This window comes from Streptomyces melanogenes, from assembly GCF_014649795.1.
GTDB classification, from domain to species: Bacteria; Actinomycetota; Actinomycetes; order Streptomycetales; family Streptomycetaceae; genus Streptomyces; species Streptomyces noboritoensis.
Genome location: NZ_BMTS01000031.1, coordinates 1 through 54953, shown reverse-complemented (window position 1 = coordinate 54953; position 54953 = coordinate 1). Strand labels below are relative to the sequence as shown.

At 70.5% G+C, this 54953-nt stretch carries 56 protein-coding genes and 1 pseudogene (1 of these 57 running past the window's edge); 19 read left to right on the top strand and 38 right to left on the bottom strand.

The window, feature by feature from the left end:
* On the top strand, positions 1 to 618 hold the 3' portion of the coding sequence (locus tag IE252_RS37815) for a quinone oxidoreductase family protein (protein WP_190094023.1). It extends 354 nt beyond the left edge of the window; the window shows 618 of its 972 coding nt (coding positions 355-972); its start codon lies beyond the left edge, outside the window; its stop codon occupies positions 616 to 618.
* 177 nt (positions 619 to 795) lie between these two features.
* Here the strand turns inward: IE252_RS37815 and IE252_RS37810 are convergent, their stop codons facing one another.
* Both IE252_RS37810 and IE252_RS37805 read right to left on the bottom strand, forming a co-directional pair.
* On the bottom strand, positions 796 to 1266 hold the full coding sequence (locus IE252_RS37810) for a hypothetical protein (RefSeq protein WP_190094022.1): 471 nt from the start codon (positions 1264 to 1266) through the stop codon (positions 796 to 798).
* Complete coding sequence (locus IE252_RS37805; RefSeq protein ID WP_190094021.1) at positions 1263 to 2297, bottom strand: RDD family protein; 1035 nt, start codon at positions 2295 to 2297, stop codon at positions 1263 to 1265. Before IE252_RS37805 ends, IE252_RS37810 begins: the two co-directional genes overlap by 4 nt.
* Before the next feature lie 256 nt (positions 2298 to 2553).
* On the opposite strand from IE252_RS37805, the gene IE252_RS37800 reads away from it, so the two are divergent.
* On the top strand, positions 2554 to 3012 hold the full coding sequence (locus IE252_RS37800) for a hypothetical protein (protein WP_229849057.1): 459 nt from the start codon (positions 2554 to 2556) through the stop codon (positions 3010 to 3012).
* A gap of 136 nt (positions 3013 to 3148) precedes the next feature.
* Here IE252_RS37800 and IE252_RS37795 read toward each other — a convergent pair whose 3' ends face one another.
* The 3 genes from IE252_RS37795 to IE252_RS37785 form a co-directional block, all read right to left on the bottom strand.
* Positions 3149 to 4108 (bottom strand): RICIN domain-containing protein, encoded by a 960-nt coding sequence (locus IE252_RS37795; RefSeq protein ID WP_190094019.1) that lies wholly within the window; start codon positions 4106 to 4108, stop codon positions 3149 to 3151.
* A gap of 778 nt (positions 4109 to 4886) precedes the next feature.
* Positions 4887 to 5099 (bottom strand): hypothetical protein, encoded by a 213-nt coding sequence (locus tag IE252_RS37790; protein ID WP_190094018.1) that lies wholly within the window; start codon positions 5097 to 5099, stop codon positions 4887 to 4889.
* A 351-nt stretch (positions 5100 to 5450) separates the two neighbouring features.
* Positions 5451 to 6023 carry an RNA polymerase sigma factor gene (locus tag IE252_RS37785; protein ID WP_190094017.1) on the bottom strand — a complete coding sequence of 191 codons (573 nt, stop codon included), beginning with the start codon at positions 6021 to 6023 and terminating at the stop codon, positions 5451 to 5453.
* Positions 6024 to 6565: 542 nt separating this feature from the next.
* On the opposite strand from IE252_RS37785, the gene IE252_RS37780 reads away from it, so the two are divergent.
* From IE252_RS37780 to IE252_RS37770, 3 genes are all read left to right on the top strand, one after another.
* A complete protein-coding gene (locus IE252_RS37780) occupies positions 6566 to 7003 on the top strand; it encodes a hypothetical protein (RefSeq protein WP_229849056.1) in 438 nt (145 codons plus the stop codon).
* 8 nt (positions 7004 to 7011) lie between these two features.
* Complete coding sequence (locus IE252_RS37775) at positions 7012 to 8835, top strand: alpha/beta hydrolase (RefSeq protein WP_190094016.1); 1824 nt, start codon at positions 7012 to 7014, stop codon at positions 8833 to 8835.
* A 182-nt stretch (positions 8836 to 9017) separates the two neighbouring features.
* On the top strand, positions 9018 to 9479 hold the full coding sequence (locus IE252_RS37770) for a hypothetical protein (protein ID WP_229849055.1): 462 nt from the start codon (positions 9018 to 9020) through the stop codon (positions 9477 to 9479).
* 35 nt (positions 9480 to 9514) lie between these two features.
* Here the strand turns inward: IE252_RS37770 and IE252_RS37765 are convergent, their stop codons facing one another.
* Positions 9515 to 11032: a hypothetical protein gene (locus tag IE252_RS37765; protein WP_190094015.1), complete on the bottom strand. Its 1518-nt coding sequence runs from the start codon at positions 11030 to 11032 to the stop codon at positions 9515 to 9517.
* Between the two features lie 358 nt (positions 11033 to 11390).
* Between IE252_RS37765 and IE252_RS37760 the strand changes: the two genes are divergently transcribed.
* The 3 genes from IE252_RS37760 to IE252_RS37750 all read left to right on the top strand — a co-directional run bounded on the left by IE252_RS37760 (position 11391) and on the right by IE252_RS37750 (position 12799).
* Complete coding sequence (locus tag IE252_RS37760) at positions 11391 to 11690, top strand: hypothetical protein (RefSeq protein WP_190094014.1); 300 nt, start codon at positions 11391 to 11393, stop codon at positions 11688 to 11690.
* Between the two features lie 264 nt (positions 11691 to 11954).
* Positions 11955 to 12326 carry a DUF732 domain-containing protein gene (locus IE252_RS37755; protein ID WP_190094013.1) on the top strand — a complete coding sequence of 124 codons (372 nt, stop codon included), beginning with the start codon at positions 11955 to 11957 and terminating at the stop codon, positions 12324 to 12326.
* A gap of 167 nt (positions 12327 to 12493) precedes the next feature.
* Positions 12494 to 12799, top strand: coding sequence for a hypothetical protein (locus IE252_RS37750; RefSeq protein ID WP_190094030.1), 306 nt, complete (start codon positions 12494 to 12496; stop codon positions 12797 to 12799).
* 30 nt (positions 12800 to 12829) lie between these two features.
* On the opposite strand, the gene IE252_RS37745 is transcribed toward IE252_RS37750, so the two are convergent.
* Positions 12830 to 13759 carry a hypothetical protein gene (locus IE252_RS37745; protein ID WP_190094012.1) on the bottom strand — a complete coding sequence of 310 codons (930 nt, stop codon included), beginning with the start codon at positions 13757 to 13759 and terminating at the stop codon, positions 12830 to 12832.
* A gap of 179 nt (positions 13760 to 13938) precedes the next feature.
* Positions 13939 to 15444, bottom strand: a complete 1506-nt coding sequence (locus tag IE252_RS37740) for a hypothetical protein (protein ID WP_190094011.1) — start codon at positions 15442 to 15444, stop codon at positions 13939 to 13941.
* A 384-nt stretch (positions 15445 to 15828) separates the two neighbouring features.
* Here IE252_RS37740 and IE252_RS37735 point away from each other — a divergent pair, with 384 nt between their 5' ends.
* Positions 15829 to 16374 (top strand): RICIN domain-containing protein, encoded by a 546-nt coding sequence (locus IE252_RS37735; protein ID WP_190094010.1) that lies wholly within the window; start codon positions 15829 to 15831, stop codon positions 16372 to 16374.
* Between the two features lie 86 nt (positions 16375 to 16460).
* Here the strand turns inward: IE252_RS37735 and IE252_RS37730 are convergent, their stop codons facing one another.
* From IE252_RS37730 to IE252_RS37720, 3 genes are all read right to left on the bottom strand, one after another.
* Positions 16461 to 16625: a hypothetical protein gene (locus tag IE252_RS37730; RefSeq protein WP_190094009.1), complete on the bottom strand. Its 165-nt coding sequence runs from the start codon at positions 16623 to 16625 to the stop codon at positions 16461 to 16463.
* Complete coding sequence (locus IE252_RS37725) at positions 16622 to 16867, bottom strand: hypothetical protein (protein ID WP_190094008.1); 246 nt, start codon at positions 16865 to 16867, stop codon at positions 16622 to 16624. The genes IE252_RS37730 and IE252_RS37725 overlap by 4 nt, the downstream gene beginning before the upstream one ends.
* Before the next feature lie 156 nt (positions 16868 to 17023).
* Positions 17024 to 18316, bottom strand: coding sequence for a tannase/feruloyl esterase family alpha/beta hydrolase (locus IE252_RS37720; RefSeq protein ID WP_190094007.1), 1293 nt, complete (start codon positions 18314 to 18316; stop codon positions 17024 to 17026).
* Positions 18317 to 18539: 223 nt separating this feature from the next.
* On the opposite strand from IE252_RS37720, the gene IE252_RS37715 reads away from it, so the two are divergent.
* From IE252_RS37715 to IE252_RS37705, 3 genes are read left to right on the top strand one after another with little or no spacing between them, the layout of a single operon-like run.
* A complete protein-coding gene (locus IE252_RS37715) occupies positions 18540 to 19625 on the top strand; it encodes a sensor histidine kinase (protein ID WP_190094006.1) in 1086 nt (361 codons plus the stop codon).
* Between the two features lie 56 nt (positions 19626 to 19681).
* Complete coding sequence (locus IE252_RS37710) at positions 19682 to 20332, top strand: response regulator (protein WP_373298677.1); 651 nt, start codon at positions 19682 to 19684, stop codon at positions 20330 to 20332.
* A complete protein-coding gene (locus tag IE252_RS37705; protein WP_190094005.1) occupies positions 20329 to 20685 on the top strand; it encodes a type 2 periplasmic-binding domain-containing protein in 357 nt (118 codons plus the stop codon). The genes IE252_RS37710 and IE252_RS37705 overlap by 4 nt, the downstream gene beginning before the upstream one ends.
* Before the next feature lie 60 nt (positions 20686 to 20745).
* On the opposite strand, the gene IE252_RS37700 is transcribed toward IE252_RS37705, so the two are convergent.
* The 6 genes from IE252_RS37700 to IE252_RS37675 all read right to left on the bottom strand — a co-directional run bounded on the left by IE252_RS37700 (position 20746) and on the right by IE252_RS37675 (position 27302).
* Positions 20746 to 22197: an alpha/beta fold hydrolase gene (locus tag IE252_RS37700; protein WP_190094004.1), complete on the bottom strand. Its 1452-nt coding sequence runs from the start codon at positions 22195 to 22197 to the stop codon at positions 20746 to 20748.
* A gap of 188 nt (positions 22198 to 22385) precedes the next feature.
* Positions 22386 to 24659, bottom strand: a complete 2274-nt coding sequence (locus tag IE252_RS37695; protein WP_190094003.1) for a coiled-coil domain-containing protein — start codon at positions 24657 to 24659, stop codon at positions 22386 to 22388.
* A gap of 415 nt (positions 24660 to 25074) precedes the next feature.
* On the bottom strand, positions 25075 to 25980 hold the full coding sequence (locus IE252_RS37690) for a phytoene/squalene synthase family protein (RefSeq protein ID WP_190094002.1): 906 nt from the start codon (positions 25978 to 25980) through the stop codon (positions 25075 to 25077).
* A gap of 238 nt (positions 25981 to 26218) precedes the next feature.
* A complete protein-coding gene (locus IE252_RS37685) occupies positions 26219 to 26491 on the bottom strand; it encodes a hypothetical protein (protein WP_190094001.1) in 273 nt (90 codons plus the stop codon).
* Positions 26491 to 26721, bottom strand: a complete 231-nt coding sequence (locus IE252_RS37680) for a hypothetical protein (RefSeq protein ID WP_190094000.1) — start codon at positions 26719 to 26721, stop codon at positions 26491 to 26493. The genes IE252_RS37685 and IE252_RS37680 overlap by 1 nt, the downstream gene beginning before the upstream one ends.
* 101 nt (positions 26722 to 26822) lie before the next feature.
* Positions 26823 to 27302, bottom strand: a complete 480-nt coding sequence (locus IE252_RS37675; protein WP_190093999.1) for a MarR family winged helix-turn-helix transcriptional regulator — start codon at positions 27300 to 27302, stop codon at positions 26823 to 26825.
* A 149-nt stretch (positions 27303 to 27451) separates the two neighbouring features.
* Here IE252_RS37675 and IE252_RS37670 point away from each other — a divergent pair, with 149 nt between their 5' ends.
* From IE252_RS37670 to gap, 3 genes are all read left to right on the top strand, one after another.
* Positions 27452 to 28900, top strand: a complete 1449-nt coding sequence (locus IE252_RS37670; protein WP_190093998.1) for an MFS transporter — start codon at positions 27452 to 27454, stop codon at positions 28898 to 28900.
* Between the two features lie 84 nt (positions 28901 to 28984).
* Positions 28985 to 29941 (top strand): GlxA family transcriptional regulator, encoded by a 957-nt coding sequence (locus IE252_RS37665; protein ID WP_190093997.1) that lies wholly within the window; start codon positions 28985 to 28987, stop codon positions 29939 to 29941.
* 130 nt (positions 29942 to 30071) lie between these two features.
* On the top strand, positions 30072 to 31070 hold the full coding sequence (gap, locus tag IE252_RS37660) for a type I glyceraldehyde-3-phosphate dehydrogenase (RefSeq protein WP_190093996.1): 999 nt from the start codon (positions 30072 to 30074) through the stop codon (positions 31068 to 31070).
* A 46-nt stretch (positions 31071 to 31116) separates the two neighbouring features.
* Here the strand turns inward: gap and IE252_RS37655 are convergent, their stop codons facing one another.
* The 9 genes from IE252_RS37655 to IE252_RS37615 form a co-directional block, all read right to left on the bottom strand.
* A complete protein-coding gene (locus IE252_RS37655; protein WP_190093995.1) occupies positions 31117 to 32139 on the bottom strand; it encodes a S1 family peptidase in 1023 nt (340 codons plus the stop codon).
* A gap of 120 nt (positions 32140 to 32259) precedes the next feature.
* Positions 32260 to 33441 carry an amidase domain-containing protein gene (locus IE252_RS37650; RefSeq protein ID WP_190093994.1) on the bottom strand — a complete coding sequence of 394 codons (1182 nt, stop codon included), beginning with the start codon at positions 33439 to 33441 and terminating at the stop codon, positions 32260 to 32262.
* 77 nt (positions 33442 to 33518) lie between these two features.
* Entirely contained in the window at positions 33519 to 34811 is a 1293-nt protein-coding gene (locus IE252_RS37645; RefSeq protein ID WP_190093993.1) for a polysaccharide deacetylase family protein, read from the bottom strand.
* A 75-nt stretch (positions 34812 to 34886) separates the two neighbouring features.
* Positions 34887 to 36914 (bottom strand): transglycosylase domain-containing protein, encoded by a 2028-nt coding sequence (locus IE252_RS37640; RefSeq protein ID WP_229849054.1) that lies wholly within the window; start codon positions 36912 to 36914, stop codon positions 34887 to 34889.
* 253 nt (positions 36915 to 37167) lie between these two features.
* On the bottom strand, positions 37168 to 37299 hold the full coding sequence (locus IE252_RS37635) for a hypothetical protein (protein ID WP_308434599.1): 132 nt from the start codon (positions 37297 to 37299) through the stop codon (positions 37168 to 37170).
* Positions 37266 to 37847, bottom strand: coding sequence for an HD domain-containing protein (locus IE252_RS37630; protein WP_190093991.1), 582 nt, complete (start codon positions 37845 to 37847; stop codon positions 37266 to 37268). The genes IE252_RS37635 and IE252_RS37630 overlap by 34 nt, the downstream gene beginning before the upstream one ends.
* A 71-nt stretch (positions 37848 to 37918) precedes the next feature.
* On the bottom strand, positions 37919 to 39238 hold the full coding sequence (locus tag IE252_RS37625; protein WP_190093990.1) for a UDP-glucose dehydrogenase family protein: 1320 nt from the start codon (positions 39236 to 39238) through the stop codon (positions 37919 to 37921).
* Between the two features lie 54 nt (positions 39239 to 39292).
* Positions 39293 to 39736: an NUDIX domain-containing protein gene (locus tag IE252_RS37620; RefSeq protein WP_190093989.1), complete on the bottom strand. Its 444-nt coding sequence runs from the start codon at positions 39734 to 39736 to the stop codon at positions 39293 to 39295.
* A 28-nt stretch (positions 39737 to 39764) separates the two neighbouring features.
* Positions 39765 to 41531: an asparagine synthetase B family protein gene (locus IE252_RS37615; protein ID WP_506417304.1), complete on the bottom strand. Its 1767-nt coding sequence runs from the start codon at positions 41529 to 41531 to the stop codon at positions 39765 to 39767.
* Between the two features lie 339 nt (positions 41532 to 41870).
* On the opposite strand from IE252_RS37615, the gene IE252_RS37610 reads away from it, so the two are divergent.
* Entirely contained in the window at positions 41871 to 43268 is a 1398-nt protein-coding gene (locus IE252_RS37610) for an NsdA family TPR-like regulatory protein (protein ID WP_190093987.1), read from the top strand.
* 125 nt (positions 43269 to 43393) lie between these two features.
* Here IE252_RS37610 and IE252_RS37605 read toward each other — a convergent pair whose 3' ends face one another.
* The 3 genes from IE252_RS37605 to IE252_RS37595 form a co-directional block, all read right to left on the bottom strand.
* The gene (locus tag IE252_RS37605) at positions 43394 to 43930 is read right to left on the bottom strand and encodes a DinB family protein (RefSeq protein ID WP_190093986.1); all 537 of its coding nucleotides are present in this window, start codon (positions 43928 to 43930) and stop codon (positions 43394 to 43396) included.
* 99 nt (positions 43931 to 44029) lie between these two features.
* Positions 44030 to 44386: a DUF4440 domain-containing protein gene (locus IE252_RS37600; RefSeq protein WP_190093985.1), complete on the bottom strand. Its 357-nt coding sequence runs from the start codon at positions 44384 to 44386 to the stop codon at positions 44030 to 44032.
* A 154-nt stretch (positions 44387 to 44540) separates the two neighbouring features.
* Positions 44541 to 45275: an SDR family oxidoreductase gene (locus IE252_RS37595; RefSeq protein WP_190094028.1), complete on the bottom strand. Its 735-nt coding sequence runs from the start codon at positions 45273 to 45275 to the stop codon at positions 44541 to 44543.
* Positions 45276 to 45447: 172 nt separating this feature from the next.
* Here IE252_RS37595 and IE252_RS37590 point away from each other — a divergent pair, with 172 nt between their 5' ends.
* The gene (locus IE252_RS37590) at positions 45448 to 46056 is read left to right on the top strand and encodes a TetR/AcrR family transcriptional regulator (RefSeq protein ID WP_190093984.1); all 609 of its coding nucleotides are present in this window, start codon (positions 45448 to 45450) and stop codon (positions 46054 to 46056) included.
* On the opposite strand, the gene IE252_RS37585 is transcribed toward IE252_RS37590, so the two are convergent.
* The 8 genes from IE252_RS37585 to IE252_RS37550 all read right to left on the bottom strand — a co-directional run bounded on the left by IE252_RS37585 (position 46048) and on the right by IE252_RS37550 (position 52373).
* Positions 46048 to 46398 (bottom strand): helix-turn-helix domain-containing protein, encoded by a 351-nt coding sequence (locus IE252_RS37585; protein WP_190093983.1) that lies wholly within the window; start codon positions 46396 to 46398, stop codon positions 46048 to 46050. The genes IE252_RS37590 and IE252_RS37585 overlap by 9 nt on opposite strands.
* A gap of 131 nt (positions 46399 to 46529) precedes the next feature.
* The gene (locus IE252_RS37580) at positions 46530 to 46838 is read right to left on the bottom strand and encodes an SCO5918 family protein (protein WP_190093982.1); all 309 of its coding nucleotides are present in this window, start codon (positions 46836 to 46838) and stop codon (positions 46530 to 46532) included.
* Positions 46839 to 46887: 49 nt separating this feature from the next.
* Entirely contained in the window at positions 46888 to 48375 is a 1488-nt protein-coding gene (locus IE252_RS37575) for a DEAD/DEAH box helicase (protein WP_190093981.1), read from the bottom strand.
* Positions 48376 to 48609: 234 nt separating this feature from the next.
* Entirely contained in the window at positions 48610 to 48813 is a 204-nt protein-coding gene (locus tag IE252_RS37570; protein ID WP_190093980.1) for a cold-shock protein, read from the bottom strand.
* A 363-nt stretch (positions 48814 to 49176) separates the two neighbouring features.
* A complete protein-coding gene (locus tag IE252_RS37565; protein WP_190093979.1) occupies positions 49177 to 49587 on the bottom strand; it encodes a VOC family protein in 411 nt (136 codons plus the stop codon).
* Between the two features lie 70 nt (positions 49588 to 49657).
* Entirely contained in the window at positions 49658 to 50050 is a 393-nt protein-coding gene (locus tag IE252_RS37560; protein ID WP_190093978.1) for a helix-turn-helix domain-containing protein, read from the bottom strand.
* Positions 50051 to 50087: 37 nt separating this feature from the next.
* Positions 50088 to 51206 (bottom strand): DUF5937 family protein, encoded by a 1119-nt coding sequence (locus IE252_RS37555; protein ID WP_190093977.1) that lies wholly within the window; start codon positions 51204 to 51206, stop codon positions 50088 to 50090.
* Positions 51207 to 51260: 54 nt separating this feature from the next.
* Positions 51261 to 52373: a hypothetical protein gene (locus IE252_RS37550; protein WP_190093976.1), complete on the bottom strand. Its 1113-nt coding sequence runs from the start codon at positions 52371 to 52373 to the stop codon at positions 51261 to 51263.
* 123 nt (positions 52374 to 52496) lie between these two features.
* On the opposite strand from IE252_RS37550, the gene IE252_RS37545 reads away from it, so the two are divergent.
* A complete protein-coding gene (locus IE252_RS37545; protein WP_190093975.1) occupies positions 52497 to 53309 on the top strand; it encodes an alpha/beta fold hydrolase in 813 nt (270 codons plus the stop codon).
* 45 nt (positions 53310 to 53354) lie between these two features.
* On the opposite strand, the gene IE252_RS37540 is transcribed toward IE252_RS37545, so the two are convergent.
* Positions 53355 to 53894 carry an RICIN domain-containing protein gene (locus IE252_RS37540; protein WP_190093974.1) on the bottom strand — a complete coding sequence of 180 codons (540 nt, stop codon included), beginning with the start codon at positions 53892 to 53894 and terminating at the stop codon, positions 53355 to 53357.
* Between the two features lie 150 nt (positions 53895 to 54044).
* Between IE252_RS37540 and IE252_RS37535 the strand changes: the two are divergent.
* A pseudogene (locus IE252_RS37535) lies at positions 54045 to 54847 on the top strand (winged helix-turn-helix domain-containing protein); the annotation flags it as partial.
* Positions 54848 to 54953 lie beyond the last annotated feature (106 nt).

The following is a 54953-nucleotide window of genomic DNA, read 5'->3' as shown; positions in this document are numbered from 1 at the left end:
CTGCTGCAGGGCATGACGGCGCACTACCTCGTCAAGGACGCCTACCCGGTCCAGCCGGGCGACACGGTGCTCGTGCACGCTGCCGCCGGCGGCATGGGGCTTCTGCTGACTCAGCTCATCACCCATCTCGGCGGCAGAGTGATCGGCACAACCTCGACACCGGAGAAGGCCCAGCTGGCGCGGCGAGCCGGAGCCGCCGAGGTGATCCTCTACTCAACAGTGGACGATCTCGCGGCCGAGGTGAAGCGGCTCCATGGCGGCCAGGGCCTGCCTGTCGTCTTCGACGGCGTCGGCAGGGACACCTTCGATGCGAGCCTCGCCAGCCTGCGACCCCGCGGCCACCTGGTGCTCTTCGGCGCCGCGAGTGGCGCAGTGCCGCCCTTCGACCCCATCCGGCTCGCCCAGGGCGGTTCGCTGACGCTGATCCGGCCAAGCCTCGGGGACTTCATCGCCGATCGGTCCGAGCTGCTCCGACGCGCCACCGACGTCCTCGAATTGGTGCGCACCAAGGTGCTTGAGACCACCGTGACGGCCCGCTACCCGCTCGCCGAGGTCGCCCAAGCTCACCGCGATCTGGAGGCTCGGCGTACCACCGGCAAGCTACTCGTCATCCCGTAGGCACGGGGTGTGGAAAGCAGCCGGTAGCGGATTTGCCCAGGGAGACGCCTACCGCCGTCACCGTCGGCAAGGTCCGCGGCCTGGCCGTTAGGAAGAGGAGTGGCTGTTGCGGGTGGACGATCACGACCGCACCGTACTCGGGAGTCGGGAGTCGGGGTTCCGGCTCGGGGCTCCCTCTCAGACCACGCCCGTGTTGGCCGCCGGATCGGCCGGTGCGGGCTGCTGGGCGGGCATGCCGGACAGGGCCGTTCGGTGTGCGCGGCCCGGTTCTCGGGCGTGGGCGGAGTCGACGCGGCGCAGCAGGAAGAGGCCGGCCAGCGAGATCACGCTCGGGCCGGAGAGCAGCGCGGCCAGCCAGGGGGCGCCGTTCATGCCGACCAGGACCGCGCCCGTCAGCATGCCCGCCGAGAGGACGAATCCCGCGATCAGGCCGCCGAGGTAGAGGGCGTGCACCCTGCGGTCCTTGTCGTCCAGCGACTTCAGTCTGGCCTGCTCCATGCGCCATTCGTGTTCCCTGGCGAGTTCCGGCTCGATCGCCTTGAGGGCGATCTCCAGGTGCTCCGGCGGTAGCTGGGCCCACTGGAGGACGATGTCCAGCCCGGTCGACCGCCCGGTGGACGGTGTGGAAGGTGAAGGTCCCTGGCTCATTGCGCGTTCCCTCCGCCACCGTGGACTACGGGTTCCTTGTCGTGGGAGAGGCCCTCGGGAGGGGGGCCCAGGGTCCGGAACACGCGTTCCAGGACGGCCTCGATCGAGCCCACGGCGGCTGCGGTTTCCGGCCGGTCGCTCAGGCCCACCAAGTCGAGGCGGGTCTTGCTGCCTTGGGGCTTTTCCGCCTTGGCTGCGGCTTCCGTCGTACGGGTCCTCTCCGGCCGCCGGGCCCACGACTCGTACCACCGTCGTACGGGGCCGATCAGCCGCCGAAGGCGGGTGCGCAGCGGCTTCCAGTCGAGGGGGGGCGCGCTCCTCCGTACCACCCAGGTGCGGGCGGCCTTGTCGTGCCAGCCCTGGCGCCTCGGGTAGTCGGCCACGGGCCACAGGGACGACGTGAGGAACCCGATGATCAGGACGTTCAGGAGGAATCGCGTCAGGTAGCGACGCGTCGCCCGGCGGGGGCCGGGGGGCGTCATCGCCTCGACGTCGACAACCGCGAGCGCGAACAGCCATTTGCCGGTCGTCCGCCCCCATCTGGCCGTGGGCAGTGCCTCGTAAAAGAATCCGGTGACCAGGGCGACCGCGACGACCGCTGCCCCGAGGGCGCCGGTCGTGCCGTCGATCAGCCAGACCGTCGTCGACTGGCCCGCCGCCGCGGCGTCGTCGATCCTCTGGCGTACGTGCCGGAGGGCCGCGAGCCAGAGGGGTGCGGATGCGCCCGCGACGATGACGGACTTCAGCAGCGCGTCCACGGCCCGCGCGGCGAACCGCCGTACGACCGGTGCCGCCCTCTCGCCCCTTTCCACGGAAGTGAAGGGGCCTTGGAGGGGCAGCGACCACACGGGGCCCGCGGGCGGCGTCGGTTGGGAAAGCACCCCGCCCTCCTGCGGCGCCTGTCGGCTGGAGCCCGGCACCCAGGCGCGGCCGTCCCAGTACCGGATGTACCCGGGAATGCTCGGGTCGGGGTAGTAGCCGGGCGCAGGGCCTTCGGACGCCGAGCCGTCAGGCGTACCGCGATCGGACATACGCCTCCTCTTTTCAACTCCACGTTGTCAGGGCGCCGTCCGTGGGAAAGGCGCCTCACACTCGGCCCACTCCAATGAGTGACCGGGCCGGTCTGCGACGGCCGTCGAGAATCACAGCGCGAGCAGCCACAAACGCCGTCGCTCGCGGCACTTCCCTGTCGAGCCGACCGGGCTGAACCCCCGTTGCGGGAAGTGATCGGAGGACACGGTGAACCTTGCGATGGTCCGTGAGCAGACGCGTGCGTATGTCACCGACATGCTGCTGAAAGGTACGTATGTCCTCGGCTATGTGCTGACGGTGGCCGGTGGGGTGTTCGGCGCGTACTGGCTGGTCCTGCTGAACGGTTCGCTGGCCGCGGCGGGCCTCGGTGGTGCCGGTGCGCTTGCCCAGGCGTCCCGGGCCGTGCAGAAGCACGTGCGCGGGCGCGGGGCCGCTCGGCTGGCGGCCTGGGCGGCGTGCACCCCGCCGATCGTCGAGGCCGACATGGTCCGTGAGATCCGGTCCTTGATGGGCGACTGGGTACGCCGGGCGGCCCTGGTGTGCTCGGCGGTCCTCTGTCTGGCGGGCATCGCCGCCGGCATCTTCTTCCTGGCCTGCCAGAACGCCGCGATGGGTGGGGGGTGCCTGGTCTGGGCGGCGCTCATGTTCAAGCTGACGTGGTGGCTCTCACGGCAGTTGGAGAAGCGTCGGGCCGCGCGGGCGGTCCGACTGTGAGGCTTTCGCCTTGGCTGCGTCGGTTCCCTGTACGGCTGCGGCCGACGCGCCCGCCGGTGGCTGGTTCGTCGGCCGCAGCCCTCACGTTACGTAAGGCTGTCGAGGCGGGCGTTACGTCGGTGTGCGGTGGGAGGGCCTACCGCTGGTCGTCCTGGACGGGCTCCAGACGCCACTTCTGGTTGTCACTGCCGACCCACTCCCACTGCTGGGCGACCGTGCCGTTGTCGTTCTTCGCCGTACCGCCGTCGATCTCCAGCACCTTGCCGCTGTGCTTGGCCACCAGGCGGTAGCAGCCGTCGTCTATCGGCTCGATGCGCCACTTCTGGTTGTCGCCGTTCACCCACTGCCACTGGTGGACGCTCGCACCGTTGCGGGTCTCGCCCACGCCCCCGCTGACGTCCAGCGCCTTGCCGCTGTGCACGGCCATCAGACGGTGGTAGCCGTCGCCGACCGGCTCGATGCGCCACTGCTGGTTGCCGCCGCGCTCCCAGCCCCACTGCTGGATCCGCCCGCCATCGTCGTTCCTCGCGGAGCCGCCGTCGACCTCCAGCACCTTGCCGCTGCGCTTGGCCACCAGGCGAGCCCGACCGGGAATCTCCTTCCGCGACCGCCCCTGGGGAATGCATTCGTCCAGCGCCTCGGCCAGGTAGCCGAACTCGCCGGTCCAGAAGTCGTCACCGAGGGCGGCTGCCTGGGCGGAGCCGCGGACCACGCGCATGTCGGCGCCGTCGTAGCCAGAACGGCTGAGCAGATCGCGGACCTCCATCTCGGTCAGTTCCAGCAATTCCGCATCTTGGTTCTGGTCGCATTTGTTGAAGAAAACGAACAGCGGTATACCGACCGCACGCGCCAGGTCCACATGCTTGCGCGTCTGGGGCATGACGCCGTCCATCGCGGAGACGACCAGAACCGCTCCGTCCAGCGACTCGGCCTTCAGGAGGTCGGGGACTTCGTCGGCGGGGCAGTCACAGTGCCGGTACCGGCGCCGGGACGTCTCGTACGCGAAACGGCGAACACCGCTGCCGGGGATCGCCTCCCCCGCCCCCGCCTGCCTTCCCCCGGCCTTCGCGAGCGTCCTGACCAGCGCGCTGGCCATCGTGGTCTTCCATGCCCGGCATGCCCTAACGACGCGATGGTCAACTCGGGCTTGTCGCCCTGGGATCCGTCGGCGGCCACGGCCGCTCCTCTCTGCCGACTGCGCACACAGCAGCGGCCGCGCCATGCTTCCCGTCGCACCACGGCGTCCACAAGATCGCCGGAACCGTTCAAGCCACCCGCGTCGTGCATACCGAAGGGCCGGTCCCGCCGAAGCGGGGCCGGCCCTTCGATACGGCATGCGCCGATATGGACCCGTAGACACCCGTGTCTCTTCGTCCCGGGTCCGGCTCTTCGGTCAGGGACGGGCTGCCGCCCTCGGACGCGTGTGTCTTCATGATCACAGGCCTCCCCATCAGGTCGTGCAGGTCATACAGGTCATGACTGTCTTCACGGACCGGCCCGGGCTGCGGGCGCGGTCCGGTTCTTGCCGTGCCGGTGGGTGACATCCCCCGAGCTCGTCACCCACCAGCACACTTCCCCCAGGTCACGACATACAAGACGTGTCCTTCATGACGGACCGCGGCGTCGTCAGCCTGCTGTCATCCCCCGGATGGTGCGTCAATGCCCGCTGGTCCTTGCTGTCCGCCTGCTCTCAGGCACACGGAACACGGCAATTCCCCTGCCGTGTTCGAGCCCCCGGCAAGCGTGGTGTGAGTCGGTCTCAGCCGCAGTGCTGCTGGCTGATCTGTCGTCAGATCACTCCCCTCCCGGTCGTCTTTCGAGGCATCCCTCAGACCCGCTGCCTGGGTACGGATGTGGCGCGCAGCGGGCCGGCGTCAGGCGTTCACTTGGCGGGGCAGCCAGTCGGGGACGTTCCCCCGAGGAGGCCGGTCGGCGCCGTGGTGGCAGACGAGTACGGCCACCGTCGCGGCGCACAGGAGCACCAGGAGTGCCGCCACCTGGAACACCACACCGTCGGGTGCCGACGCCATGGCCGGCCCCATGCCCATTCCGGCGAGCGCGACCACCGCGAGGAGCTCGCGGCGCATGGCCGAACCGCTGCGTGCACGTGGCACCGGTGCGGTGCCGGACCAGTCGCTGCCCGCCTGGGTCTCTTCATCCTGCCCGCTCGCGTTGTCGGAGCCCCCGATGTTCTCGACGGAGTCCTCTTCAGGAGGGGGCGGCCCTGAAGGATCAGTTCGCGAGGCTGCAAGCGCATCACGGACGCGTGCGTCCCTCTCCCGGATCTGCTCCAGGAGCAGTGTGTGCAGATCTGACACGGATCTCTCCCTGGTGTCTTCGGAGTTGAGGCCCCTAGGCCCCGCAAAGGGATCACGATCCACGGCGTGCAGCGGCTCCCGCACACCGCGGCCCGTGATCCCCAAGCCGGACTAGGGCTCTCATACCTGGGGGTCGAGTAGTTCCTTCACCGCCGGCTGCCTCAGCGCCGCGCGGGCGCGGTGGAGGAAGCCGTGGACCTTCTCGACAGGGAGGCCGAGCACTTCGGCGATGTCCGGTGCGGCGAGGTCGTCGATGTAGTGGAGTACGTAGCAGGCGTACTGACTGGGCGTCAGTGCCTGCCGTACGAGAGAGAGGGTCTCCTCGAACTCGACGGACGCTCCGAGATCGACGAACACGACCCGTTCCGGGGGCTCCTCGTCACTGAGGTGGTACTGCTCCCGCAGGTGGGCGTTGATCAGGTGGTACAGGATCCCGACCGCGTACGCCCGCTCGGACGTCGTGATGACGACGCCCCGCTGAAGGGCCTCACCGAGCAGTTTGTAGGCTTCCTGCCCCAGTTCACGGCACTTGTCGATGTCCTCGAGCCGTCGTGCCGCAACAACGGTCAGGTGCTCGACGAAGGCGCCCGCGGTCTCCTCCTCTCCCCACTTGTAAGGCGCTGGGCCGCTCTTTGTCGGCACCCTCACACGTGAACCAGGCATATCGCCCGGTTCGGTGCGTTGCGCTGCCATGGGCGGTTCCTTTCGAACGTCTGCGAGGTGTAACCCGCGCTAGTAGCGACAGCGCCAAGGACCGGAACACCGGGTGAAGCACGAACACCTTCCAGCGACGCCGCCGCTGCCCTGGCAGCTAGGTAGTGCGCACGGGCTCGGGGTTTCATGGCCGCCCGGACCATGATTCTTTGCGGGCGCGCTCCGCCGCAGGTCACAGCCCGCCGAGTTCCCGTCGAAGAGTCGAAGAACCGACGGGCGGCACAGAAAAGGGCCCCGGCCTCCATACGGAGGCCGGGGCCCTTGTTCATCGAGCGCTGGGCAGGCCTTGCACCTGCATCTCCCCACAGGAAGTGGGGCGCCTTTCCTTGGACCACCAACGCCGGGCCCGCCGCCGCTTGTTACGGGCGCGAGCTCAAGATCCAATATAGCGCATCCCCGGGACCCGGTGAAACGCGCGATCTGAGTACGGGTACTCAGAAGCCTCCGTTCCGCTCCTTGTAGCCTGGCGGCGGCGCAGGACCGGAGTGACGGGCGGGACAGACGTGACTGAGGGGGAACGGGTGGGTTCGTTCGCGCAGGAGTGGGCTCAGCTCAAGAGCGGTCCCGGAGGCGGGATGCGGCTCGCCGGTGCCGGGGACGGCGGCGGCAAGGGCGACGGCAAAGGCGATGTGCAGTCCAGCAAAGCCGCCTGGACGGCCGCCGGTAGTGCCGTCGGCGGGCTGAGCGGGGATACGAAGAAGGCGTTGAGCGGGCTGGAAACCGGGCAGCAAGGATTAGGCACCGGCGGCGGCGTCGAGAGTGCCGCCGCTCAGGCCGAGGTCTACCAGAGCTGGAAGACGTACCTGGAGAAGCTGTCCGGGCGGTGCACCGCGTTGCAGGGCGCCCTGGAGCGCGCGGGCAACGATCTGCTGCTGACCGACGACAACATCAGGGGACTCTTCGTCGAGCTCGGGAAGCAGTACCAGGACACCCCCGCCGTCGGCGGCGAGGGGAAGTGAGCTGAGCCGTGGATGTCGAGACGCTGAAGGCCCTCAAGCTGCACGAGTTCGAGGAAGCGGCGAGCGGGTACCGCTCGTCGAGCGACATGGCGAGCGGGGCGAAGGACGCGCTGGAGCAGCGGATCACCGCGCAGATGCGGAAGGTCCTGAAGGGCGCGACGGCCGACGCCGCCGTCGGCCAACTGCGGGAAGTGGCCAAGGACTTCCACTACGTACAGGTCGAGTGCGGTCTGGTCGCCACCGCCCTGAGCGCGTTCGCGTCGGACATGCGTCCGGCGCAGGACAAGCTGAAGCGGGCGCTGTCGGAGGCGGGCGAGCACAAGTTCACCGTGGGCGCGGACGGGGCGGTGAGTTATCCGGCGGCCGGGGAGAATCCGGGCGGGTCACCGCCGAAGGCCGGTTCGGCGGGCGCGTCGAAGTACACCGGGGCGGCCGGGTCGATCGACCAGCAGGCGGTCGAGCAGGACCCGAACCCCAACCACGCCATCGCCCAGGGCATAGCCAACCGCATAGCCGAGGCCGTCAAGGAGGCCACGGACACGGACCAGAAGTGGGCGCCGCAGCTGCGCAAGCTCAAGGCGGACGACGACCTGGTCGTCTCCGACGGGGACTGGGCGGACGTCGGCAAGGACACGGACGGCGTACGCGGAGCGGGCCAGCACTACCTCGACTCCCTCCCCCACCCCCCGAAGGACGGCAGCCCGAAAGCCAACGCGGACTGGTGGAAGGGCCTGCCCCCCGACCAGCAGGCCGACTGGACCGCGCTGCACCCCGACACGGTCGGCGGCCTCGACGGCCTTCCGGCCACGGTCCGGGACGAGGCCAACCGTATGGTCCTGGACGAGCGGCGGGGCCAGTACCAGACGGAACTGAACGGCATGCCGAAGGCGCCCGCCAACGAGTGGACGTGGATCCGGGGCGGAATGATCCCCGTCAAGGTGCACACCGACGAGTGGATGGCGTGGGACAAGAAGTACGGGGACCGGTACCGGCATCTGGAGTCGTCCCTCAAGGGCATGGGCGCCATCCAGAACCGGTTCGACCGGACCGGTGAGGAGGGGATGCCCGAGGCGTATCTGCTCGGGTTCAGCCCCGAGGGCCATGGGCGGGCCATCCTGGCCAACGGGAACCCGGACACGGCTCAGCATCAGGCTGTGTATGTGCCTGGTACGACGTCGAACCTGGAGGGGTTCGGGGGCAGTGTCGATCGGACGACCGAGCTGTGGCGCCAGACCCAGCACGCGAGACGTGATGCCTCCGTCTCGACCATCGCCTGGCTTGGTTACGACGCCCCGCAGGACATCGTCAAGGACTCCCCGTTCGAGCATTACGCCTATGACGGGGCGCCCGCCTACCGGAAGTTCATGGACGGACTCGACGCCTCGTACAGCGGCTCCGGCGAGCCCCACCGAACCGCCATCGGGCACTCCTACGGCACCACCCTCATCGGTGCTGCGGCCCAGAAGGGCGATCTCAACGCGGATGACGTGATCTTCGCGGGAAGTCCGGGCGTCAAGGTGGGCTCGGCCGGTGAAATGGACGTACCCAAGGGGCACGTGTGGAACGAGGAAGCGGACGGCGACAAGGTTCCCGACATCGGCCGCTGGGGCCACGGCGGCAGCCAGTGGAAGATGGGCGGAGGCGTGTTCCTCATCCCCAGCGACGAGGCCTTCGGCGCGAACCAGATGAACACGCACGCCGAGGGCAGCGGCCCCACGGAGACGAAGGGGGCGCACGGGCACAGCGAGTACTGGAACAGAGACACCACGGCTCTCAAGAACCAGGCGCTGGTCGTGATCGGCGAGTACGGCGAGGTCACCGATCCCCGATGACGCGTTCCGCCCAGGCCGCCCCGGCACTCGCACCGACCCGACCGTCAGCGACCCTCCCGACACCGCCAAGGACCCGCATGCTCCGCGCACCGCTCCCCGCTGCTCGTCGGCGCCGCCCGGGCAGCGCCCTGATCCCCCTGTTCCCCCTCGTACTGACCGGCCTTCTTCTCAGTGGATGTGGCATGAGCGACGACGACACCCCGAAGACCCCCTTCTCAGGCACAGCCAGCACGGATGACGCGGTCGCCGCCGTGAAAGCGGTGTCCAGCCAGATCTTCGACTTCGCCGGGGTGCCCGCCAAAGCCTCGAAGGCCGGGCCCGGTGTCTCGGCATGCGGGGACAAGGATCCGAAGAAGTACTTCCAGGTCTACCACCCGTGGAACTTCGAGCCGAACTCCGGCGCGGACACCGCCGTCGCCATGAAGCACCTCAAGGAGAAGCTCAACACGGGTGGCTGGGTGCTCAAGGACGAGTACTACGACAACAGCCCCAACAAGAACCTCAATCTCGTCGCCGACAACGACGCCAAGAAGATGAGCGTCTCGATCGTCGAGTACGGCAAGCGCGGCACCCCCAGCATCGGCATCAACGTCATCTCCGGCTGCTACCAGGTCCCCGACGGCCAGAAGATCGAGCACTCGTAGGAGGCCGGTGGTCGGTTCGTCAGAGTGGAACAGGCTCAGGCGCGTGGTCGCGCGTGGCGGCCGTAGCCGGGTTGGAACAGCGAGCGCAGGCGGCCGCGCGGGCGTTTGGGGCGGGGTGCGGAGGCTTCCGCCGGGCCCCGTGCGTGGTCCCCGCGCCGTGCCGGGAGCAGGGCCGGGCGTGGAACGGAACGGACCACCGCCCAGGCAGCGATGCCCGCGCCGGCCGTGGTGGCCTGGCGGGGCGGCGTGGTCCAGGTGTCAGATGCTGACAGGGCCGGACGGGTGGTCGGCCGGGCGAGCTGCGAAGTGAGCTGGAGGGTGGGGGTGTCGGTGGTGGTATGCGGATCGGCGTGGCCGGGTGCTCCGGGGAGCAGGAACGGGTCGGACACGGCGTAGGGATCGACGTACATGCCGTACGCGTCGTACGTGTAAGGGGAGTCGGGGGCGACGGGCGCGTACGTCGCCGGGCGCAGGTGTTCCGCCGCGGTCGGCCAGGTCGCGGCCTCCTTGGCCGCCCGGGCCAGGGTGTCCTCGGCCTCCTTGACCGCGGCGAGTTCCACGTACTGGCGTCCGAGTTCATCGCGTTCGCGGCGCAGTTCGACCATCCGTCCCTCGGCGAGGCCGGTGGCGGCGCGCGCCGCGTCCAGGTCCGCCCGCAGCCTCAGCGCCTCGCCCGTCAGTCGTACGACGTCGTCACCGCGTCGGCGCGCGAGGAGGGCGGCGCGCTCCGCGCGTTCCTCGGCCTCGCGCAGCCGGCCGCGCATACGGGCCAGGGCGGCGTGGTGTTCGGCACGGTCGTGGTGCTGTCGGCGTACGGCCCGCTCCTGCGCGTTCTCCAGGTGGGCCGCGTACTCGCGCAGGGCGTCGCGTTCGGCGGCGAGCAGGTGCTGGCGGAAGCGGTCGGGGTCGTGGTGGCGCAGGAGGTTGAAGTAGGCGTACAGCAGGGCCTGGTGGTCGTGCGCGGGCAGTGCCCGGCCGTCCTCGGCGAGCAGGCGGAGCAGCAGCTCCAGCTCGTGCAGCTGCGGGGTGCGCGTCCCCTCGGCCCAGGCTCTGAGCAGGTTCGGGGACATGGCCTTGGCCTGCTCGGCGGGCAGGTGTTTCTCCAGGCGGCGGCTGAGGGCGCCGAAGTCTCCCCACCCGTCGAGGACCGCGCCGCGCAGCTGCGCGGCGAACGCCCCCGGCAGCGGCCCCTCGGCGCGGCGGGTGAGGTCGGACCGCCACGCCGCCCACAGGACGTGGGCCTCCTCCCACACCTCGCTCTCGCGGGCCCGCCGCTCCTGGTCGGGCAGTTGGGTGTGGCACGGGTCCATCCGCAGCAGCTGCCGGACCACGCGCAGCAGGTTCTTCTCGGTGGTGGGGCGCTCGCACTTGAGGATCAGGCAGGCCGTCTGGTGCGACAGGGACGCGGGTGGTACGCCGGTGCTGATACGGCGCGAGACGTCGCGCCCCGACGGGCTGCCCGCGGCGACGGTGAGCCTCTCCAGCAGCTCGCGCAGGCGCTGCTGCGGGCCCACCGGTTCCTCGTGCGCATGTGCCGACTGCGGTACGGGCACGGCCGGGCCCCCTGTCAGATCTCGTCAGAAAAAACGAGAGTCCCACAGGTCAACGCCGTGTCAGGAACGCACTGACGGTCGCTGCCCGGTCGAAGCGGTGCGGGTGCGGGTGGTTGGGGGCGTCTCCTGGATGGGCCGGTCGGTGATCCGCCGCCGGTTTCGCGAACCGGGCCGCCGTCAGCGGGCAGCAGGGGCGGCCCGGCCCTTCACGCCACAAGGGGGCGCAATGAGTCATCCTAAAGAGCGAGGTGTCCGACGCGGGGCGGTTTACCGGGACGGGGGCGGGGCGGGGGCGGTCCGTGCTCGTCGACCGCGAGACGCTCGACCCGGCGGCGGCCGTGGAGCGTGCGCCGGGGCCGTGCTCCTGATCCTGCTCGCGGTCACGGCTCCCGCCGAGGCGGCCGGGCCCGCTCGGGTGGTTGCGGCCGCGTCCGTACGCCCGGCGCCGCCGGAGGCCGCGGCGACCGTGCCCGTACGACCGGACACCCCGCCGGACGCCCCGGCGGTCGTCCCCGCGCAGCAGCCGCCGGACCTGTCCTGGGACGCGGTGCTGCGGGCGGGCCTGCCGGGCTTCCTCGCCTCGCTCGGGTCTGGGGCGGTCCTCGCGGTCACGGCGTGGGGGCTCAAGAGGCTCGCCTCGCGGAGGGGCGAGCCGTAGGGGACAGCGAGTTGGCCACTGGCTGCGGGACCGGGCTCACGCGGTACGGAGCCGGTCCCGCGCACGCCCGCTCAGCTGATGCGATCGGGGCGTCTCGGCTTCGGGGACGTCCCGTTGCGATGGTGGTGGCGCTCAGCGGCACTGTGAGGCCCGGTGCCACGCACGGGTGAATTCGGCGTCCTCGGCGTCACGGCTCGGCAACAGCGGGCCCCAACCCGCGCCCCGCCGCAGTCAGATGGGCCCCTCAACCGTCTGGGGGACACCGTGACGTACAGCCGTATCGCAGCCGCCGCCCTCATCGCAGCCGCCGTTCTCCTGCTCACGGCCTGTGGCGGCGACGACCAGTCCGACAGCAGCCCCGCCGCCCTGAGGCGCGCGGCGGAAGAAGCCGTCTACGCCATGCAGGCCGCCAAGGGGGATCCCGGCGACCTCGACGGCGTACCACCCGACCTCATCGCCCCCGAAGGCCGCCAGGTCTGCAGAATGCTCGACGAAGGCCAGGCCGTCGACGACGCCGTCGCCTACCTCCGCCTCGGCTTCAACCTGAAGGAGACCGGGGCGCTCATCGGCGCCGCACCGGCGCTGTGCCCGCAGCATCAGGGCACCATCGACGCATGGGTCGCCAGCTGGGGTTGAGGTGAGCCGACAACGGCTCGCCTGGACCCGGGACATGCTGGGGGGGGGAGACGGCCGGTTTCTGCCCGAGGGGCCCTTGCCCGCCATGTCGGGGACTATCGTGACGAGGGTCGACCTGAGGAGGAGACGTGGCGTCCGCCCCTGGCCATCCTCACGGCGTGCCCCCCATGCCCGAGCGCAGCATTCCGGCTCTGCGTGCCGCCATCGCCGCCCATGCGCCGCAGCTCTTGGCGGACTTCGAGGCGAACTGGCGCGACAAGATCGCTGACACCTACGACATCGGCGCGGCACCGGCGTTCCTGGCCCGCTGGTGGGCGGAGTACGCGCTCGCCCGTGACCCCGGGCTCGACGGCCATGTGCGTGACCTGGAGACACGAGCTGCCGAGTCCGCCGATCCGGACAAGGCCAAGGCCCTCCTGGAAGGGGCCGCGCAGATCCACCACCGGGTGAGCAGGCTCGGGCCCGGCGAGTGAGCGACGAGTTCACCGGCCCGCCCTGGCGGCTCAACTCCGGGGCCGCCCCATGACGATCGTGGCGGTGCTCAGGAACGCCGAGCCGATCACCGCCAGGAGGATGCGCGCCGTGAGGGAGGAGTGCGCGCCCAGGATGGCCGGGGTGGCTACCAGGAACGCGCCCAGCGTGCTCAGGCTCACGCGGGTGAGCAGGCGCATGCGGGAGTGTTTGATGATGACCGGGAAGCGTACGACGGCGACGGGGGTCGTCTCGGCCTCGGCGGGGCCCAGGCGGATGGTGACATGGGTGAGGGCGTCGAAGGACGAGGCCTCGGGCTGGAGCCAGAACTCGGTGGAGTCGTAGCGCAGCGCCACGTCGTGCGAGTCGTCCGAGGAGACGCGCAGGAAGCGGCCGTCCGTGGAGCAGGTGAGGGTGATCTTCGGTGTTTCGGTGTAGCGCTGGGAGTAGAAGCTGACCGGGAGCCGCGCGGGCTGCCGGTCCCCCAGGCTGAGGCGGCCCTGCGGCTCGAAGGCGAAGGCCGTGGAGCCGGTCAGATGGACGGGCTGGTCGACGCGCATGAAGTAGGAGTTCTCGAAGGTGGGGTGGAGCGCCAGGCGTCGGGCGACGCTGATCCACAGCTGCGCCGGGTCCCCGCTCGTACGGATGGGGAAGGCGGGGAACTTGACCACGGCGGGGTAGTAGGTGCCGCCGTTTCCTTCGACGATCTTGTCGATGGCCTTGCGGCTCTCGGCGTTGATCTCCGCGCGGGAGAGGGAGTAGTCGTCGAGGTCGACGTGGTCGGTCACGCGCAGCTTGAAGAGGATGACCTCCGCCACGCACTCCGCGGCCACGATCTCGGCGACCCGGACGGGCAGCAGGAAGCAGTCGGCCGGGGTCGTGGCGTCGACTATGAAGCCGATGAGCGCGCGCTGGCGGAGGATGTCCCCGGTGGCCACCCTCTGTTGCAGCGAGGCGGCCACGTACTGCGCCTCATAGCGGAACTGGATGGTGGCGCGCCCCGGGGCAGGGCCAGCGCGGTGAGGATGTCCTCGGCGTATCGGCGCCGCAGGTTCGAGGACAGCAGCAGAACCTGCGGGCGCTCTTCCTGAATGCTCACGTCCCCCCTGAGGCTGAGCGTCGTCGCGCGACCCGTCGGACCTCAGACCGCGTCGCACAGGGTGCGCATACCCCATTTGGCGCGCATGGACTCTTCGAGGCGCTTGTAGCGCGGCCAGACACGGTCGTCCGGAAGGTCGTCGACCGCCAGTCGCGTCACGGGCTGGTAGTGAATGCCGTCGCGGGCGAGTTCGCCGTGCCGGCGGTAGATCACCCGCTCACCGAAGCCGTCCGCCTGGTCGCAGGTCAGGTCGATGACCTGGCGGTCGGCTTCCTCGGGACGTCCGATCTCGATCCAGCAGTGGTGGTCCACGGACGCGATCGAGGGGTTGTCGAAGCTCAGCCTCCCGTAGCAGTAGGTCGCTTCGATCTGCCGCGTCCGCAGTTGGCAGGCCAGCCACACCGAGCTGACTCCGCACTGCCCCTTCGACGACAGGGGCTCGCGGGCGTAGCTCGGGTGGGCGGTGCTGAGCGACCAGACGGCTTCCAGGCGTTCGCGGAAGTCACGGAGCTCATCGGGGTCGAGCGCCACAGGCGCGTCGGCGGACGTGTCGTCCGCGGGCTCCGCTACGTGTTGCAGGGATTTCACTGTCCGGATTTCTTTTCTCGCTGTGCTGTCCGTGCCGAGCACGACCAAGAGGTTCCGATAGTTTCCGACTTTGCGGTCCGTGCATTTGTCCGACGAAGACTGCCGCCGCGTCACATAACTCCCGAACTGGTCATAGCAGTACGCTACCGGCGCTGTCGCAAAGGGAACGAAGTTCGTGGCGTGGAGCGCCGAACCCGTAAAGCCGAGCAGGGGGTTGAAGGCCGTCACGACAAACCTGCATCCCATGGTCCGCAATGCCCGCACGGCCTGCCCGACGGTAAAGCTCATGAGGTTTCGAACCGCTCCCGATAATCCTAGGGCACGGGTGAGGATCAGCAAGTTGCCGCGCTCGGCGGGAATCCCCTGGCGTCGCAGCGCGTCCACCACACCTGGCCGGTCGCAGACGGAGAAGGCGAGGTAGGTGACGGGGTGGGACGCCCCCTGCAAATAGCATCCGACCTCTATCAGGGTGTCGGCCCGAGCGCTGAGCATGTAGTGCAGCTTCGCCTGATAGAGATAGCCGTGACTGGGTGGAACCACATCGAACTTCACCCCGACGGAGGATCCGTCCGACCGCCGTACGGTGAAGTCCCTCCGGGCCTCACCGCCCCCCAGGAGCAGAGAACTGTTGGCGAGAAGATCCGCATCCTTGATGTAGCTCGACAGCCGACTGCAGCGAGTGATGAGCCGTGGCCGCATCTCTTCGTAAAGTGCCTCCGAGGACCACACCGGGCCTGCCCGGAAAATCAGCGGGGCGTGCAGGCGCAGTTGGATGTCGAAATCGCGCGCGCTTATTCCGCACAATTGGGCATCCGCTGCGACAAGGTCCTGACAGTCGGCCGAGAAGCCGTCGATGAGGGGGTCCCGGAGTTGGCGCACCAGGGCGGACCAGCCGGTGGAGCTCTGGTAGGGGTACGGGGGCGGCTGCGCCGACTGGGCCTGCCGAATCTGCGGCGACACCGGGGGTAAATGTGGCAGGCAACGCGACGCCCCCGCCTGTAAGGCGTGGCCGGATCCGGCGGGGCCGAGTGCGGTACGGGCCATCAGGGGTCTCCGCTATCGGTCGCCAACAGGACTGAACATGGTACGGGGCCCGCTGTTGCACTGTCAGTCGGTTCAGGGCCAACAGCCGGGCGGGCGACGGATGTTGACCGGCATGCGACGGAGGCGTGTCCCGGAAGTGCTCGGCACGGGGGCCGCGCGGGCCCCGGGCAGCAGCCCGGATCTCCGCGCCCATTGGTTCGTGCATGACAAACCGGTTGACCGGCTTTATGATCATGGAAGTGGATCACCGGACGCCATCGGGGGAAGTCCGGGGTCCCGTCTTTCGTGGGAGAAATCTCTGTGAACACCCTCAAGCGCATCGCCACCGTCGCCACCAGCATGTGTATGGCCGCGGGTGCGTTCGTCGCCGCCGCGCCGCAGGCCTCGGCCACGATTCCCAGCATGGGGCTCCAGGTCGGCAGCACCATGGGTCCGTGCCTCGGCCAGGACTACCTTCCCGGCGAGGACTCCTCGTCCGTGATCGTCTGGAAGTGCAACGGCAACCCGGACCAGCGCTGGTCCGCGGACGTCGTCTCGTTCAACCTGCACGACGGGCTGCCGGACACCGTCCACCTCGTCAACGACAACAACCAGTGCCTCGGCGTCTGGGGCGGCGACATCCACCGGGGTGCGAACGCGTCCGCCTGGGACTGCAACGGCAACGCGGACCAGCAGTGGAACGTCGAGCCGGTCGGCGGCGGCATGGTCCGCCTCCACTCCACGTACCACCAGGAGCTCTGCCTGGGCCTGCGCAACGGCGGTACGTGGAACGGCAACTACGCGATCGTGTGGGACTGCAACAACAACTCCGACCAGAAGTTCGTCGGGACCAACTTCGGTATCTGAGTTCTCTGCGGTATCGCGGTATCAGCGGACCGTCGCTTCTCCGGAAGCGGCGGTCCGCCGTGTTCCATCCGCGTGCGGACGACGTGTCAGCAGGGGAACGTCAGCTTCTGGCTGTAGGCGTGGTACTGGATGAGGTCACTGTCGAAGCCCCAGGCGTGGACCTGGTAGGTGTGGCTGCCGCCGACGCAGGGGACGCCCGTCCCGAACGAGTGGCTGAAGGGGCCCTTCTCCCAGAACTCCGAGACCTTCACCACGGAACCGTCGCGGTGATCCTCAGATGGACCTTCGCGCCGCCGTCCGCGGGCAGCGTGGAACAGTTCCAACTCGTTTCCGCCCAGACGTAGTTACCGGCATGGTTGGGGTTGCTGACGCTGACCGCGCACTGGCCCAGCGGGGCGCCGGCCGCGACCGCCGGCGCCGCGCCGATCCCCGGCACCGCGGCAGTCAGGGCCATGACGGCGACAACGCGCTTGGTGAAGGCAATAAGAGGCATCACGGTCTCCGGCTCTCGGGTGGACCCCCGGGTTGGAGCCCCGTACGACAAGACCACATCCTCACTACCCTCCGTATCGTCAAACATGCACAGAGTTACCACGCTGGGTGAATCCGCCGCTTCGCCGGAAGCGGCGGTCTGCCGTCCTTCGGCTCCTCAGGAGGAAGTGGCGCAGGTCGGCCGCGTCCACACCTCCAGCTCGCCCAGTGCCGCCGTGAAGTCGCCCAGCATCGGGCGTACATGCTCCGTGTCGAGGGCGACCAGGCCGTCGGTGTGGGCGCCGCCGGGGACCTTGGTGTAGCGGTGCAGGGCGGCGCGGCCCGCGTCGGTGACCATGCGGTGGTAGACGTCGCCGAAGTCCGTCGGCGGGGTGAGGGCGTCCAGGGTGCCCTGGATGCTGATGAGCTGGCGGCGGATGTCGCCGGTCAGCGAGATCCGTTCCACGGCCCTGTGCACCGCTCGCGGGCGGGACGCGAAGTCGTAGTCCGTGTCGCAACCCGGACCGGTGCCCGCGGGGCAGAGCGGGGTGCCACCCTCGGTGGGGCCGTCGTAGTCGGGGTCGAGTTCCTCGCGTATCACCCGCTGGAGCAGGTCCCACTGGTTCTTGTGGTGCCATTCCCACTGGCGCTCCGAGCCCTCCGGATAGCCCGCGGCGAGCATCGCGGCGTGCGCGGACTCGTCGTGCGGCAGCGGGGCGTAGCGGGGGTAGGCGCGCAGGGCGGGCGGGAGCGTCTTGAGTAGGCCGCCGTCGGTGGTGAAGGTGAGGGCGTTCCAGTCGAGGCCGCCGGTGTAGAGGTCGGGGCGGTGTTCGAGCTGCCAGCGGACGAGGTAGCCGCCTGCGGAGAGCCCGGCGGCGTATGTGAAGCGTGGCCTATGACCGTAGTGACGTGCCGTCACTTTCTTTGCTGCCACCGTGAGTTCGGTGACTCTGCGGTGCCATTCCATGATGGCGTCGCCGGGGCGGTCGCCGTCCTTGTAGATCTCCGGGCCGGAGTTGCCCTTGTCGGTGGCGGCGTACGCGTACCCCCTCGCCAGCACCTGGTCGCTGATGATCCGGTCGTTGGCGTACTGCTTGCGCAGGCCCGGCGGGCCCGCGACGACGAGGCCGCCGTTCCAGTGGTCGGGCAGTCGGATGACGAACTGGCTGTCGTGGTTCCAGCCGTGGTCGGTGTTGGTGGTGGAGGTGTCGGGGAAGTAGCCGTCTATCTGTACGCCGGGGACTCCCGACGGGGTGGTTGTGTGGGGCGCCTCCAGGCCCGCCCAGTCGGTGGGGTCGGTGTGGCCGGTCAGCCTGGTGCCTGTGGTGGTGAGGTCCGACAGGCGGGCGGAGACGGTGTGTTCGGCGCCGGGGACGCGGATTCTGTCGGCGGTGCCGGGACGGGCGGCCGCCGGGACGGCCAGGACTGTGGCCAGCAGCAGGGGTGCGACGGCCAGCGAACGTAGGTGCATGGAGTGTCCTCGTCTCGTGCTGTGGTGATGCCGAGGAATCTAGGAATCGCAGGTCATCGGGGGTAAGTACGAAATGGCAGGGGTGCGGGGGGACGGAGGACACATGACCTTTGGCCACACTTCGCGGTGCAGCCGTCGGATGGTGTGGTTGGGGCGCCCGCCCCACGTACGCTGCGGGGAGCCGTACACCTACGTACGAGATACCGCGCCGCCGGGAGGCCTGATGCCGCGTCCTGTGCCCTGGATACCCGCCGTTCTGTACGGGGCGGTGCTCGCCGGGGGGCTCTATTACGCCGTGACAGGGCCGGGGTTCGACGTGCGCACCGCCGGTTTCGCGGCGCTGCTGTGTGCGCTCGGGGTGCTCGACGGGCGCACGTGGCGGGTTCCGGTGGGTGGGGTGTTCGCCCTGCGGGCCGCGCTGTTGTGTGCGGTGGCGGCTCTCGATGTCTCCGGGCTGTCGCGGGTGTTGTTCGTACTGGTCCCGTTCCTGGGGTTTTTCGCGTTCGGGCCTGGCGTCGGGGTCGCGTTGGGCGCGGGGTGTGTGGTTCTGCTGGCGGGTGGGTTCACCGTGTGGGTGCCGGGGTGGGCGGTGCGGGCCGAGTACATCTCCGACCTGCTGATGTTCGCCCTGGGAGTCGTGCTGGCGCTGGCCATGGCGGCCGTCGCCGTACGGGAACAGCGGGCTCGCGGCCAGTTGGAGGGCACTCTCGCGGAGGTCGCCCAGTTGTCGGCGGCCCGTGAGCGCAACCGGCTGGCCCGCGAGATCCACGACAGCCTCGGGCACCATCTGACCGCGATCGGGATCCAGTTGGAGAAGGCGGAGGCGTTCGCCGCGCTCGATCCGGCCGCCTCCGCACAGGCCGTCTCGCACGCCCGCTGGTCGGCGAACCGGGCCCTGGACGAGGTACGGGCCTCCGTACGCACCCTGGGCCCCGAGTCGGAATCCGAGCCGGTCGGCCTGTCGCGGGCGCTGGCCGGCCTCGTCCACCACCTCGACGGCGGCACCCGCCGGATCTCCCTGGACGTGTCCGGCACCGAGCGGCGGCCGCTGCTGGTGCTGTACCGGGCGGCCCAGGAGGGCCTCACCAACGCCTGTCGCCACTCCGGCGCGACCGAGATCGGGGTGACGGTCCGCTACGACGAGGCGGGCGCGCGTCTGTGTGTCACGGACAACGGGGGTGGGTTGGGCGGCGCTGAGGAGGGCTTCGGGTTGACCGGGCTGCGCGAGCGGGTGCGGCTGGCGGAGGGGACGGTGGATGTGAGCAGTTCGGAGCGGGGGACGGTGTTGGTGGTGGGGGTGCCGTGGTGAGCGATCCGGCGGTCGTCGGGCTGGGGGTGTCGGGGGCTCCGGACGTACGGGGTGATGTGGCGGCCGGATCCGGGACACCGCAGGTGCCGGCGCCGGACGTACGTGTCCTCGTCGTCGACGACCAGGAGCTCGTCCGCGAGGGCATCGCCGCGCTGCTCGGCATCCAGCCCGGCATCGCGGTGGTGGGCAGCGCGCGGGACGGCGGCGAGGCCGTGGAGCTGGCCCAGGAGTGCGAACCCGACGTGGTGCTGATGGACATCCGGATGCCCGGCATGGACGGGGTGGCGGCCACGGCGCTGCTCCTGCGGCGGCTGCCCCGGTGCCGGGTCCTGATGCTGACGACGTTCGACGACGACGAGTACGTGGGGCGGGCGCTCAAGGCCGGGGCCGTCGGGTATCTGCTCAAGAACCTGCCCGCGGCCGAACTCGCCCAGGCCGTCCGCCTCGCGCACGCGGGTGTCGCCCAGTTCGACCAGACCGTACTGGCCGCGCTGGCGGCCGGTGTCCCCGCGCCCGACCTGCTGACGCCCCGGGAGACGGAGGTGCTCCGGCTCATCTCGGCGGGCGCCACGAACAAGGAGATCGCCGCGCGGTTGTATCTGAGCGAGGGGACGGTCAAGAACCACATCTCGCGGGTGCTGAGCCGGTTGGGGCTGCGGGATCGGACGCAAGCCGCGCTGTATGCGCGGGAGAACGGGTTGGTGTGAGGAACAACGGGAACGACATAGCACCGCTCTCCGCGGCGCTCGTCGCGTCCGGCGAAGGCGTCGCCGGATTCTGCGCCACCCGTGGTGCGGACATCGAGCTGCGGCCCCTCGCGGGCAATCCCCTCAGTCGAGAACTGGTCTTGATGTGGCGCCGCAATTCTCCGCTGGCGGCGCAGATCAGCGCGCTGCGGGACGGAGTTCGAGCAGGCTACTGCGCGCACCTGCGCGACCGCCTGGGGATGGACGCATGGCTGAAGCGCGGCGGGGAGTCGTTCATCCTGGACGCCGCGCGGCGGAACACGTCCGGCCCACAGCGCGCGCCCGGGCTCCGCCAGGGCGTACCGCGTGCGTGACGGCGACCGCAGTGCCCTCCGCCGTGTTGTGGTGGAAGGGCGGGTCGGGTGCGGCGATGGCTAGTTCGCGGGGGTGGGGTTGAACCGGTCCACATAGGCCCTGACTTTGCGAAGGGTGTCCGGGTTTTGCATGCCGCCGCCATGGCCGACTTTGTCCGTGACGACGTGGATGGCTTTCTTCCCGAGCTGTTCGGTCACCTTGTCGGCCCACGCGACAGGGGTGGCGGCATCGTGGCTGTTGCTGAGCAGCATCGTCGGGTTCGCGCTGCGTGAGGTGACCGGGTGGGAGGAGTCCTTGGCCGGACGGGGGCCCGCCAGGCAGATGGAGGCGTACTGGCTGGCGTTGGTGGAGTACTCGGTGACGGGGGCGGTCCTGCGTGCGGCTTCGAGGTCGCGGCGGGCCTGGTTGGCGTTCGGGACGGCCAGGGAGAAGTCGGAGCAGACGATCGGGTCGGCGTACGGGAAGGTCTTCGATGTTTCCTCTTCGCCGCCTTCCTTCTCTTCGGGAAGGGGGTTGCGCCCCTGGGAGAGTGCCAGCAGGCCGGCGGCGGCATCGCTGAAGCTGCTGCTCAGAGTGCCGTCGGCGTACTGGCCGACGCTCACGGCGGCCCAGGGCCGACCCATGGCGTCCTTGCCCGGGATGTGTCCGGCGGCGGCGTTGTGCCGGGCCTTGCGGAAGACTTCGCCGACGTCCTTGCCGTGCAGCGTGCAGGCGGACTCCGCATCACACCACTTCCTGAAGCGGTCGAGGACCGCTTCCGTACCGGCCGCCGCGGTGGTGAGGAATTCCCGTCGGCCCTGTGCGGGGTTCATGACTCCTTCCAGGACCGAGGCATTGACGTGCTCCCCGTACAGGCCGAGGTATCGCTCCGCGAGGAGGGTGCCGTAGGACACGCCGTGGAGGTTGACCTTGCCGAGCTCCATGGCCTTACGCAGGGCCTCGGCGTCCCTAGCGGTGCTGTAGGCGTCCAGATGCCGGTCCAGGCCGGGGTGACCGGTGGTGCAGGTGGACCAGAAGGCCTGCTGGTTCTTGCGCAGCGCGTCGAACCGCTGAGGATCGGTGGGAGGGACGACCGGGATCTTGAGTGCCTTGTCCGTCTCACAGGTCAGCGGGCTGCTCTCGCTCACGCCGCGCGGATCGAAGGAGACCAGGTCGTAGCCGGGGAGATCCTGCTTCAGGGAGGCGAAGGCGATGTCCCCCGTCTCGCCGGGGCCGGAGGGAAAATTGATGATCGTGCCCTTGCTCCCGCCAGCCGGCTTCGACCGGTAGACACGCAGGTCTGTCGTCCCGGACTCCGGCTTGGACCAGTCGACGGGCACGGCCAGTTTGCCGCACAGCACGTCGTCCCCGACGTCCTCCCTCACGCACTGGTCCCACTGGATGCTCCCGTGCCCGCGGCTCGGCGGGGGCACGGGAGCATCCAGTGGGACCAGTGCCGCCGCGGCGGTGGGCAGCACCGCGATCGCGGAGAGGATTCCCGCGGCGGTCAGAGCGATGGCCTTACCAGACATATACAGACTTCTCCCGATCTGTTCAGATGGATACGTCCGCCATGCTGGCCGAGACGAGTGGCCCTCGGCATCACCCCAACGGGCCGGTTCCACCTACGACTTGAGTCGGACATCCCTTCGGACATCCCTTTTGAGGGGCGGTCGGTGGGACTCGGCGTACGGTCACTGCCCGTACGAGCGTCGCGGGCTCACTGTCGTTTCGGGCGCCAGAACGAGCGGGAGAGCGGCCTCTGTTCGTGTTGTCTGTTCGTCGCCTTCAGCAGCTTGGTGAAGGCGACGGCCTGGTCGGTTCGGGTTGCCAGGGCTTCCAGGTGGCGGGCGTAGTCGCCCAGGTCGGCCATGGCGAGGGCGAGGAGCAGGTCCACCTGGCGGGGTACCGGCTGGTGGACGACGACCTCTTCCAGAAGGCGGTTGACCACGCGCTCGGCTCGCGGGCCCGTCGGGGTGTCGTTGTCCCTGAGGTTCTTGAGCAGGAGTGTGTTGTCGGTGGCCGACCGGGCTGTCGCGCAGGCGAGCAGCACCGCGTCGAGGTGCCCGCGCAGGGCGGGTGTGTCGAGGGCGCGGATGAGCTGCGCCAGGCTGAGGATGGTGCTGCCATGTGCCCGCTGCCGCAGTGATTCGATGGTCATGCTGGGGGCGCCGTTGATGTGGAGGCCCTGCAGGAACATGCCGCAGTGGCCCGCGGGCTTCGTGTCGACGAAACACTGGAACAGCGTTTCGGCCTGCTCGTGGAGCCCGCAGACCTCCAGGGTGGCGGCCATGGCGGCGGCGGAGCCCGGTGTGCAGACGCGGGCCACGCCCTTGAGTACGGCGTCGGCTCCCACGTACCCCTGGTTCAGCTCGGTGACCAGGGCTCTGACTCCCGCCGCGTCGGTGTCGGTCAGGGCGGCGACCAGGGCGCGCGAGCACTCGTGGAAGCTGCTCGACACATGGAGGTCACTGATCAGTACGGCGACCTCCGCCGGGGCCCGGCTGCCGACGGCCCGTAACAGCACCGCGTCGGTGGCAGCGTGGTTGCCCGTGCGCTGCAACGCGTAGATCAGGTCGGCGAGGTGGGCGATGTCGCGCTGCTCGGTCTCGGTGAGCGTCGCCTCCCTCAGGTGGTCCAGGCCGCGGATGCGGGCGAAGGCGAGGAACTCGGCCACGTCGGATGCCGTGCGCTGGGCGGCGAGCGCGCTGGTCATCCCCGCGACCAGAGGGCCGAGTCCGTCCTGGAAGAGCAGGGTCAGGAGCTGGAGGACATCGCGTATCGGACGCTGGCACGCGGCGGCGCGGAGCGCGGCCCGGACCAGTGGCGCGAAGCCGTGCCCGCGCAGGCAGCCGACGGCGTCCATCACGTCCGGCAGCGGCCGGGTGACCGCCGCCGCGCCCAGCAGGCTGACCGCGTGGTCGGCGAGGCCCGCCGTGTGGAGCATGCCCGCGAGACCGGCGACGTCCTTGGGGGTGTGCAGGCGTACGGAGGCCTGGAGGAGGGTGACGACGGGTGGGCGCAGTCTGGCGGCGGCCAGGGCGGCGACGAGGCCCGCCACATCGGCCACCGGCCGCATCATGACCATGGCGGGCAGCGCGGCTTCGGCGTGGTGGTGCAGGCCGGCGGTGTAGAGGCCGGTCAGCAGGGCGGACACCTCGGCGATCTCCCGGGTGCGGCTCGCCGAGGTGACCAGCTCGCTGGCGATGGCGTGCTGCGTGCGGGTTTCGAGGCCGCCGACCAGGTCGACGAGTTCGGTCACCGTGGCCGTACGGTCGGTGGCCTCCAGCGCTTCCATGAGCGAGGTGGCGGCGACCCGGTTCTCGCCCTCCTGGGTGGCTTCGAGCTCCGCTTCGAGGCGGTAGCACTCCTCCTCGGCGGCGATCAGCTCCGCCCGGGCCACCGCCAGGGCCTCCTCCAGGAAGAGGACCTGCTCGCGCAGGTCCTGGCGCTCGGTGTGGAGGCGTTCGTACTCGCCCTCCCAGCGCTCCAGTTCGGCGCTGTGGACGAGCCGCTGCTCCTCCACCACCTGTTCGGCCCGCAGGCAGCGCCGCTGGAGGTCGGAGAGGCGGCGGTGCCGGTCGCCCAGCGCCTCCTCCAGGGCGCGCTCGCGGGTCTTGATCCGCCGGATCTCCTCGTCCGTGTCGGCGAGCCGGTCCTGGAGCTGCTGGACCTCGCTGCCCCGGCGGCTGGCCTTGAGCGCGGAGCGGTGCAGCTCGCGCAGGGCGTCCTCGGCCTCGGTGGTCAGGGGCCGTTCCGTCTCCTCGGCCGAGTCGACGATGACGCCGGCCACGAAGTCCCACGGCGGTACGCGTTCGCCGCTGAGGTAGCGCGTGACCGAACTGGCGTTGAGGTGCCGCCGTGCCGCGTAGCGGCGCACGCTCACGTCGAGGGTGAGGAAGAGGCGGCGCAGATCCTCCGCGAGGGCGCGTTTTTCGGGGCCCAGGCCCGGTTTCAGAGGTAACAGCCTGGTCCCTGTCGTACTGCCGCTCATGCTCTCCCCACCGAGTGTTCTGAACGGAACCACACCACTTTGGCGCATCGGGGGCGGGTGGCAAGGGGTCTTCTGTTGCCGAATCGGTCGGCAACGGTCGGCAACGGCCGACGCCGCTGCGGCAACGGCGCGCGGGGCCGGTGGGAACGCTGCCGGTTGGATCACCAACGCGCTTCCGGGTCCGCAACACCGTCCGCACTCCCCAGGATGAGGCCCGTTCTCGACGTCTCTGTGGGAGGTACGGAAGACATGCCCAAGGCATCAGGATCGTGCTCGTGTTCTCGTACGTGTACGTCTTCGCCCGAGCCGTTCGCCAACTCGCTGCTGCGTCAGGTGCTTCTGGGGGCCGTGTGCAGCCTTGGTTCCGAGGCTGTCAGCTGGTTTCTGCTGTGGTGGCAGCACCGGTGAGCGGTGGTCACCGGTGCCGCCGTGCGGCCCGGTACTCCCGGCCCAGGAGGCGGAGCGCATCCGCCAGCGGTGGGCGGGTGGATCCGTCGAGAAGCGCGGGTCCTGCCTTCTCCACCGCGCCCACCCGGAGCGTCTGGAGGGCGACGAGGGCGCGGACGAGGGGGCGGCTGGAGGGGTGTACGTGGTGTTCGAGGGTGCGGGATTCCTCCAGGCCCGCCCGTACGAGGGGTGCCTGCTCGTGCAGCAGAGCCTTGAACCCGCCCGGTTGACGTCGCAGGTCATGGGGTGTGAGGCCGTGGCGGGCCAGGGTCTCGTGGGTGATTCCGATCCGTCCCTCGGCGAGGTCCTCGGCGATGTCGTCCAGGAAGTCGAGGCGCTGGGTGGCCTCGATGAAGGCGCGGCAGCCCGTGACGTACTCCTCGCCGGGCGCCTCGGGCGCGAGCAGGCAGGCCACGAGCATGAACGCGGGCAGGGAGTAGGCGGTGACGTAGTGCTGGAAGTCCGCCTCGCCGCTGAAGCTCTCCCACTCCACTTCCACGTCGGCGCCCTTGAGGAACTGCTCCACGTACTCGTGGAGTTGGGGGTGTCGGGAGATGGTGTGGGTCAGTGCCCGGAGCAGCGGGTCTTCGCTGGAGCCTCGGGTCAGGGCCGTGGTGACCTGCTGTCGCCAGTCGTCGGCCGCCGCGAGGCGTTCCTTCACGGGGCCTTGGTCGATGAGGTTGTCCGTGTGGTGCATGAACGCGGTGGCGGCGACGATGTGGGGGACGGCGGGTGGGGGGAGCAGGAGGCGTACGGCCGTGTATTCGGCGCGGGCGAAACGGGCCACGAGCTGGCGCTGGCCGCTGTAGGCGCCGCGCAGTGCCGGGTCGCTGATGCCCGCGTGGTCGAGGGTGCGTGACCACCTGGTCGTCATGGTGAGGGTGCTCCTGCGGGTCGTGTACGGGTCCGTCGTCGCGCCTACGTCAGCCGCACCGCGAGCCTATTCTGCCGGGGGTGCACGCACGAGGTGCGGTGGGGGCCTGGGGTCCGCGCCTTCAACTCGGCCTCGCGGCCTGCCCGTTCCCGTGAAGTCCGAAGGCCGCCGCTTATCACGGCGTGATAGGTCTGGCGGCGTTCGGACCGCCGAGCGGCCGTCGTGCATCGTCGCGCCGCTACACCTCGATGTACGCGACGACCACCACGGTACGCAGCGCCGTCAGGTAGTACAGGACCCGCACCGCCTCGATCTCGTCCGTGTACTCGCGCAGTTCGGGGCCGGGGGCGTTGCCGGGGATCGGGGTGCCGCTTTCGGGGGTGACCGAGAGGGCTACCAGGGCGCGGTCCAGGGCGTGGATCTCGCCCTCGGTGGTGAGCTCTTCGAGCTGTTTGGCCGCGGAGTCGCTGAACGCGATCCGGGCGCGGCGCGGGGCGTGGCCGGAGGCCATCAGGCGACGGCCGGGCGCTGGGCGACGAGGCGGGCGAGGTGCTGCTCGCGCAGGTCCTCCCAGGGCGTGCACTCCTCCGCCGGCGGCAGGCCGTGGGTGGCGATGTCCTCCAGTACGGCGGCGAGCCGGTCGGCGTTCTCGCGGGTCCTGGCGGCGTAGGCGCGTACCGCGTCGGCGGCCGCGGGCTCCAGCGGCTGCCGTGCGGTGGCGGGGGCCTGCTCTTCGCTCATCGAGGGCTCCTGGGCAGTCCTTCGGCGTACCCCTTCACGGTATCGCCGGGAGGGGGTGTCCGGACCCCGTAAGGACGAAGCGGACCCCGCGTCCCACCCCCTTACTGCCGCGCCCGCCGCGCCGGCCGAGGACTCTCCGAAGGGATTGCGAGGGCGTCCTCGGTGAGCAGGCGCAGGGTGCGCAGCAGGGCCTCGCGGTCGGTGGGTGGCAGGGACGCTAGGGCCCCGGCGTGGACCTCGTCGACGATGCGGGTGCTCTCGACCGCGAGGGCGGCGCCCTTGTCGGTGACGGCGATGATCCGGGCCCGGCGGTCGGTGCTGGAGGGCCGCCGTTCGGCCAGTCCGGCCTTCTCCAGGGCGTCGACGGTGACCACCATCGTCGTCTTGTCCATGTCGCCGAGCTCGGCGAGCTGGGCCTGGGTGCGCTCCTCCTCCAGGGCGTGGACGAGGACGCAGTGCATCCGGGCGGTCAGCCCGATCTCGTCGAGGGCCGCGGCCATCCGGGTGCGCAGGACGTGGCCGGTGTGGTCCAGGAGGTAGGAGAGGTCGGGCTCGGTACGGGAGGGCGCCATCGCGGTCATGGGACCAGCCTAGCAATTCGATCCGAAAGAAATCGTCTGCAACGAAACTATCTGCTACGGTCTCATCAGTCGCCGGATCCGACCACCGGATGCGATCACCGGATCCGATCCGACTGCACCCGCCTCCTGCCTGCCGACCGGAGAGACCCATGTCCACGTACGCCCCGCCCGCCCCCGTCGCCGGCACCGCCCCGGCCCGCGCCCTGCGCTCCCGCTGGGCCGCCCTCGGCGTGCTGTCCACCGGCATGCTGATGACGGTGCTCGACGGCAGCATCGTCACCGTGGCCATGCCGGCCATCCAGAACGACCTCGGCTTCTCCCCCGCCGGCCTCAGCTGGGTGGTCAACGCCTACCTGATCGCCTTCGGCAGCCTGCTGCTGCTCGCCGGGCGCCTGGGCGACCTGCTCGGCCGCAAGCGGATGTTCCTCGCGGGCACCGCCGTCTTCACCGCGGCATCCCTCCTCGCGGGATTCGCCGCCTCCCCCGGCGTACTGATAGCCGCCCGCTTCCTCCAGGGCGTGGGAAGCGCCATGGCCTCCGCCGTCGGCCTGGGCATCCTGATCACCCTGTTCACCGAACCCCGCGAACGCACCCGCGCCATCGCCGTGTTCGCCTTCACCGGCGCCGCCGGGGCCTCCCTTGGACAGGTGCTGGGCGGGGCCCTCACCGACGCGCTCGACTGGCACTGGGTCTTCTTCATCAACCTGCCCATCGGCCTCGCCGCGCTCCTGTTCGCCCTGCCCGCCCTCCCCGCCGACCGGGGGCTCGGCCTGCGCGCCGGCGCCGACACGGCGGGCGCGGTGCTGGTCACGGCCGGTCTGATGACGGGCATCTACGCCGTCGTCCGCGTCGAGCAGTACGGCTGGACCTCCGCGCACACCCTCGGACTCGGCGCGCTCTCCCTCGCCCTGCTCGCCGCGTTCGCCGTACGCCAGACCAAGGCCCGCACCCCGCTGGTACCGCCGCGCGTCCTGCGCTCGCGCACCGTGGTCGCCGCCAACCTGATCCAGATGCTGATGGTGGCCGCCCTCTTCTCCTTCCAGGTCCTGGTCGCCCTCTACATGCAGCGCGTCCTCGGCTACTCGGCCGCCGCCACCGGCCTCGCGATGCTGCCCGCCGCGGTGGCGATCGGCGCGGTCTCGCTGGGCCTTTCGGCGCGGCTCAACTCCCGCTTCGGCGAGCGGACCGTCCTGCTCGCGGGCCTCGGCCTGCTCCTCGCGGGCCTCGGCCTGCTGGTCCGGCTGCCCGTAGAGGCCGACTACGTCACCGACCTGCTGCCGGTGATGCTGCTCGCCTCCGGCTTCGGCCTGGCCCTGCCCGCGCTGACCGCCCTGGGCATGTCGGGCTCGGACGAGCGGGACGCCGGACTCGCCTCGGGCCTGTTCAACACCACCCAGCAGATCGGCGCGGCCCTCGGCGTGGCCGTCCTGTCCACCCTCGCCGCCTCCCGTACCGAGACGTTGAGCGCGGCGGGCGACTCCCCGGCGCGGGCCCTCACCGGCGGCCTGCACCTCGCCTTCGGCGTCGGCGCCGCCCTCCTGCTGGCCGCCCTCGTCGTGGCCGCGACCCTGCTGCGCGGCTCCCGCCGCACCAGCTGAACACCCAGACCACCGACCCACGCAGACGGCGGCTTCACGTTCTCGTGAAGCCGCCGTCTTCTGCTCTCCTCGTACGCTTGGCCCGTGCCTCCCTCCCCCCGCCGACGCGTCGCCGTACTCGTACTCGAAGGCGCGAAGCCGCTCGACGTCGGGATTCCCGCGCAGGTGTTCACGACCCGCGCGAGCATGCCGTACGAGGTGCGGGTGTGCGGGGCGGAACCCGGTCTTGTGGCCGGGGGTGACGGACTGTCGTACGCCGTCGCCCACGGGCTCGACGCGCTGGCGTGGGCGGACATCGTCTTCGTCCCGGGGTACCGCTTCCCGGGGCGCGAGGATCCGCCGCGGGCCGTTCTCGACGCGCTGGTCGCCGCCCACGAGCGGGGCGCGCGGCTCGCCGCCATCTCCACCGGGGCGTTCGCGCTCGCCGCGACGGGCCTGCTCGACGGCCGGCGCGCCACCACGCACTGGCACTACGCGCGGGCACTCGCCGCCAAGCACCCCCTCGTACAGGTCGACGAGAACGTCCTGTTCGTCGACGAGGGCAGCGTGCTGACGTCGGCGGGCGCGGCCTCCGGCATCGACCTGTGCCTGCACATCCTGCGCGGCGACCTCGGCGTGTCCGCGTCCAACCACGCGGCCCGGCGCCTGGTCGCGGCGCCCTACCGCAGCGGCGGACAGGCGCAGTACGTGCCGCGCAGCGTGCCCGAGCCGCTCGGCGAACGGTTCGCCGCCACCCGCGAGTGGGCGCTGCACCGCCTGGACGAGCCGCTGACCCTGGAGGCACTGGCGCGGCACGCGGCGACCTCGGCGCGTACGTTCTCGCGGCGGTTCGTCGAGGACACCGGGTACACGCCGATGCAGTGGGTGATGCGGGCCCGGATCGACCTGGCCCGTGAGCTGCTGGAACGCTCCGAGCGGAGTGTGGAGCAGATCGCGACGGACGTGGGGCTGGGGACGGGGGCGAATCTGCGGCTGCACTTCCAGCGGGTGCTGGGGACGACGCCGACCGAGTACCGCCGTACGTTCACGCAGGGCGAGTAGGGCGAGTAGGCGAGGACCGTACGGCTATGGCGAGATCCTTTCGAACCATGGCGCTCACGCCGCTGCCGTGGCGCGGCGCCCCGCGCGAGTCTGGAGGGGAACCTCAGGTCAGGGACGAAGGGACACGACCATGACGCGTATCGCCATCAACGGATTCGGCCGCATCGGACGCAACGTGCTGCGCGCGCTGCTGGAACGCGACAGCGAGCTGGAGGTCGTCGCCGTCAACGACCTCACCGAGCCCGCCGCCCTCGCGCGGCTGCTCGCCTTCGACTCGACGTCGGGCCGGCTCGGCCGCCCGGTGACCGTGGACGGGGACACGCTCGTCGTCGACGGCCGCCGCATCAAGGTGCTCGCCGAGCGCGAGCCGGCCGACCTGCCGTGGGCCGAGCTGGGCGTCGACCTCGTCCTGGAGGCGACGGGCCGCTTCACCTCCGCCAAGGCCGCCCGGGCGCACCTCGACGCGGGCGCGAAGAAGGTCCTGGTCAGCGCGCCGTCGGACGGCGCCGACGTCACCCTCGCGTTCGGCGTCAACAACGACGCGTACGACCCCGAGGCGCACACCATCGTCTCCAACGCCTCCTGCACGACGAACGCGCTCGCCCCGCTGGCGTCCGTACTGGACGAACTCGCCGGGATCGAGCACGGGTTCATGACGACCGTGCACGCCTACACCCAGGAGCAGAACCTCCAGGACGGCCCGCACCGCGACCCCCGCCGCGCCCGCGCCGCCGGGGTCAACATCGTGCCGACCACGACGGGCGCCGCCAAGGCGATCGGCCACGTCCTGCCCAACCTCGACGGCAAGCTGTCCGGCGACTCGATCCGCGTCCCCGTCCCGGTGGGCTCGATCGTCGAGCTCAACACGACGGTCGCGCGCGACGTGACGCGCGAGGACGTACTGGCGGCCTACCGCGCGGCGGCACAGGGCCCGCTGGCGGGCGTCCTCGAGTACTCGGAGGACGCCCTGGTGTCGTCCGACATCACGGGCAACCCGGCGTCGTCCATCTTCGACTCGGAGCTGACGCGGGTGGACGGCCGCCATGTGAAGGTCGTTGCGTGGTACGACAACGAGTGGGGGTTCTCGAACCGGGTGATCGACACGTTGGAGTTGCTGGCCGGACGCTGAGCCGACGGCGGGCGGGAGGGGCACCCGCCGACGGGGGACCCGCCCGCTAGTGGATCTCGATCCAGGGCGGCAGCGCGGCGCTGTCGGGATCCCCGGCCGCGCCACCCTCGCCGCTCTGCCTGCCGTTTTCGCCGCCCCCGGGGCTTCGCTGGTCTTCCGGCGCGGCCCCGGGGGCGCTCGGCGCACCGGCGGGCTGCTCCTCTCCCGACTCCCCCGGCCCGCCAACGGGCTGCTCCCCCGATCCACCAACGGGCCGCCCTCCCGGCTCCTCCCGATCGGCGCTCACCGCCGCGTCGATCCACTGTCGGAACGAACTCACATCCGTGTACGCGAAGTTGGACGTACCGCAGTCACCGGCCCGCATCCTGCGGCTGGCGACTCCGGCAAGCGCCCACCCGTCATTCGCCTTCACCAGCGCTGGGCCTCCGGAGTCGCCCTTGCAGACGGTGTCCTTCGACGTGGCGGTCACACACACTTCGCGCGCGGCCGCGTAGTTGCCGCCACCACAGGCCTCATCCGCGGCCACGACGGTGTCCAACCGCTTCAGCACCTCGGACGGCGTCTTCTCACACCCGCGCTCCTTGCCGCAGGTCCTGCCCCAGCCGAGGAGACGGACCGCCGCCCCGGCACCGGGGCGCGTCGAGCCGAGCACGGCGGGGGCCTGCGCAACGTCCTCGGACAGTTTCAGCAGGGCGATGTCCTTGCCGCTCCAGTCCGGCGACTCGGTATGGCGGACGATCCGTGCGACGCCCACCTCCTGGCCACCGCTGTTCCACCGGTCGGACCCGAACCTGACCTTCAGGAACTGCGCGTCGTTCGGGGTGGGACCGGCGAAGGTGCAGTGGTTGGCGGTGACCGCCCAGCCCGGCCGGACCAGAACGACACCGCACAACTGCTTCGGCTCGTTGCCGCCAACGTCCTGGAGCGCGCCCATGAACGAGTAGCTCTCTTCCGCGTCCGCTCCCCCGACAATGGCCTGAGCCCTCTCCCCCGTGGCCACGAAGACACCGGCCGATGCCAGCGCCAGCGCGGCCACCAGCCGGACAACCGGCTTGCCTCCCGACCTCATACGCTCTCCTCTCCTCTCCTCTCGTCATGGACAGGACGAGCTGACCACAGCCGGAAGTCGCCGCACCTCGCCCGGCCCGACGACTTCCGCCCGGACGAAAGTCCGGTGGCAGCGGGCCGGTCAGGTGCGGTAGGCGTAGTACGCGTCGTTGGGTCCCGACGCGATGATGCTCGCCACCGAGCGGTGATGGGTGTTGTAGGAGTGGTACGTCAGGTACGGCATGCCCTGCGGGCTGCGGTAGGTGACGATCATCGTGTGGTCCTTGGAACCGTCCTTGTCGAAGTCGATCTGGAGCACATCGCCGACGTCCATCTGGTAGACGTTGGCGAGGCTGGTGACGCGCTGGGAATTCTGCGCGAACCAGGACCACTCGTTGACGCCGACGAACGACTCCGACTGGATGTCGGCGGTGCCGAACCACTTGGTGTAATCGTCCACACGGCCGGGCGCATGCTTCCAGCCGCCCGCCTTCAGGGACTGGCTGACGAAGTTGGTGCAGTCGCCGCCCGCGCCGTGCCCGTCGAAGTTCGGGTACGCCGGGTTGTAGGTGCGCCAGTACGTGTCCGCGTACGTGGCCATCGCCTTGTAGTCGTAGCCCCGGGCGGTGAAGTTCTTCGGGTTGGGCGGCGCGTTGCGGGTGGTGGCCGCGCGCGGGGCGGACGGCATGGTGTCGTCGGTGGTCGTGGCGGCCTTGGTGGTGGCCGTCGGCGTGGTCGGCTGGTTGACCGCCGGATAGCCGTCGTCGGTGTCGTGGATGTCCGTCAGCCGCCAGTCGCCGCGCCCGTCGGCCTGGAACGTCAGCTCGTGGTGCGCCTGGAACCCGGTCGTCTTCGGCTCGTCGCCGTGGACCTTCTCGTACGTCAGCTCAGTGGTCTCGGTGACCGCGACGACGGCCTGGTGGCCGCTGACGCGGGTGGCGCCCAGGGCGACGGAGGTGCCGGCCGTGCTGTACTTCTCGCCGAGCCGGGCGAGCCGGTCTCTGCGGTCGCCGAGCTGGTGCAGGGCGCTCTCCTCGGTGCGGGCGAGTGCGGAGGAGAGCGCGACCTTACCGGTGAAGCCGCCGGTCAGGGGCTTCTTCGCGGTGCCCGTCTGGTCGACGAGGGCGTGCGTGCGGTCGGTGAAGACCGCGTCGGCCAGGCGCTGGAACGTGGCCCGCGTCGTGGCGTCCACCTGGGGCCCGGCCGTGGTGGCCGCGGTCGCTTCCCAGCTGGGCAGCAGCACCGCGCCCGCGACGACCGAGGCGGCGGCCGCCGTACGTATCGCGGCTCGACGATGCGTACGGCTCGACTTCGTTGACTTCACTGGATTCTTCCCATCTCTTCTTTCCCCGGCGGTGGGTGCCGGGGCAGGTACAGGGGTTCTTCGCGGGCGGGCGGCGGTCACCGCACCGTCGTCGACCAGTCCGGGGATTGCGCCGGGTCCAAGGCGCGCAGCCGCTCCAACGTGGCGGGTTTCTGGACGTCCAACCACGCGGCGAGCTCCTTGAAGGACACACACCTGACATCCTTCTTGGTGCACGCGTTCTTGATGACCTCGTCGACGGCCTTCATGTAGATGCCGCCGTTCCACTCCTCGAAGTGGTTGCCGATGAACAGCGGGGCGCGGCTGCCGTAGTAGACGCGGTTGAACCCGGCCATGTAGGCGTCGACGCTCGCCCGCTGCCACCTGGGGTACTTCGCCGGGTCGCCCTTGGTCGATTCAGGCGACTGGCTGTAGAGGAAGTTGAAGTCCATGGACAGGCCCTGGTAGTCGCCGCCCTCGTACGGGAGCATCTGGAGCGGGAAGTCCCAAATGCCGTTCTTCTTCGTCGGCCAGATCTGGAAGTCCCCGGGGGAGCTGGCGTCGTAACGCCAGCCGTAGTTCTTGGCCGCCTTCAGCAGGTTGGCCTGTCCTTCCAGGCAGGGGGCGCGGCCGCCGGTGATCTCCTTGGTGAGGTCGAAGGGCAGCGGGGCGAGGTCGGTGTGGCCCGTGTTGGTCTTCCAGTGCCCCACGAAGTCGTAGAACTGGTTGATCTCGCTCTTCCACTCCTCGACGCTCCAGTCGCCCCCGCCCTTCGCACCGCAGAAGTGGCCGTTGAAGTGGGTGCCGATCTCGTGGCCGTCCTTCCAGGCGCCGGTGAGCTGCTCCACGGTGTCGCGGATGTGCGCGTCGGTGGGGAAGTCGATCGCCGCGCTGCCCCGGGGGTGTTGCGGCGGGGCGTAGAGGTCCCTCTTGGCCTTGGGCAGCAGGTAGATGCCCGTGAGGAAGAAGGTCATGTGGGCGTGGTACGCCTTGGCGGTCTTCCGGTAGTGGGAGAACAGCTTGTCGTCGCCCTGGAGGGCGCCGTCCCAGGAGAAGACCACGAACTGGGGCGGTTTCTCGCCGGGCTTCAGCGGCTCCGGCTTCAACTGGTCCTTCTGCGGGCCGGTGTAGGAGGTCGAGCCGTCGCCAAGCACCTGGGTCCTGCCGTCCCGCTCCGGCTTCTCGGTCGCGCGCGGGGCCGGCTGATGTCGTAAGCCCGCCCCGCCCCTCGCCGAGGTGGTCGAGGCCGTGGTGCCCGTACCGGAGAGCATCAGGTAGCCGGAGGCGAGGGAGCTGACGGCGAAGAACGCCGTCAGGGTGACGAACAGCGGAGGAGCGGCGGGACTGCGGGGTCTACGGGCCTCGGGGCGGCGGCCCGACGACTGCTTCATCTGTGGCTCAATCCTTTGGGAGCACGGGAAGGGGAGTTGTCAGTGAGGGCCGGTGCGGTGCGGTCTCGCCCGTGTTCAGCCGAGGGGACGGCTCATCGCACGTGACCAGATGCCGTACGGGACGCTGTCGGCGGCCGTGCCGTCCAGGCCGCCCAGCGGCAGGGGCGCGAGGCTCTTGCTCAGGTCGATGCGGTAGGCGACGACGGCGGTGGACACGTTCTTGGCGGTGCCGACGTACCAGGCGGCGGTGTCGTCCCCGGTCGTGCCCGCCTTCCCGGCGGGCGCGGGCTCGGCGTCCGGGTGGGCGGTGCGGAAGGCGTCGGTGAGGGCGGAGGTGACCTCGCGGGCGGTGGCGGCGGCCATCGCGCGGCGGGTGGGCGGCGGGTCGAGGGTGACCGGGTGGCCGTTGCGGGTGATCTGCCGTACCGAGTAGGGCTCGGTGTGCACGCCGTCGGCGGCGAAGGTGGCGTAGCCGTCGGCCATGCGGATGGCGCTGGGCGTGGAGCTGCCGGTGGCCAGGGCGGGCACCTGGGCGCCGATGCTGGACGGCAGCAGCCCGGCGGCCTCGGCGGTGGCGCGCACCTGCTCCAGGCCGGTGTCCATACCGAGCTGCATGAACGGCGCGTTGACGGACAGGGCGAGCGCCCGGTGCAGGGAGATCGGCCCGTAGGACCGGCCACGGTCGTTGTGGGCGGCGACCTTCAGCCCGTTGCGGTCCCAGTAGGGGCCCTCGGGCGTGCGGACGGGCACGCCGTCGTCGCCGTTGTAGAGGCTCTGCCCGGTCACCGGAACGGGGGCGCCCTCGCGGGTCGTGCGTATGCCGTGCTCCAGTGCGGCGGCGTAGACGAACGGAAGGAACGCCGAACCGGCGGGCACGGTGGCCGCGTTGGACTCGTTGTAGCCCTGCGTACGGTGGTCGGGGCCGCCGTAGACGGCAAGGATGCGGCCGTCGGTGGCGAGGGAGGCGGCGCCGTAGCGGGCGGTCCCGGCGGCTTTCGGATGGTCCTGCCGGGCCTGCTGCTGGGCCTTGGTGACGGCTTCGGTGAGCAGGGCCTCACGGTCCTTCTCGAAGGTCGTGTAGATCTGGTAGCCACCGAGGTCGAAGTCCTTGTCGGAGAGGTGCGCGGCCTTCTTGGCGTACTGGGCGGCGAGTTCCACCAGGTACTCGCTCTGCCCGCCGGTGGCGGACAGCGGGCTGTGCCGGTGCGGCTCGGGGAACGTCTTGTACGTGGCGCGCTCGCGCGGCGACAGCTTGCCGACGGCCACCATCCGGTCGAGGATCCACGACCAGCGCTCCACGGCCCGCTCGTGGTTGGCCCCACCGAGCGCGGGGTCGAACAGGCCGGCGCCCTTGAGCAGGGAAGCGAGGAAAGCGGCCTCGCTGACGTCGAGGCGGCTGACGTCCTTGCCGTAGTAGGCCTGGGCGGCCCGCTGGATGCCGTACGTACCGCGGCCGAACCAGCTGGTGTTGAGGTAGCCCTCCAGGATCTGGTCCTTGCTCATCCTGCTGCCGAGCTTGAGGGCGATCATCGCCTCGGTGAACTTGCGGCGGACCGTCCGGTCCTGGGCGAGGTAGACGTTCTTGACGTACTGCTGGGTGATGGTCGAGCCGCCCTGGGCCTCGCGCCCGCCGAGGGTGGAGACCAGGGCGCGGGTGACGCCTGTGACGGAGATGCCGGGGTCGCTGTAGAAGCCCTCGTTCTCGGCGGCGAGCACCGCCCAGCGGACGTGCTCGGGTATCTCCTCCAGCGGCATCGCCTGCCGCTGCACCCAGCCGGTACGGGCCATCGGGGTGCCATCGGCCCAGAAGTACACGGTGTCCTGCTGGGTGGCGTACGTGTTGAGGTCGTCGGGGATGTCGGTGGCGGCGTAGGCGACGCCCAGCAGGAGGGTGCTCAGGCCGAGGCCGGCGAAGAGGCCGCCGAAGCTCTGCCGCCAGGAGGGGATCCAGCGGCGCCACCCGGTGCGGCCGGGCCGGGGGTAGCGGGGGCGCAGTCGGCGGGTGAGACGGGCGGCGCGTGTGCCGCCCCCGGGTAAGCGCGGCTCGGACGCACCCGGTGACTCCGCCCTCACCTGCGCGGCGACACCCGCCTCCAGAGACACCTCGCCGCCACCCTGATCCCGTCCCCCCTGCCCGACCTGGGTCACACCCGCGTCTCCCTCCGCACTCCGAACTGCCCGCGCAGGCAGACCGTACAGACGCACGAGGGTGTGATGGTGGATCTTGTAACAGCAGGAGCAAACCCCGAACACTGCGGCGGCACGGGGCGTCGCGGAGCGCTCGAATCACTCAACCGTTGACAAGGTCTTCGGGGTTTCCATGGAGGCGAACGGGGGGGCGCTCACGCCCGGGAACTCACGCGTTCGCCAGCGCCACCAGCTCGAACGCCGTCTTGCCGTCCAGGGACTCCCAGCCGATGTCCGCGTGCCCGGCGTGCCGGCCGATCTCCTCGATCAGGTGGAACGGGGCAAGTAGGTCTGCTGCCACTCCAGTGAGGGCATGGTGAGCGCGGCTTCGGCGAGGGCTTTGGCGGAGGGTGTCTTGAGGCAGGCGAGGCTGGTGTCGATCCAGTTCTGTACGTTGGCGTAGCCCTGCTCGCGGTATTCGACGGCCTGGACGAGGCACTCCAGCTTGTCGGCGTCGTGGGCGACGATCACTTCAGGGCTGTCGCCGTTCTCGTACTCCTCTACGATCCGCTGTACGCCGGCCGTGACGGCGGGGTGGGCGGCGGACACCTGGTCGGCAGTGACCTCCTCGTTGGAGGCAGCCTTCAGGTAGCGGCGGCCGATGCGCGGGATGTCGCTGACACGGGTCTCCTGAGTGTCGTGGAAGACCGCGAGCAGCGCGGCCTTCGCCGGGTCCGCGCCCTCCATCATGGCCAGGACGCTCGCGATGATCGCCGTGCGAAAACTGTGCTCGGCGACGGTCTCGGGGTCCTTGACGCCGACGATCCACCAGCCGGACCGCTTGGCCCTCTTGAGCATCCCCATCTCGAACAGGAACCCTGCGGTGCCGCGGCTCTGGTCGTCTGCCATGTGTGGCCCTCCGTTGCTCATGTGCGGTCGCCTGGCTGGTGCTGCACGGCGTCGAGTGGGGAGTACGTGGCTCAGGGGCGGCCCAGAGCCCGGACGGTCCAGCCTGCCTCGCGCCAGGTGTCCGCGTCGAGCGTGCCGCGGCCGTCGATGACCTTCGCGCTCGTGGCGCGGGCGGCGAGGCGGTGCGGGTCGACGTGGGAGTACTGCGGCCACTCCGTCAGGTGCAGCAGCAGGTCGGCGTCCTGGACGGCGGCGATCGGGTCCTCGGTGTAGTCGAGTTCGGGGTGCAGCTTGCGGGCGTTGTCGAGGGCCTTGGGGTCGGTGACGGTGACCGTGGCGCCGAGCTCGTGGAGGGTCTGGGCGACGGCCAGGGCCGGGGAATCGCGGATGTCGTCGGTCCCGGGCTTGAAGGCGGCTCCCCAGACGGTGATCCGCTTGCCTGCCAGGTCGCCGTCGAGCTGTTCGCGGGCGAGACCGACCAGGGCCTCGCGGCGGCGGGTGTTGACGGCGGCGGCTTCGCGGAGCATGCCGGCGGCGGCCCCGGTGCCGAGTTCCTCGGCGCGGGCGATGAAGCCGTGGAGGTCCTTGGGCAGGCAGCCGCCGCCGAAGCCGAGGCCGGGCCGCATTCCGCATCGGCCGATGCGGGCGTCGTGGCCGAGGATCTCGGCGAGCTGGTGGACGTCGGCGCCTGCGGTTTCGCAGATCTCGGCCATCGCGTTGATGAAGGAGATCTTGGTGGCGAGGAAGGAGTTGGCGGCGCCCTTGGCGAGCTCGGCGGTGGCCCAGTCGGTGACGATCGTCGGCGTCCCGGCATCGATGATCTTCGCGAAGCACTGCCGCAGCAGGGACTCGGCCCACGAGTGCGGGCTGTGGAAGCCGAGGACGAGGCGGTCGGGGCGGAGGGTGTCCTCTACGGCGAACGACTCGCGCAGGAACTCCGGGTTCCAGGCGACCTCGACCCGGTCAGCGGCCGGGGCGAACGCGGTGAGAAGGTCGGCCACTTCGGGGGCGGTGCCGACCGGGACGGTGGATTTGACCGCGACCACCGCCGGGTCCGTCAGGCGCGCGGCGAGTTGGCGGACCGCGTTGAAAAGATGGGAGAGGTCGTAGGCGTGTTCGCCGGGGGTCTGCGGGGTGCCGACACCGATGAAGTGGAGGTCCGCGAAGGCGGCGGCCTCCGCGTAGGAGGCGGTGAACTTCAGGCGCCCGGTGGCGGTGTGCTTGACCAGGAGCGGGTCCAGGTCGCGCTCGAAGAACGGGGCCTTGCCGGAGTTGAGCATGGCGACCTTGTCGCTGTCGTTGTCCATGCCAAGGACATCGTGTCCGAGTTCGGCCATGCAGGCCGCGTGGGTGGCGCCGAGGTAGCCGCAGCCGATCACGGTCAGCTTCATGCGAGGGGTCCTTCCAGGTGGGGCCGCCGCCCGGCGGCCCCGTGGAGGGCTCGGTCAGGCGGGTCGGGCGGCCAGATAGCGGTGGATCCCGTCCCGGATGAACGGCGGGATCGTGAGGATGTCGAGGTGCTCGGGGGCGAAGAACTGGAGCTTGACGCCCTCGGCCAGCGGCAGCGCGGTCTCGTCGCCGTCCCAGTCGCCGGCGAAGAACGTGATCAGCTGGCCGGAGCCGTACTCGTCACGGATCTCAGAAAGCTCCGTCAGCTGCCGGACCGTGAGCCCGGCTTCCTCGTCGAGTTCGCGGACGATCGTCTGGGCGGGACTCTCACCGGGATCAGTGCCCCCGCCCAGCAGGCTCCAGTGGTTCGGCCAGGCGATGACGCCGGGGAGGTCGTCACGCAGGTGCAGGAGGAGGTCCCCGCGCCGGTTGGTGATGACCGCGACGGCTCCGTGGGCGGTGACCGGCTCCTCGGCGGGACGGGTGGGGTCAGGGTGCATCCCACCACCGTAGTAAGCCAGTTGATCGTCATGCGGCAGCCCTCACCGGCTGGTTGTGAAACCAGATGGCGGCCAGCAGGGCCTGCATGCGGGTGCGGTCGAAGTGCCCGCCCTTCTGGAGCCCGGCCATCAGCAGCGGCCGCAGCTCGGTCGGGGCGTCGGCGAGGGCAGCGTGGAGGTGTGCGTCCGCCCAGGCCGCCAGGGGCCCGTTGAGCCAGGCGGGGACGGGGGAGGCGAAGCCGAGCTTGTCGCGACTGTCCCAGACCTCCCGCGGCATCCCGAGGGCCCTGGCAGCGTCGCGCAGGATCCGCTTCCCGGCCGCCGGGGCGGCGATCTTGTAGCCGACCGGGAGCCTCCAGGACAGCTCCACCACTTTCCGGGCCAGATAAGGGGATCGGCGTTCGAGGGCGTAGGCAGCGGCGAGCTTGTCGCTCGTCATGACCAGGGGCCGCCAGGCAGTGGCGAGGTCGGCGAGAGTGAGCGCGCGGGCCAGGTCCCCGCCCGCCCGGCCCATCGCCTCGGCGACCAGAGCTCGGATGCGGTGGCCGGGGTCGGGGCCACGCAGGACGAGCCGGGTGACCGCCTCGACGGGGTCGAGGGCCTGGCCGGCGGTGTGCATGAGCTTGGCGGCCAGCGGCCGGTAGGACTCCATCCCGGCCTTCAGCACGGCCTCGGGGCCGAAGAGGACCAGGGCGTGGCGGACGTAACCCATCAGGAACTCGTCCGGCCCCAGCCCGCCGAGCACCACCTTCAGCCCCAGGTCCGCGATCTTGCGGTGGGCCATGTACTCGGAGAAGACGGACGCATTGCCCATCGGGTAGTCCAGCGAGGCCACCAGGTGCGGCAGCACGGTGGCGAAGTCCGCGGTGCCCGGCTCCACCACGATCAGCTCGGCGCCGACGTCGGCCGCGATCCTCGCGGCCGACGCGGACTCGTCGAGGCGGTCCTGGCCGGAGTAGCGGACCGTGACGCAGACCGGCGGGCGGGTCAGATAGGCCAGCAGAGCGGAGTCGAGACCGCCGGACAGCAACAGGGCAAAGTCCCCCGCCGGGGCTCGCAGCGGGATCTGCTCGGCCAGGACGACCGAGAAGTCCGCGAGCGCGACCTGGTAGTCCCCCTCGAACGGCTGCCGCTCTTCGAGACGCCACCAGGTGTGCTGATCCAGCGAGGTGGTGGTGACGTCGAAGGTCAGCACGGTGGCGGGAGCCAGCAGCTGGATGCCCTGGAAGGGAGTGTCGACGCCGACCGGCGTCTCGATCGCCGACATCTCCGGGCGGAGCACGAGCGGGGCGGGGCCGTAGCCGGTGAGGGCGGTGACCTCGGAGGCGAACGCGAGCCGACCGCCGTCCAAGCGCCAGTACAGCGGCTTCTCGCCGAGCCGGTCGCGGGCCAGGAACAGCTTGCCGACGCGGGGGTCGTAGACGGCGAGGGCGAACATGCCGTCCAGCCCGTCCAGACAGGACGGCCCGAACTTCACCCAGGCCCGAAGGACCAGGTGGGCGTCGGTCTCGCCGGGGCCTACCGGAATTCCCCAGGCCCCAGCCTGCTGGCGCCAGTTGTAGACCTCACCGTTGAAGGCCAGCACCACCCCGCTCGCGCGGTCGAGGTACGGGCCGGGTTGGGCGAGCGGATCGACGATCAGCAGAGTGTTCATGGACAGCACCGCCCGCCCGTCCGGGCTCGCGACGTGCATCGTGCCGTCCGGGCCCCGGTAGTGCTGCGACACTCCCATGGCTTGGACCGTGGTCTGGTGCCATCGCGCGTCCATTCCGGCCAGTCCTGCGATTCCGCACATCTGGTTCACCCCCGAGCGTGACGTCGTGGTGGTGCCTTGTCAGCGGCCACCACCGGAAGGAGCCTCACCAGTTCCGGCGGTGGCCTGGGCCCTCATCACACCGGCCGGGGACAAGGCCGGGGAGGGCTCACAAGGGGGCTCACAACTCGCAATCACGGTTCACCACGGGCCCGCAGGCAATAGCCTCGATGCCCCAGCACGCGGAACGCGTACGACTCTTCGTGACCAGCGAGACGTACACGTACCGACGAACGCACTCAGCTACGTACGACTCGGTCGTGCGCCGACACATACGACTCCGCGTGCGCAACGCTCCATCAACCGGTCAAGGGGGACGTCGTGGCATCGACTGTCCGCCGGACCCGTCCGCCCAACGCGGACCTGGCCCGGCTCATCGAAGCCTGCGGTGCGAGCCACAAGTCCCTGGCCCACCGCGTCAACCAGCTCGCCCACCAGGCCGGAATAGCAACCGAGTACTCACACACGTCCGTGGCGAACTGGTGCCGACGCGGTATGACCCCGAAGCCGCCGGTGCCCCGGCTGCTGGCGCAGGCGATCTCCGAACGGCTGGGGCGGCCCGTCGATCTCGGTGAGATCGGTATGGGCGAGGCGGAGACAATCGACGCGTCGGTGGGGTTGGATTTCCCGCGAGATCCCGCCGACGCCGTCCGCGTCGCCACGATGTTCTGGAGCTCCGTGAACCGCCGCGACTTCCTCAACCAGGCCGGCTCCGGCTTTGCCGTGTCCGCGTTCGCCGTCCCCGTCACCCGCTGGCTGGTCAGCCCCGCCGACGAGAGGGCCGACCACCGGGGCGGCGGACAGGTCGGCCGCGCCGACCTGGACGAAATGCGCGAGGCCGCCGACCACGCCCGCCACTGGGACTCGAAATACGGCGGCGGGAACTGGAAGGCGAACTCCGTCACCGACTGCCTCGAACACCGCGCCGCCCCACTCCTGGGCGGGACCTTCTCCGACGAGGTCGGCCGCGAACTGTTCTCCGTGACCGCCGAGTTGTCCCGCCTCGCAGGATGGACCGCTTTCGACGTCGGTCAGCACGACGCCGCCCAACGGCACTTCATCCAGGCCCTCCGCCTGGCCCGCGCGGGCGGGGACGTGCAGCTCGGCTGCTATGTGCTGACCACGATGGCCATGCAGTCCCTGATGCGCGGGTTCGCCTCCGAGGCCGCCGACATGGCCCAGGGCGCCTTCGAACGGTCCAAGGGCCAGGCCGCCCCGCGAGTGCTGGCGTTCACCAAGCTCATCGAGGCCCGCGCGCACGCCCGCGAGAACAACGCCAGGGCCGCCTCCCGGGCTCTCGCGGCCTCCGAGGACCTGCTGGGCCGGGCCAAGGCGAACAGCGGCGACGAGCCGGGCTGGATCGACTTCTATCACCACGCCCGCCTCTCGGCGGATGCCGCCGAAGTGTTCCGTGACTTGAAGAACCCCAAGGCCGCCCTGGCGTGGAACAGGCAGGCAGCCGCGATGCCGACCGGGGTGTTCACCCGCTCCGTCGGCATGCGCCTCGCCATCGTCGGAACCGCCCACCTCCAGGCCCGCGACCTCGACCACGGCCTCGAACTCGGCCACCGCTCCATCGACATCCTCGCCCGCGTCCAGTCCACCCGGGCCCTGGACTACGTCCGCGAGTTCAACGCAGCCCTGGCCCCCTGGCGCCGCGAGCCGACCGTCCGCGAGTTCATCCACCGCACCCGTAACGAACTCGGAATCTCAGCCTGACAGAGAAAGAGGGCTGGCGGGCCGCACGAAGCAATCGCAGCCTCCGATCGCTTTCACCTTCCGGCCCGTTGCAACGGGCCGGAAGCGACAGCATGCTCGGCCGGAAGCGCCCCCCTACCCCCGCCTCACGCGTTAGCCAACGCCACCAGCTCGAACGCCGTCTTCCCGTCCAGGGACTCCCGGACGATGTCCGCGTGCCCAGCATGCCGGCCGATCTCCTCGATCAGGTGCAGCAGCATCCAGCGCATCGAAACCCGCCCGTCCTTCGGGAACCACGGCGCCTCCGGCAGCGGGAAGGTGTCGTCCAGTGACGGCACGGCGTGGATGAACTCCTCGGTCTGCTTGGCGATCGTGTCCCAGAACGCCAGCATCTGCGGCACCGTCTCGTCGCCCACCAGCACGAAGCTCTCGTGCCACGTCGACTCCTCGCGCTGCTTCTCGTTCGGCCGCTCCTGAGCCATGCGCAGCCAGCTCAGCTCGCACTCCGCGACGTGCTTGAGCAGCCCGGACAGCGAGAGTTCGCTGGCGCTGGGGCGGCTGGCGGCCTGCTCCTCGGTGAGGCCGAGGAGCGTACGCCGCAGCCCGCCGCGCTGGGCCTCGATGAACGCCAGGAGCGCGCCGCGCTCGTCGCCACGGGCCTCTGCCGGAACGTGAGTGACCATGATGTCCGCCCTCTTGATACGGGAGTTACGAGCGGGAGGCTGTTCGCCCCCCTTCCTTCTGACCTCCACGCTACGCAGTATCTAGGTCAGATCCCGTCCTCAATCGAGTACCAAAGTGAACTCTCGCAGCAGTGTCGTCCACTTGCCCTCCTCCCGGCGCCATGCGAACGTGCAGAGCACCGGAACACCCCCCTGGACGCGGCGCACGATCACCGCCCCTTGGCCGCCGTCGTCCTCGCTCGTCGCCAGGACACTGATGTCCCCCACCTGCCCCTGGGCGCGCGGCGCACGCACGCGGGCCATGAACTCGGCCCTCGACACGGTCACCACCCGGCCCGCCCTGTCGCACCGGATGCTCTCGAAGCCCGGGGCGCAGACGGCGTCCAGCGCCGCCACGTCCCTCGCCGGCCCGGCGCTCAGGTAATCCAGCGTGCGGTCCACGAGCGACTGATCCATGAGTTCTCTGTCCCCGGTCGGTATGCGGTGTGCGGTGCGTGGTCTGCGGTGTCATGGTTATGACGACCTGAACAGACTCTCCGACCAGGGCATTTGGGCGGCAGAGACCGCTGTCCCTAGAACCGCAGGACATTTGTCCGGGGCAGCTCGCTACTCACGCCTGCGCCGTGGGGCGCACCACGATGTCCCCCACGTCGACCCCCGACGGCTGCTCCACCGCGTACGCGATCGCCCGCGCGACCGCCTCCGGCGGCATCGCGATGTCGCCCATGCTGTCGAGGATCCGCGCCTTCATCTCCGGCGCCATGGGGTCCGTGAACTCCGTACGCGTCACCCCCGGGGACACCACCGTCACCCGCAGATCGGCACCGGCTTCCTGGCGCAGACCCTCGGAGAGAGTCCGTACGGCGTTCTTCGTGGCCGCGTACACCCCTTGCAGCGGTACGACGCGAAGTCCCGCCGTGGAGACGGTGTTGACGAAGTGTCCGAAGCCCTGCTGGCGGAAGACGGGCAGGGCCGCGGCGATCCCGTACAGGACGCCCTTGAAGTTGACGTCGATCATCTCCTCCCAGTCCTCGACGCGCAGGTCGTCGATCGGGGAGATCAGGCCGACCCCGGCGTTGCTGACGAGGACGTCGAGACGGCCGTAACGGGTGCGGGCCAGATCGACCAGGGCGGCCAGGTCCGAGCGGCGCTTCACGTCCGTACGGGCCCAGACGGCCTGGCCGCCCGCCTTCTCGATACGGGCGGCCAGCGCCTCCAGGCGCTCCGGGCGGCGGGCGCCGAGCACGACCTTCGCGCCCCGCTCGGCCAGCAGCAGGGCGGTGGCCTCACCGATCCCGCTGCTGGCGCCGGTGATCGCGACGACTTTGCCCGCGATGCCCTCAATGTGGGACATGGTCGATCCTTTCGGGGAGCACAGAGGACGGCAGCGCGTGATCTACCGTAGAAACGGAGGCGCCGCCGGTTAGCCCAGCGAGCACCACCGTAAGTGGAGACGCCTCCACTTAGCAACGGAAGCAGACAGAAACAGACACAAACACCAGGAGAACGAGCCGCCGATGCCTCCCCTGACACCGGAACGGGACACCCAAAGCCCCCAACGCCCCCTGCGCGCCGACGCGCAGCGCAACCGGGACAAGATCCTCGCCGCCGCCGTGCGCGTGTTCACCGAGGAGGGGCTCGACGCCCACTTCGAGCGCATCGCGAAAGAGGCGGGCGTGGGGACCGGCACGCTGTACCGCAACTTCCCGACCCGGGAAGCCCTGATCGAGGCGGCGTACCGCAACGAGGTGGCCCGGCTGTGCGACGCCGTGCCCGAACTGCTCGCGGCCGAGAAGCCGCGCGAGGCCCTGCGTACGTGGATGGGCCGCTTCGTCGACTACGCCACCGCCAAACGCGGCATGGCCGACGCCCTGCGCGCGGTCGTCGCCTCGGGCGGCGATCCTTACGGCCGCAGCCGCGACCTGATCCAGGACGCCCTCACCACGCTCATGGAGGCGGGCACCGCGACCGGGGTCTTCCGCTCCGACATCCGCCCCAGCGACATGTTCGCGGCCCTCGCCGGGATCGCCCTCACCTCGGCGGCCCCGGACCAACGCGCCCAGGCCGAACGCCTGCTGGACCTCACCCTGGACGGGCTGACCCGCGTTCCACCCGCGTCAGGGTGAGTCGGCCTGCCCGTCGTCGCCCTTCTCCCCCGCCGCCTTCCGATACTCCGCGTTGATGCGCTGCGCCTCCTCCAGCTGGTCCTCCAGGATGACGATGCGGCAGGCGGCCTCGACGGGGGTGCCCTGGTCGACGAGTTCGCGGGCGCGGGCGGCGATGCGGAGCTGGTAGCGGGAGTAGCGGCGGTGGCCGCCCTCCGAGCGCAGGGGGGTGATCAGGCGTGCCTCGCCCAGGGCCCGCAGGAAGGCGGGGGTGGTGCCGAGCATCTCGGCGGCCCGGCCCATCGTGTAGGCGGGGTAGTCGTCATCGTCCAGACGATCGCTGAGCGGGTTCTCTGCTGTCACTGTCACCTCGGGGTACGGCGCGGAGCGGGCCCGGTGAATTCAACAGCATCCACCGGGTCCGCCGTCACACCGGGACACGGGTGAGGGCCCTGCCGACGCGCGTCGGCAGGGCCCTCGTCCAAACTCCGCGGCTACGCGGGCGTCGGCGCCCCCAGCAGCTCCGACGCCGCCTGAAGCGGGGTCAGGGCGCGGGCGGGCATCGCCTCGGGGGCGATGCGGCACGCGAAGCCGAGGGCGGTCATCGCGCGGATGACCTCCCGGGCGCTGAAGTCACGGCGGTCCTGGCGCGTGATGACCTCGCCGACCTGCATGACGGGGTAGCGGCGGCGGCCGATGAGCACGGACTCGCCTTCGACCGGCTGGGGCTTGACGCCCTTCATCGTGTCCTCGACCCCGCTCTTGGAGAGGTCGAACGGGAAACGGGCGATGACGCAACGCATGGTGCCTCCAAGGAGGAGAGGAAGGGGGAGAACGGGCTCGTGTCCCCGGTTATGCCGCCGCCTCCGCGCCCGGCCTGCGCTGTCCCGTACCGCGTACGGATCGCGACTGGCCCGCACCGCTCGCGCGCCGCTCCTGGCCCGTACGGCTGCGGCGCCCGCGCGACGTGGTGGCGGTGCGGGGGCGTTCCGCCACCGGGGTGGTGATGGTGACCGGGATGCCCGAGGGGGCCTGTGCGCCGGTGATACGGGTCAACTCGGCGCCACCCGCCCGCACTTGGGTGGTCTGCGGGACGATTCCCGCCGTGGCCATCAGGCGGCTCATGTCCCGGCGCTGGTTGGGCGTCACCAGGGTGACGACGCTGCCGGAGGCGCCCGCGCGGGCGGTGCGGCCGCCGCGGTGGAGGTAGTCCTTGTGGTCGGCGGGCGGGTCGACGTTGACGACCAGGTCGAGGTCGTCGACGTGGATGCCGCGCGCCGCGACGTTGGTGGCCACCAGGACCGTCACATGGCCCGTCTTGAAGCGGGACAGGGTGCGGGTGCGCTGGGGCTGGGACTTGCCGCCGTGCAGCGCGGCCGCCCGTACACCGCTGCTGAGCAGGTGCTCGGTCAGCCGGTCGACGGCGTGCTTGGTGTCCAGGAACATCAGCACCCGGCCGTCGCGGGCGGCGATCTCGGTGGTCGCTTGGTGCTTGTCGGCGCCGTGGACGTGGAGGATGTGGTGCTCCATCGTGGTGACCGCGCCCGCCGACGGGTCGACGGAGTGGACGACCGGGTCGGTGAGGTAGCGGCGCACCAGCAGGTCGACGTTGCGGTCCAGGGTGGCCGAGAACAGCATCCGCTGGCCCTCGGGGCGCACCTGGTCCAGGAGCGCGGTGACCTGCGGCATGAAGCCCATGTCGGCCATCTGGTCGGCCTCGTCGAGGACGGTGATGGCGACCTGGTCGAGCCGGCAGTCGCCGCGCTCGATGAGGTCCTTGAGGCGGCCGGGCGTCGCCACGACGACCTCGGCTCCGGAGCGCAGGGCGCCCGCCTGCTTGCCGATCGACATCCCGCCGACGACGGTGGTCAGGCGCAGCCTGAGCGAGCGGGCGTACGGGGTGAGCGCGTCGGTGACCTGCTGCGCGAGCTCGCGCGTCGGTACGAGGACGAGGGCCAGCGGCTGGCGGGGCTCGGCGCGCTGTCCTGCCGTACGGGCCAGGAGCGCGAGGCCGAAGGCGAGGGTCTTGCCGGAGCCGGTGCGGCCCCGGCCGAGCACGTCGCGGCCGGCGAGCGAGTTCGGCAGGGTGGCCGACTGGATCGGGAACGGCACGGTGACGCCCTGCGTGCCCAGCGCCGCCAGGAGCGGGCGCGGCAGCGGCAGGTCGGCGAAGGCCTCGACGGCCGGGAGTGCGGGGGTGAGCGTCTGCGGCGGCGCGAATTCGCCCTGGGGGGCGGAGGGGCGGCGACCGTAGGAGCGGGGTCCGGAACGGGATCCGGATCCCGATGAACGGGCGCCGGTGCGTGAATGCGACTGCGTACCCGTACGTGTGCGGTTCAAGAGGAACCTTCCTTGATGCTGCTTGCGGCGGCACGTATCAAGGAATTCCCGGGGAAAACGGGTGGCACGGGGAATCGCAAGAACGAGCCAATCTGGTGCGTGGGATGCGAGGTAATACGGTCCGGGGTCCGACCCCGGAAAAACGAGCTGGGGCCCGCACCCCAAGGTGCGGGCCCCAGCTGCGACGCGGGCGTCCGCGCTAGGCGGGACGCGGCTGCGTCAAGATCAGGCGGGTCAGGCCGGAACGATGTTCTCGGCCGTCGGGCCCTTCTGGCCCTGCGCGATGTCGAAGGTCACCTTCTGACCTTCCTGGAGCTCGCGGAAGCCCTGGGCGGCGATGTTCGAGTAGTGGGCGAACACGTCAGGACCGCCGCCCTCCTGCTCGATGAAGCCGAAGCCCTTTTCCGCGTTGAACCACTTCACGGTACCAGCAGCCATGTCAATCTCCTTCGGGGCATTTCCCGGAACCCGCACCGTGCGGACTCCGCGTCACTGCGATGATTACCCCGCCCGGAGAAAAGACCGGGACATACAAAAGCGCTCCCACCGAACCCTTGGTACGGGTGACGGCGAGGGCACTTGAAGTTTTTTGGGAACCACAACTGCAACTGAGATCGACAGTAGCACGGATTGACGGCCCCCGCCCGGCGAATATGTCGAATTTTTCGCCGTTCGGCCGATGCACAAGAATTTCTCGGCGCGCCTGGTACCAAATTCTCCCACGGCGGGAACAGATTTTGATTCCCTGGGAGGGCAGCCTTTTCCGCCCTCCCAGGGCGCCCCCGGCCTCCTGGGGCCTCCTCAGCCCTTCGGCTGGGTGAAGCGGAGCCGGTTGCCGAACGGATCGCGCAGGCCGCAGTCGATGCCGTACGGGCGTTCCGTGGGCTCCTCGGTGAACTCGACGCCCTTCGCGAGCAGCGTCTCGTACGTCTTGCGGCAGTCCTCCGTGGTGAAGATGAGCCAGCCGCCGGTGGCGCCCTTGGTCACCAGCTCGCGGACCTGCGCTGCGGTCTCCTCCGACATCGCGGGGGCGCCGGGCCGCTCCAGCAGGATCTGGCGCTCGGGATGGCCGGGGACGCTGACCGTGAGCCAGCGCATGAAGCCCAGGTCCACGTCGTCGGCGACTTCCAGGCCGAGCTTGCCGACGTAGAAGTCGAGGGCCTCGTCCTGGTCGAGGACGAAAATCTGTGAGTGCGTGATGGCGTTGAACATGTCTCTCACGCTACTGACGGACCGGGCCGAAAACTTATCCAAAACTGCTCGGTTCAGGCGCCGGGTGTATTCAGGCGCTCGGCCTCGTCCACGCCATCGTGAAGCAGGTGGGGACCCGCGTGCCCGCCGCCTCCTTGCGGTACGCCCTCGGGGAGCGGCCGACGATGTCGCTGAACGTACGGCTGAAGGTGCCCGTGCTGCCGAAGCCGACCTCGAAGCAGATGTCGGTGACACTGCGGTCGCTCTCGCGCAGCAGGAACATCGCCCGCTCGACGCGGCGGCGCTGAAGGTAACGGTGCGGGGTCTCGCCGAAGGTGGCCCGGAACGTACGGGTGAAGTGCGCCGGGGAGACGTGCGCGATCGCCGCCAGCGCCGGGACGTCCAGCGGCTGCGCGAAGGCGCGGTCCATCGCGTCGCGTGCGCGCAGCATGCGGCGGTTGGTCTCCTCGGCGGCCCGGCTCACGGCGTCATCACACCACGTCGTACGCGATACGCACCCATCAGCGCAGCACCCCCTCGATGAAGTCGCTGCCCAGGCGGGCGACGACGGTCAGGTCCAGCTGGTGGTACGCGTACCGGCCGCGCCGGCGGGTGGTGATCAGGCCGGCCTTCTTCAGGATCGCGATGTGCCGGGACACCTCGGGCGCGCTGATGTCGTGCGCGGCCGCGAGCTCGGTCGTGGTGTACGCGGAGCGGGCCAGATAGCGGCACATCCGGATCCGCATGGGGTGGGAGAGTGCCTCCATCCGCAGCTCCAGCAGATCCAGCGAGCCGGGGCCGGCCAGCGTGGGTGCGACGGCCGGGTAGTGGATCACCGGGCGCCAGCGGGGTGCGTGCAGCACCCACAGGTGGGGCCAGCCGAAGGTGGAGGGGACGAAGGTGACGCCGGGGCCGACGTCCGGGTCGAGCGCGTGCGTACGGCCGCTGGTGAGCTTGTCGACGCTGATCCGCGACCCGTCGCCCGACAGGGAGAGCGCGGGCGAGACCTCGGCCAGCGCCTCCGCCAGGCCCTTGTGGCGCAGTACCTGCGTCTTGTGCCGGGCGTCGGCGGCGAGCTCGACGCGTACGCGCTGCCACACGTCGTCGAAGAACGTCTCGGCGCAGTCCTCGAAGAGGCGGCGGACCCAGGCGCGCACGGCGGGCGGGTCCGCCAGGAGCCGCACGGCGAACTCCCGCTGGCGCGGGCCCCTGGCCGCGGCGCGCTCCAGCGCGTGGGCGCGGGCCCCGGCGTCGCTGAGCGGGGACGGGCCGCCGCGCCCGTACTGGCTGGTGCAGGAGATCTCCAGGGCGGCGTCGACGAACACGTCGTCGTCGAGCCGGTCCAGCTGGTCCAGGTCCTCGGCGAGGGTGGCGCCGGGGCGCCCGTGGGTGTCGGGCAGCGCGGCGAACGGCAGCGCGATGTCGGAGAACGAGGTGGTCCACAGGAAGTCCGCCTCGCACAGCCGGTCCGCGAGGTCCGGCTTGAGCGCGGCGTTCGTCGCGGTCGTCCACCCGTGCAGCCCGGGGTGGTGCCCCGGCTCGGCCAGCGCGTGCAGCGCGGCGCACAGCTCGGCGAGCGGCGCGGGGCTGAACACGAGGCGCTCGGGCGGGAGTCCGGCGATGTCGATGATCACGCTCATGGGGTCATGGTGCCGGAGTCCACGCAGGTGAGCGACCTAATTTGACGGTTCTCGTCAATCGTTCGCCGCCCCTCGGCCACGTGCGTGGCGTACGAGGGCGGTCGCCGCCCGCCGTGTACCGCCGTGGCCGAAGCGGTCGGTGAGGGACCGGGCGCGGCCCGGGGCGCGGCCGAGGTCGGCGGTCAGCTTGGCGATCCGGGTGGTGAGCGTCTCGCGCAGGGCGGGGGTGGCCGAGGTCCGGCGGACGTTCGCGGCGACGGCGGCCAGGAACTCCCGGGCGGGTGTGGCGGCGTCGACGGCCTGGCCGACGTCGGCCCAGTCAAGATGGGCGTCGCAGTAGCCGTGGGCGGCGAGCCGGGAGGCCTGGGCGGGGTGGCTCTCGTTGACGGACGGCAGCCAGAGGGTGGGCACTCCGGTGGCCGCCGCGTCATAGATGTGGCCGAGGCCCGGGGTCATACAGGCGTACGCGGCGCTGCCCATGAGGTCGAGCACGGCGGCGTGGTCGTACGTCCCCACCGCCGGGTCGGCGAGCCCGGCGGCGACGCGGCGGCTGGCGGTGGCGATCAGCGGCCGCGCGACGGGTTGCGCGGCGCGGACGGCGTCCAGCATCAGCCGCGCGTACGCGACGGCGTCGGCCGTCGTCCAGTACGGGTTGTGCAGCCCCCCGAGGTTGACCAGGACGTGCCGTCCGGGGCGCCAGGTGCGGCGGGGCGGGATGAGCGGCGGCACGACGAGGGCGCGCGAGCGCAGCGCGGGATCGGCCTGGATCCGCTCGCGTACGCCGAAGAAGTCCTGCGCGAGGTAGAGGCCGGTGTCGCGGGCGACGGCCGGGATCTGGGGCCAGAACCAGGTGAGCGCGTCGTACACGGCGATGTCGAGTCCGGCGCGGCGGGCGACGGCGGCGGCGGGGAAGTCCATGGCGGTGACGAAGAGGTCGTACGCGCGGGCTGTTTCTGTCAGCCGCGCCAGCCGTTGGTCTTCCGGCAGGTCCGTCCAGTCGTGGATGGTGCGGTAGGGCGGGGTGTGCTGGAGGTCGAGGGTGTGCGCCTCGCCGACGTAGTCGAGCACGCAGCCGAGCCGCGCCAGCTCCTCGGCGAGGAGGGCGGTGGCGGCGGCCGGTCCGAAGCCGAAGGGCTGGGCGTTGAGCAGCAGGCGGGGGTGGGCCATGTGGGCTGCTCCGGAGGGGAGTTGGGGGCCACGGGGGCGGCTACTCGGTCGTCTGGCGGACGATACCCCCAAATCGCTACGATGAGTCATTTTCTGTTACGCAGAGGCGCGGATGGGAGCACCATGGACCCGCTGGACCGTCCGGTCGACGTCGGGGCACTCGCCGTCCCGGGCGCGACCCTCCACTACGAAGTGCGCGGCACCGGCCCCCCGCTGCTCCTCCTCTGCGGCGGCAACTCCGACGCCGCCGTCTTCGACGGGCTCGCGGCCGTGCTCGCGGCGGACCACCGCGTGGTCACGGTCGACCCGCGCGGCAACTCCCGCAGCAAGCTCGACGGCCCGCCGGTCGACCAGAGCATCGAGGTGCACGCGGACGACGCGTACCGCCTCTTGGAACGGCTGTCGCCGGGCGGCGCCCCGGTGCGGGTGTTCGGCAGCTGCTCGGGCGGCCTGACCGCGCTCGAACTCACCCGCCGCCACCCGGAGCGCATCGCCGCACTGGTGGTGCACGAGCCGCCCGCGTTCGGACTGCTGCCGGACGCGGCGGAGCGGCTGGCGTTCATCGAGAGGGTGTACGAAACGTATCGCCGGGAGGGGGTCGGGGCGGCGATGGCCGCCTTCAGCGCACTCTTCGGCGGCCGCCCGGCGCCGGAGCTGCCCGAGGCACACGACAACACGGCGTTCTTCCTGGCCCACATGCTGCGCCCGTCCACCGGCTTCGTCCCGGACGTGGCCGCGCTGGCCCCGCTGGCGGGGCGCATCGCGGTGGCCGGGGGCCGCGATTCCCGTATGCAGGCGGTGCATCGGCCGGTGGAGGTGCTGGCGGAGCGGCTGGGGCGGCGGTTGTTGGAGTTCCCCGGGGGGCATGTGGGGTATGCGAAGTGGGCTGAGGAGTTTGGGGGGTTGCTGCGGGGGGTGCTGGCGGGGTTGCGGTGAGGGTGAGCGGGCGGGGACCCCGCTCACCCTCACGACTACCAGCTATCAGCCGACGCGCATCCAGTGCTGGTCGCTGTGGCCGTTGCAGTCCCAGATGACGACCGGCGCGCCGTCACCGCTGCCGTTGTACTGGGCGAGGCACTTGTTGCCGTCGTCGTTGGCCCAGGCGGCGTGGCTACGGATCGAGGAGTACCGCGGGTCGCTGGAGACGGTGTCGATGTACCACTGCTGGTCAGGGTTGCCGTTGCAGTCCCAGCCGACGACGGAGGTGCCGTTGCCGGTCGCGCCCTGCCAGGTGCCGAGACACTGGCCGTACCCGTTCTTGATCTCGTAGTAGGCGCCACCGCCGTCACTGCCCTTGCGGTCGGCGACGTGCCACTGCTGGTCGGGGTTGTGGTTGCAGTGCCACAGGATCGCGAGGACCTGGTACTCCTTCGCCATGTCGATGGCCAGGCAGTGGTTGCCGTTCTGGTTCACGAACTCGTTCGTCGACGTGGCCGAGGCCGCCGCCGAGGACGAGAACGTCATGCCGGCGGCCATGGCGAGCGCCGAGGCCGTCATGAGTGCGGTCTTGAGGATTTTCATGGGTCCCCCGATGTCGAATGGGTGGGATGCGCGGCTTGTCGCCGGCCCGTCGGGAATCCTCACAGCTGGTTCCAACAGGGCGCTACTGAGGTTGGCGGCGTGATGTCGTTTGGGGCTGACAGGTGATGGTCGTCGCGGTACATCCGGTATATGAGGTATCCGCAAGGCGGTGGTCTGACGGCCGAGCGGCGGGTGTTTCGCGAGCGCATCCGTATGGAGGCGGCCGGGATGTTCGCCGCGGGGCAGGACAACGCGCAGGTGGCGAAGCGGCTGCGGGTCAGCGTGCGCTCCGTGCAACGCTGGCGCCGCTCGTGGCAGCGGGGCGGAGAGACCGCTCTGCGGACCAGGGGCTCGGCGGCCCGGCCGAAGCTGGGCCAGGCCCTGGTCGTGGCTCTGGAAGAAGAGCTGGCCAAAGGGCCGGTAGCCCATGGCTGGGGCGACCAGACATGGACCCTGGCCAGGATCAAGACGCTGATCGGGCGCCGGTTCCACAAGACGATGACGCTCTCGTCCATCGCGCGGATGCTCCACCGCAACGGCTTCAGCCACCAGGTCCCGGCCCGGCGGGCACTGGAGCGAGACGAGGAGAGGGTCAGTGGCTGGGTGAAGGACACGTGGCCGCAGGTGGAAGCACCGCGGCGGCGCTCGGGGCCTACGTCGTCTTCGAGGACGAAGCCGGCTTCTCGATGACGCCGCCCACCCGTCGCACCTGGGCCAAACGCGGCCGCACCCCGGTGATCCGGGTGCGTGGACGCTCGCAGCGCCGCTTCTCCATCGCCGCCTTGGCCTGCTACAAGCCCGGCGAACGCTCGCGCCTGATCTTCCGGCCCAGACGGCATGCCGACCACAAGAGCAAAGGGCGACGCAGCTTCGCCTGGAGCGACTACCGCGACCTGCTGATCGCCGCGCACAAACAGTTGGACGCACCGCTGGTGCTTGTATGGGACAACCTGAAGTGCGCCACGAGGCGCTACGGAATCGAGTGGAGGTGAAAGGACTCCACCGCCTGGCGGTCGCAGCCGCCTGGTGAAGCTGAGGGCAGTTGCCACGTGGGAACGC

What these genes read in the sequence shown, in the direction of transcription:
- IE252_RS37810 (WP_190094022.1), bottom strand. Translation starts at nt 1,266, where the DNA reads ATGAGCCAGGGACCTTCACCTTCCACACCGTCCACCGGGCGGTCGACC.
- IE252_RS37805 (WP_190094021.1), bottom strand. Translation starts at nt 2,297, where the DNA reads ATGTCCGATCGCGGTACGCCTGACGGCTCGGCGTCCGAAGGCCCTGCG.
- IE252_RS37800 (WP_229849057.1), top strand. Translation starts at nt 2,554, where the DNA reads ATGCTGCTGAAAGGTACGTATGTCCTCGGCTATGTGCTGACGGTGGCC.
- IE252_RS37795 (WP_190094019.1), bottom strand. Translation starts at nt 4,108, where the DNA reads ATGGCCAGCGCGCTGGTCAGGACGCTCGCGAAGGCCGGGGGAAGGCAG.
- IE252_RS37790 (WP_190094018.1), bottom strand. Translation starts at nt 5,099, where the DNA reads ATGCGCCGCGAGCTCCTCGCGGTGGTCGCGCTCGCCGGAATGGGCATG.
- IE252_RS37785 (WP_190094017.1), bottom strand. Translation starts at nt 6,023, where the DNA reads ATGGCAGCGCAACGCACCGAACCGGGCGATATGCCTGGTTCACGTGTG.
- IE252_RS37770 (WP_229849055.1), top strand. Translation starts at nt 9,018, where the DNA reads ATGAGCGACGACGACACCCCGAAGACCCCCTTCTCAGGCACAGCCAGC.
- IE252_RS37750 (WP_190094030.1), top strand. Translation starts at nt 12,494, where the DNA reads ATGCCCGAGCGCAGCATTCCGGCTCTGCGTGCCGCCATCGCCGCCCAT.
- IE252_RS37725 (WP_190094008.1), bottom strand. Translation starts at nt 16,867, where the DNA reads ATGCCTCTTATTGCCTTCACCAAGCGCGTTGTCGCCGTCATGGCCCTG.
- IE252_RS37720 (WP_190094007.1), bottom strand. Translation starts at nt 18,316, where the DNA reads ATGCACCTACGTTCGCTGGCCGTCGCACCCCTGCTGCTGGCCACAGTC.
- IE252_RS37715 (WP_190094006.1), top strand. Translation starts at nt 18,540, where the DNA reads ATGCCGCGTCCTGTGCCCTGGATACCCGCCGTTCTGTACGGGGCGGTG.
- IE252_RS37700 (WP_190094004.1), bottom strand. Translation starts at nt 22,197, where the DNA reads ATGTCTGGTAAGGCCATCGCTCTGACCGCCGCGGGAATCCTCTCCGCG.
- IE252_RS37695 (WP_190094003.1), bottom strand. Translation starts at nt 24,659, where the DNA reads ATGAGCGGCAGTACGACAGGGACCAGGCTGTTACCTCTGAAACCGGGC.
- IE252_RS37690 (WP_190094002.1), bottom strand. Translation starts at nt 25,980, where the DNA reads ATGACGACCAGGTGGTCACGCACCCTCGACCACGCGGGCATCAGCGAC.
- IE252_RS37685 (WP_190094001.1), bottom strand. Translation starts at nt 26,491, where the DNA reads ATGGCCTCCGGCCACGCCCCGCGCCGCGCCCGGATCGCGTTCAGCGAC.
- IE252_RS37680 (WP_190094000.1), bottom strand. Translation starts at nt 26,721, where the DNA reads ATGAGCGAAGAGCAGGCCCCCGCCACCGCACGGCAGCCGCTGGAGCCC.
- IE252_RS37675 (WP_190093999.1), bottom strand. Translation starts at nt 27,302, where the DNA reads ATGACCGCGATGGCGCCCTCCCGTACCGAGCCCGACCTCTCCTACCTC.
- IE252_RS37670 (WP_190093998.1), top strand. Translation starts at nt 27,452, where the DNA reads ATGTCCACGTACGCCCCGCCCGCCCCCGTCGCCGGCACCGCCCCGGCC.
- gap (WP_190093996.1), top strand. Translation starts at nt 30,072, where the DNA reads ATGACGCGTATCGCCATCAACGGATTCGGCCGCATCGGACGCAACGTG.
- IE252_RS37655 (WP_190093995.1), bottom strand. Translation starts at nt 32,139, where the DNA reads ATGAGGTCGGGAGGCAAGCCGGTTGTCCGGCTGGTGGCCGCGCTGGCG.
- IE252_RS37645 (WP_190093993.1), bottom strand. Translation starts at nt 34,811, where the DNA reads ATGAAGCAGTCGTCGGGCCGCCGCCCCGAGGCCCGTAGACCCCGCAGT.
- IE252_RS37630 (WP_190093991.1), bottom strand. Translation starts at nt 37,847, where the DNA reads ATGGCAGACGACCAGAGCCGCGGCACCGCAGGGTTCCTGTTCGAGATG.
- IE252_RS37625 (WP_190093990.1), bottom strand. Translation starts at nt 39,238, where the DNA reads ATGAAGCTGACCGTGATCGGCTGCGGCTACCTCGGCGCCACCCACGCG.
- IE252_RS37620 (WP_190093989.1), bottom strand. Translation starts at nt 39,736, where the DNA reads ATGCACCCTGACCCCACCCGTCCCGCCGAGGAGCCGGTCACCGCCCAC.
- IE252_RS37615 (WP_506417304.1), bottom strand. Translation starts at nt 41,531, where the DNA reads ATGTGCGGAATCGCAGGACTGGCCGGAATGGACGCGCGATGGCACCAG.
- IE252_RS37605 (WP_190093986.1), bottom strand. Translation starts at nt 43,930, where the DNA reads ATGGTCACTCACGTTCCGGCAGAGGCCCGTGGCGACGAGCGCGGCGCG.
- IE252_RS37600 (WP_190093985.1), bottom strand. Translation starts at nt 44,386, where the DNA reads ATGGATCAGTCGCTCGTGGACCGCACGCTGGATTACCTGAGCGCCGGG.
- IE252_RS37590 (WP_190093984.1), top strand. Translation starts at nt 45,448, where the DNA reads ATGCCTCCCCTGACACCGGAACGGGACACCCAAAGCCCCCAACGCCCC.
- IE252_RS37580 (WP_190093982.1), bottom strand. Translation starts at nt 46,838, where the DNA reads ATGCGTTGCGTCATCGCCCGTTTCCCGTTCGACCTCTCCAAGAGCGGG.
- IE252_RS37570 (WP_190093980.1), bottom strand. Translation starts at nt 48,813, where the DNA reads ATGGCTGCTGGTACCGTGAAGTGGTTCAACGCGGAAAAGGGCTTCGGC.
- IE252_RS37565 (WP_190093979.1), bottom strand. Translation starts at nt 49,587, where the DNA reads ATGTTCAACGCCATCACGCACTCACAGATTTTCGTCCTCGACCAGGAC.
- IE252_RS37555 (WP_190093977.1), bottom strand. Translation starts at nt 51,206, where the DNA reads ATGAGCGTGATCATCGACATCGCCGGACTCCCGCCCGAGCGCCTCGTG.
- IE252_RS37550 (WP_190093976.1), bottom strand. Translation starts at nt 52,373, where the DNA reads ATGGCCCACCCCCGCCTGCTGCTCAACGCCCAGCCCTTCGGCTTCGGA.
- IE252_RS37545 (WP_190093975.1), top strand. Translation starts at nt 52,497, where the DNA reads ATGGACCCGCTGGACCGTCCGGTCGACGTCGGGGCACTCGCCGTCCCG.
- IE252_RS37540 (WP_190093974.1), bottom strand. Translation starts at nt 53,894, where the DNA reads ATGAAAATCCTCAAGACCGCACTCATGACGGCCTCGGCGCTCGCCATG.